The 49,278-nt window shown below is 41.8% G+C and carries 41 protein-coding genes; 28 read left to right on the top strand and 13 right to left on the bottom strand.

Annotated features, from left to right (window positions below):
• A partial coding sequence (locus tag A3775_RS25005; protein WP_231866974.1) for a DUF748 domain-containing protein occupies positions 1-2,296 on the bottom strand: 2,296 nt, incomplete at its 3' end.
• Positions 2,297-2,677: 381 nt separating this feature from the next.
• Between A3775_RS25005 and A3775_RS08960 the strand changes: the two genes are divergently transcribed.
• The 3 genes from A3775_RS08960 (at position 2,678) to A3775_RS08950 (ending at position 5,897) form a co-directional block, all read left to right on the top strand.
• A complete protein-coding gene (locus tag A3775_RS08960; protein ID WP_066382293.1) occupies positions 2,678-3,106 on the top strand; it encodes a DUF3110 domain-containing protein in 429 nt (142 codons plus the stop codon).
• Between the two features lie 66 nt (positions 3,107-3,172).
• Positions 3,173-4,087 (top strand): N-acetylmuramic acid 6-phosphate etherase, encoded by a 915-nt coding sequence (gene murQ, locus A3775_RS08955; RefSeq protein ID WP_066382294.1) that lies wholly within the window; start codon positions 3,173-3,175, stop codon positions 4,085-4,087.
• A 331-nt stretch (positions 4,088-4,418) separates the two neighbouring features.
• Positions 4,419-5,897 carry a site-2 protease family protein gene (locus tag A3775_RS08950; RefSeq protein ID WP_066424641.1) on the top strand — a complete coding sequence of 493 codons (1,479 nt, stop codon included), beginning with the start codon at positions 4,419-4,421 and terminating at the stop codon, positions 5,895-5,897.
• A 92-nt stretch (positions 5,898-5,989) separates the two neighbouring features.
• Here A3775_RS08950 and A3775_RS08945 read toward each other — a convergent pair whose 3' ends face one another.
• Positions 5,990-7,240 carry a glycoside hydrolase family 10 protein gene (locus tag A3775_RS08945; RefSeq protein ID WP_066424602.1) on the bottom strand — a complete coding sequence of 417 codons (1,251 nt, stop codon included), beginning with the start codon at positions 7,238-7,240 and terminating at the stop codon, positions 5,990-5,992.
• Positions 7,241-7,677: 437 nt separating this feature from the next.
• Here A3775_RS08945 and A3775_RS08940 point away from each other — a divergent pair, with 437 nt between their 5' ends.
• The 7 genes from A3775_RS08940 to A3775_RS08910 all read left to right on the top strand — a co-directional run bounded on the left by A3775_RS08940 (position 7,678) and on the right by A3775_RS08910 (position 15,424).
• Positions 7,678-8,811, top strand: a complete 1,134-nt coding sequence (locus A3775_RS08940; protein ID WP_066424600.1) for a hypothetical protein — start codon at positions 7,678-7,680, stop codon at positions 8,809-8,811.
• Between the two features lie 191 nt (positions 8,812-9,002).
• Complete coding sequence (locus A3775_RS08935; protein ID WP_066424598.1) at positions 9,003-9,602, top strand: gamma-glutamylcyclotransferase; 600 nt, start codon at positions 9,003-9,005, stop codon at positions 9,600-9,602.
• 59 nt (positions 9,603-9,661) lie between these two features.
• A complete protein-coding gene (locus tag A3775_RS08930) occupies positions 9,662-10,225 on the top strand; it encodes a leucine zipper domain-containing protein (RefSeq protein WP_066424596.1) in 564 nt (187 codons plus the stop codon).
• A gap of 4 nt (positions 10,226-10,229) precedes the next feature.
• On the top strand, positions 10,230-10,619 hold the full coding sequence (locus A3775_RS08925) for a DUF2358 domain-containing protein (RefSeq protein WP_066424595.1): 390 nt from the start codon (positions 10,230-10,232) through the stop codon (positions 10,617-10,619).
• 102 nt (positions 10,620-10,721) lie between these two features.
• A complete protein-coding gene (locus A3775_RS08920) occupies positions 10,722-10,991 on the top strand; it encodes a hypothetical protein (RefSeq protein WP_066382306.1) in 270 nt (89 codons plus the stop codon).
• Positions 10,992-11,155: 164 nt separating this feature from the next.
• Complete coding sequence (locus A3775_RS08915; RefSeq protein WP_066382308.1) at positions 11,156-12,343, top strand: TRC40/GET3/ArsA family transport-energizing ATPase; 1,188 nt, start codon at positions 11,156-11,158, stop codon at positions 12,341-12,343.
• 306 nt (positions 12,344-12,649) lie between these two features.
• Positions 12,650-15,424: a GAF domain-containing protein gene (locus A3775_RS08910; RefSeq protein ID WP_066424594.1), complete on the top strand. Its 2,775-nt coding sequence runs from the start codon at positions 12,650-12,652 to the stop codon at positions 15,422-15,424.
• A gap of 245 nt (positions 15,425-15,669) precedes the next feature.
• On the opposite strand, the gene dnaN is transcribed toward A3775_RS08910, so the two are convergent.
• Entirely contained in the window at positions 15,670-16,830 is a 1,161-nt protein-coding gene (dnaN, locus tag A3775_RS08905) for a DNA polymerase III subunit beta (RefSeq protein WP_066382311.1), read from the bottom strand.
• 341 nt (positions 16,831-17,171) lie between these two features.
• Positions 17,172-18,554 carry a chromosomal replication initiator protein DnaA gene (dnaA, locus tag A3775_RS08900; RefSeq protein ID WP_066424593.1) on the bottom strand — a complete coding sequence of 461 codons (1,383 nt, stop codon included), beginning with the start codon at positions 18,552-18,554 and terminating at the stop codon, positions 17,172-17,174.
• Positions 18,555-18,720: 166 nt separating this feature from the next.
• Here dnaA and A3775_RS08895 point away from each other — a divergent pair, with 166 nt between their 5' ends.
• The 7 genes from A3775_RS08895 (at position 18,721) to A3775_RS08865 (ending at position 26,341) form a co-directional block, all read left to right on the top strand.
• The gene (locus tag A3775_RS08895; RefSeq protein WP_066382313.1) at positions 18,721-19,995 is read left to right on the top strand and encodes an HhoA/HhoB/HtrA family serine endopeptidase; all 1,275 of its coding nucleotides are present in this window, start codon (positions 18,721-18,723) and stop codon (positions 19,993-19,995) included.
• A gap of 102 nt (positions 19,996-20,097) precedes the next feature.
• Entirely contained in the window at positions 20,098-20,631 is a 534-nt protein-coding gene (gene def, locus A3775_RS08890) for a peptide deformylase (RefSeq protein ID WP_066382314.1), read from the top strand.
• 94 nt (positions 20,632-20,725) lie between these two features.
• Complete coding sequence (locus tag A3775_RS08885) at positions 20,726-21,868, top strand: HMA2 domain-containing protein (RefSeq protein WP_066424591.1); 1,143 nt, start codon at positions 20,726-20,728, stop codon at positions 21,866-21,868.
• A gap of 35 nt (positions 21,869-21,903) precedes the next feature.
• Positions 21,904-22,578: a hypothetical protein gene (locus A3775_RS08880; protein ID WP_066424589.1), complete on the top strand. Its 675-nt coding sequence runs from the start codon at positions 21,904-21,906 to the stop codon at positions 22,576-22,578.
• 163 nt (positions 22,579-22,741) lie between these two features.
• Positions 22,742-25,045, top strand: a complete 2,304-nt coding sequence (locus A3775_RS08875) for a heavy metal translocating P-type ATPase (protein ID WP_156481582.1) — start codon at positions 22,742-22,744, stop codon at positions 25,043-25,045.
• Between the two features lie 80 nt (positions 25,046-25,125).
• Positions 25,126-25,431: a DUF5132 domain-containing protein gene (locus tag A3775_RS08870; RefSeq protein ID WP_066382320.1), complete on the top strand. Its 306-nt coding sequence runs from the start codon at positions 25,126-25,128 to the stop codon at positions 25,429-25,431.
• A gap of 313 nt (positions 25,432-25,744) precedes the next feature.
• Positions 25,745-26,341 carry an HMA2 domain-containing protein gene (locus tag A3775_RS08865; protein WP_066382322.1) on the top strand — a complete coding sequence of 199 codons (597 nt, stop codon included), beginning with the start codon at positions 25,745-25,747 and terminating at the stop codon, positions 26,339-26,341.
• Between the two features lie 115 nt (positions 26,342-26,456).
• On the opposite strand, the gene A3775_RS08860 is transcribed toward A3775_RS08865, so the two are convergent.
• Positions 26,457-27,269 carry a carbon-nitrogen hydrolase family protein gene (locus tag A3775_RS08860; protein ID WP_066382323.1) on the bottom strand — a complete coding sequence of 271 codons (813 nt, stop codon included), beginning with the start codon at positions 27,267-27,269 and terminating at the stop codon, positions 26,457-26,459.
• A gap of 224 nt (positions 27,270-27,493) precedes the next feature.
• On the opposite strand from A3775_RS08860, the gene A3775_RS08855 reads away from it, so the two are divergent.
• From A3775_RS08855 to A3775_RS08835, 5 genes are all read left to right on the top strand, one after another.
• A complete protein-coding gene (locus tag A3775_RS08855; RefSeq protein ID WP_066382403.1) occupies positions 27,494-28,087 on the top strand; it encodes a MarC family protein in 594 nt (197 codons plus the stop codon).
• 96 nt (positions 28,088-28,183) lie between these two features.
• A complete protein-coding gene (gene ntrB, locus A3775_RS08850; RefSeq protein WP_066382324.1) occupies positions 28,184-29,008 on the top strand; it encodes a nitrate ABC transporter permease in 825 nt (274 codons plus the stop codon).
• A gap of 73 nt (positions 29,009-29,081) precedes the next feature.
• Positions 29,082-29,909, top strand: a complete 828-nt coding sequence (locus A3775_RS08845) for an ABC transporter ATP-binding protein (protein WP_066424587.1) — start codon at positions 29,082-29,084, stop codon at positions 29,907-29,909.
• A 58-nt stretch (positions 29,910-29,967) separates the two neighbouring features.
• Positions 29,968-31,269 carry a CmpA/NrtA family ABC transporter substrate-binding protein gene (locus A3775_RS08840; RefSeq protein ID WP_066424585.1) on the top strand — a complete coding sequence of 434 codons (1,302 nt, stop codon included), beginning with the start codon at positions 29,968-29,970 and terminating at the stop codon, positions 31,267-31,269.
• 189 nt (positions 31,270-31,458) lie between these two features.
• Positions 31,459-31,611, top strand: coding sequence for a nicotinate phosphoribosyltransferase (locus A3775_RS08835; RefSeq protein ID WP_066382329.1), 153 nt, complete (start codon positions 31,459-31,461; stop codon positions 31,609-31,611).
• Positions 31,612-31,707: 96 nt separating this feature from the next.
• Here A3775_RS08835 and A3775_RS08830 read toward each other — a convergent pair whose 3' ends face one another.
• A complete protein-coding gene (locus A3775_RS08830) occupies positions 31,708-32,400 on the bottom strand; it encodes a haloacid dehalogenase type II (RefSeq protein ID WP_066424582.1) in 693 nt (230 codons plus the stop codon).
• 304 nt (positions 32,401-32,704) lie between these two features.
• Here A3775_RS08830 and A3775_RS08825 point away from each other — a divergent pair, with 304 nt between their 5' ends.
• Positions 32,705-33,205, top strand: coding sequence for a fatty acid hydroxylase (locus tag A3775_RS08825; RefSeq protein WP_066382332.1), 501 nt, complete (start codon positions 32,705-32,707; stop codon positions 33,203-33,205).
• Between the two features lie 88 nt (positions 33,206-33,293).
• On the opposite strand, the gene A3775_RS08820 is transcribed toward A3775_RS08825, so the two are convergent.
• Positions 33,294-33,755 (bottom strand): CYTH domain-containing protein, encoded by a 462-nt coding sequence (locus tag A3775_RS08820; RefSeq protein ID WP_066382333.1) that lies wholly within the window; start codon positions 33,753-33,755, stop codon positions 33,294-33,296.
• 392 nt (positions 33,756-34,147) lie between these two features.
• The gene (locus A3775_RS08815; protein WP_197480115.1) at positions 34,148-39,874 is read right to left on the bottom strand and encodes an alpha-2-macroglobulin; all 5,727 of its coding nucleotides are present in this window, start codon (positions 39,872-39,874) and stop codon (positions 34,148-34,150) included.
• Positions 39,875-40,133: 259 nt separating this feature from the next.
• Here A3775_RS08815 and pbpC point away from each other — a divergent pair, with 259 nt between their 5' ends.
• The 3 genes from pbpC (at position 40,134) to A3775_RS08800 (ending at position 44,441) form a co-directional block, all read left to right on the top strand.
• Positions 40,134-42,425 carry a penicillin-binding protein 1C gene (pbpC, locus tag A3775_RS08810; RefSeq protein ID WP_066424580.1) on the top strand — a complete coding sequence of 764 codons (2,292 nt, stop codon included), beginning with the start codon at positions 40,134-40,136 and terminating at the stop codon, positions 42,423-42,425.
• A 254-nt stretch (positions 42,426-42,679) separates the two neighbouring features.
• Complete coding sequence (locus A3775_RS08805) at positions 42,680-43,318, top strand: hypothetical protein (protein ID WP_066382335.1); 639 nt, start codon at positions 42,680-42,682, stop codon at positions 43,316-43,318.
• Positions 43,319-43,442: 124 nt separating this feature from the next.
• Positions 43,443-44,441, top strand: a complete 999-nt coding sequence (locus A3775_RS08800; protein WP_066382337.1) for a glutathione S-transferase family protein — start codon at positions 43,443-43,445, stop codon at positions 44,439-44,441.
• On the opposite strand, the gene A3775_RS08795 is transcribed toward A3775_RS08800, so the two are convergent.
• Positions 44,427-44,639: a hypothetical protein gene (locus A3775_RS08795; RefSeq protein ID WP_066382339.1), complete on the bottom strand. Its 213-nt coding sequence runs from the start codon at positions 44,637-44,639 to the stop codon at positions 44,427-44,429. The two genes, A3775_RS08800 and A3775_RS08795, sit on opposite strands and share 15 nt — an antisense overlap.
• Positions 44,640-44,915: 276 nt before the next feature.
• Here A3775_RS08795 and A3775_RS08790 point away from each other — a divergent pair, with 276 nt between their 5' ends.
• Both A3775_RS08790 and A3775_RS08785 read left to right on the top strand, forming a co-directional pair.
• Positions 44,916-45,137: a hypothetical protein gene (locus A3775_RS08790; RefSeq protein WP_066382341.1), complete on the top strand. Its 222-nt coding sequence runs from the start codon at positions 44,916-44,918 to the stop codon at positions 45,135-45,137.
• A 354-nt stretch (positions 45,138-45,491) separates the two neighbouring features.
• A complete protein-coding gene (locus A3775_RS08785) occupies positions 45,492-46,679 on the top strand; it encodes a glycosyltransferase family 2 protein (protein ID WP_197480114.1) in 1,188 nt (395 codons plus the stop codon).
• Here A3775_RS08785 and modD read toward each other — a convergent pair.
• From modD to A3775_RS08765, 4 genes are all read right to left on the bottom strand, one after another.
• Complete coding sequence (gene modD, locus A3775_RS08780) at positions 46,676-47,527, bottom strand: ModD protein (RefSeq protein WP_066382406.1); 852 nt, start codon at positions 47,525-47,527, stop codon at positions 46,676-46,678. The genes A3775_RS08785 and modD overlap by 4 nt on opposite strands.
• A gap of 71 nt (positions 47,528-47,598) precedes the next feature.
• Positions 47,599-47,784 (bottom strand): hypothetical protein, encoded by a 186-nt coding sequence (locus A3775_RS08775; protein ID WP_066382345.1) that lies wholly within the window; start codon positions 47,782-47,784, stop codon positions 47,599-47,601.
• Between the two features lie 64 nt (positions 47,785-47,848).
• Positions 47,849-48,304, bottom strand: a complete 456-nt coding sequence (locus tag A3775_RS08770; RefSeq protein ID WP_066382347.1) for a DUF2214 family protein — start codon at positions 48,302-48,304, stop codon at positions 47,849-47,851.
• A 149-nt stretch (positions 48,305-48,453) separates the two neighbouring features.
• The gene (locus A3775_RS08765; protein ID WP_339373761.1) at positions 48,454-49,200 is read right to left on the bottom strand and encodes a SulP family inorganic anion transporter; all 747 of its coding nucleotides are present in this window, start codon (positions 49,198-49,200) and stop codon (positions 48,454-48,456) included.
• Positions 49,201-49,278 lie beyond the last annotated feature (78 nt).

Genomic DNA, 49,278 nt, shown 5'->3' with positions numbered 1-49,278 from the left:
TAGCTTGGACTTGGGCTTGATAGCGACCGTTAGCGATTTGGATATTAGCGGCGGTGATAGTACCATTACCAACATTGAGTCTAGCTTGACCAGTAGCTTGGATAGTTTGAGGAGTAAACGCATCCACCGCACCGACTACATCTAATTGTCCGGTTAAGTTACCTTGATATGGCACATTTGCTAAACGTTGTACAGGCACATTGTTAGCTTGGACTTGGGCTTGATAACGACCGTTAGCGATTTGGATATTAGCGGCGGTGACAGTACCTCTTGCCACCTTGAGAGTTGCTTGGCCGATAGCTTGTAGAGTTTGTAAACTGAAATTTTCTCTGTTGCCTGCGACTTGGAAAGTACCATCTACAGGATTAGCCAAAGCTGGGGGGGCATTTTTGACGATGTTTGCTAAACGGACATTGTTAGCAACTAGACGGGCGGCGAAATTTTGGTCTTGTAGTTCGATGTCGGCGATCGCAATTCTACCACCGCCAATCTGTACCCCTGCCCCCTCGGAGCGAATCTTGGCAATGGCAAACGGTTCAGCCGTCCCCGTCACAGTGAAACGACCGTTTAATTTTGCCCCTGTCAAAGAAATATTTTGCAGTTGATTCGGGTTAACAAACACCGCTAAATTTACGTCTGAAGCTTGCGCCACCGCTTGCCAACGTTGATTGACAAAGCTACCATAACCCCGCACTGTGCCACCAGCTACCCGCGCTACTACATTGCGGAAATTGACGTTACGATTAGCACTAACTATAACTTCACCCGTAGTAGAATAGGTAGCCCCAGGAGCTTGAAACTTAACTAAAGTCTGGACATTTGTGGGTGCGCCAGTTACTTGGGCGGTAGCGGAGACAGTGCCAATTTTCACAGGAATATTGGGATTATAGAGTTGAGCGATCGCATCCCCAGCAACATTATTAGCAGAGAAATTCAAATTCAATTGGGCATTATCTCCCAACTGGATCGTACCACCCCCCGCAATCTTGCTGCCGAAGGTCGTTGTCCCCTGAACGTCTGTTAAAGTAACTAACGCCTCAGTAGGTGAAAACTCAAACTTACTACTAACACTTTTAAAATTAACTTTATCAATTTGGGCAGGTTGGACAGTGGTAACAGTACCGGAGAGGATAGGCTCAGTTGTTGCCCCTACCATTTGCAATTGGGCTTGTAACTGTCCAGATACAGGTACCGGCAATTGTAATTTCAGAGTTTCTTGGGCATCAGCGACACTTACCGTATTCACCCGTCCAGCTAGCTTATAGCCAGTTTTACTGTCAATCACCCCCGCCGCTACTACAGGAATTTTGCCATAGTTAGTATTGACATTTTCCAGGTTAATCGCGGTTCCCCGGAAGTAAATATTACCTTGGGTATTGGTGAATAGTTGGGGTGTGCGGGGAATTTGCAGACTCACCTGATCTAAGTTAGCACTACCGTATATCAAAGGTTGCTGTTCTGGTGCTAGCTGTATTTGCAAATTGCCACTAACTCGACCAGCTTGTAAATCCAATGGCAACTTCACCAGACGGGTAATATTACTAGCCAAAATTGCTTGTGCTTGCACTTGCAGATTAGCCGCCAAAGTCTGAGGACGGACATCACCCCCAAGGGAAATTCTGCCACCACTATCTGCTTCACCCTGGAGTGAGAATTTAATCAGTTGGTTGTTTTCGAGTAATTGAGCAGAACCCGCGAGTTGGGAGAAGGATATGGGGATTGGGGATTGGGGATTGGGGATTGGGGAAATATTGTCTACTGTGTTTACCCTGTTCTGGGGTAAGAGTACCAGATTACCGTTACGAACACGCAAGGTATTTAAATCGGTCTTAATTACTCCGGTTTTTCCCGGTGGTGCTAAAGTTGTAGTAATCCAACGTCCTTGCTCATCCTGTTCAATGTAAGCATCGGGGTTGACTAAGGTAACGTCTAGCTTTAGCTGGCGATTAAAAATTAACTGTAATGGATTAAAACCTACTTCTACCGCCTCAACTTCTACCCTATCGGGATCTGTGGGTGTGGCGGGGATAGCCGAAGCCGCAAACGTTACTCCTGTGAGGGAGAATTTTGTGACTTTTCCCAGTTTGACAGGACGGTTGAGTGTATTGGTGAGACTTGTTTCGGCTAAGGGTGTTAATTCTTTTTGGACAAAAATCCGCAACCGCCAAGCACCAGCGATTAAACCCAGAAGCAAAATTCCTCCTAGGGTGATACCACCACGTTTGAGCATCAGCAACCAGAAACGCTTGCGGTCATTGTTAGGGGACTGATTATCTTGATCAGAAGACTTAATCATGAGGTCTCACTTGTTTTTGCTGAATGTGGTGGTCACATAGCATTATGGGCAATATTACTATGCCAATACCAGGATACAAACCAATCTCAGCTTTTGGCATTCGAGTTAATGTGATCAGGGAGCAGGGGAGGCACGGGAGCAGGGGAGCAGAGGAGCAGGGGAGGCAGGGGAAGGAATTCTGTAATGCAAGAATTTTGTAGCTTGCTTCTCTGACGATGGCGTGAGCCTACCCGTAGGGTATGCGTGAATTTTGAATTGATTTGTCCCCATGCCCAATTCCCAAGAATGTGAATTAAAGTGAGAATTATTGCTGTAACTTTCCCAGGTACACGGTCTAGAACTTTAATAATTAATAGATAGACCTCAGAACAAAAAGGACAGATGATTACGCCAATGCGGGTTTTTGTTTTAATTTTTAACGCTAATACAGAAAATGAGGGTATTCATACGATACGCGTCGGCGATCGCAATAAAATACTCATGTTTGAATCTGAGGATGATGCCCTGCGTTTTGCTTTAATGCTGGAAGCTCAAGATTTCCCCACGCCTACCGTCGAAGCTATCGACGCTGAGGAAATTAAGGAGTTTTGCGAAAGTGCTGGTTATGATTGGGAAATTGTCCCAGAAAACAGTGATTTGGTGGTTCCTCCAGAATTGAATGTGGATGAAACTGACTGGCAAGTTGATGGCGAATATGATGATACTGGCGATGGTAGTTACGATGGTTATGATGTGCCACCGGCAGAAGAACCAGAATTTTCTGCGGCTGAACTCGAAAATATTCGGCGCAAATTAGAAGGATTGTTGTAACTTAGTCCTTTAGTCAATAGTCCATAGTTAAGGACAAATAAACCACAGACGCACAGGCTAGTATCAATGACAAATTTGCAGGAACGCGGGCATTTGTTGACTGAACAGGTGAATCCTTTAAGTCTCAACTTAGACCAACTCAGTTGTTTGCAGTTGGTAGAACTGTTTAATAGTGAAGACCATCAGGCAGTGGCGGCGGTGGCTGGGGCTAAGGTGGAAATAGCAGCAGCAATTGAACGCACAGCAGAACGTTTACGCCAAGGCGGACGCTTGTTTTATGTTGGTGCTGGCACTAGCGGTAGGTTGGGGGTATTAGATGCGGCTGAGTGTCCCCCGACTTTCTGCACACCCCCTGAGTTGGTACAGGGAATTATCGCCGGGGGTGCGGGGGCTTTGGTACGCAGTTCTGAGGATTTAGAAGACCGGGCGACTGATGGCGAAAGTGCGATCGCTCATCATCAGATCACCCAGTTAGATGTAGTCGTGGGCATTACTGCCGGTGGCACAACTCCTTTTGTTCACGGTGCGCTCAATGCTGCTCGTCAACGAGGGGCATTGACAATTTTCATTGCTTGTGTTCCTGCTGAACAAGTCAGTTTTTCTGCTGATATTGATATTAGGCTGTTAACTGGGCCGGAGGTGTTAGCAGGTTCTACCCGTCTGAAAGCCGGAACAGCTACCAAGTTGACTTTAAATATCCTGTCTACTGGGGTAATGGTGCAACTGGGTAAAGTTTACGGTAATCGCATGGTGGATGTGGCGGTAACAAATCAAAAGTTACGCGATCGCGCTTTACGCATTTTACAAGACCTCACCGGTTTAAGTCGAGAAGCATCTAATTATTTATTAGAACGTAGTGGTAAATGGGTCAAACTCGCTTTATTAATGCACTGGACTGGTTTAGATAAAGATGCAGGTAATCAGCTATTAGCAGAACACCAAGGTAATCTCAAAGCGGCGATCGCTAGCTATAAAAAATAATCGAGCAGCATGACAAATTTTGTAGGGTGGGCATTGTTGGAGATTTATTCAAACAATGATTTTTAGATTGTTGACAATGCCCACCTATTCTGATTGAGAATGCAGCACTGAAAGCATCTGTTAATGCTTAAAGTTGAAATCTCCATCTTAGAGTGTAGGGGATGAAGGAGCGGAGGAGCAGAGGGAGCGGAGGAGTGGAGGAAGAAAAACTTGTACCCAGTCCCCAGTCCCCAATCTCCTTGGGCAGACTACAGCCCACGTTATAGATTAGTAATGTATCTATAACACCGGACTAATTCGGGCTTAGTCTTTCACAGTGAAGGGTTTGGAAATGTTTACTTCCTCAGAGACTCCCATACTTGGGATAATTTTACTCGTAGCTTGCGCCATTTTGGGTTGGGGCTTTTATCGCGCCAGACCTTTTGGTAAACTGGGAATCTTGGCCTGGTTGCAGTCGGTGGTTTTAATGGCTCCTTGGCTATTATTCTTCGGGTTGTTTGCCGCCGGAATTTACATCAATATAGTTGGTATCTTGTTCTTAGTGGTCGGTTCGGCTGGATTGTATATCTATTTAGGCAGACAGTTGCGAGGGGCTGGGCAAGATGCCATCCTCAAGCAACGAGCAACCCAAAGGCTGGCTGAAGAATCGGCTCAACCATCAGAAAATGCCCCACAACCAGCAGTTGTTGTGGAAATCATGCCAATTCCTGAAGAAGATTTGAGCTTGATTAAAAGCATCTTTGGGATTGACACATTTTTCGCCACAGAAACCATTGCCTACCAAGAAGGTGCGATTTTTAAAGGTAATCTACGCGGCGAACCCCAAGAAGTCCACAGTCGTCTGACTGCTAGTTTAAAAGAGAAACTAAGTGATAAATATCGCTTGTTTTTAGTAGAAAATACAGACGGTAAGCCCGTTGTCATTGTTTTACCTAGCAGCAGCGAACCACGCCCAACGACGCTAGCACAAAAAGCTTTTGCAGGTATCTTGGGCATAGCAACTATTGCCACGAGCCTAGAAACGGCGGGATTATTACTCAATTTTGATTTAATTGGCACTCCATCACGGTTACAAGAGGCTTTACCCATCGGTTTGGGTATCTTTGCAATTTTGATAGCCCACGAAATCGGACATTGGTTACTAGCGCGACGCTATCAAGTGCGTCTTAGCTGGCCTTTCTTTTTACCGGCTGTACAGATAGGCTCTTTTGGTGCAATCACCCGTTTTGAGTCGCTGTTACCTAATCGTACCGCATTATTTGACATTGCTGTAGCGGGGCCTGTGGCTGGCGGTGCGGTGTCTTTGCTAATGCTGATTGCTGGTTTACTACTTTCCCACCAAGGTAGTTTATTTCAGCTACCCAATCAATTTTTCCAAGGTTCAATTTTAGTCGGTAGCTTGGCGCGGGTTGTTCTCGGTTCAGCGTTACAATCACCTTTAGTGAATGTGCATCCTCTGGTGGTGATTGGTTGGTTAGGTTTGGTAATTACTGCGTTAAACTTAATGCCAGCCGGACAATTAGACGGTGGCAGAATTGTACAAGCAATTTATGGCAGAAAAACCGCCAGTAGAGCCACTATCGCCACTTTAATTCTTCTAGTTTTGGTAGCCCTTGGCAATGCTCTGGCGATGTATTGGGCAATTGTGATTGTATTTTTACAAAGGGATTCAGAACGCCCTAGTTTAAACGAAATCACCGAACCCGATGATGCAAGAGCCGCTTTAGGTTTATTGGTGTTGTTCTTGATGATTACTACCCTGTTACCATTAACCCCCGGTTTGGCGGGAAGATTAGGAATAGGCGGGTAATATCAATTCAAAATACCCTGCGGGAAGGCTGCGCCTACAAAATTCAAAATTCAAAATTTTGTAGAGACGTTGCATGCAACGTCTCTACAATTTTATGGTTTCCAGCCTGTCAATAAATTGGGATAATTGGCTGGTGTAGAAAAAATGTTTTGAAAACCTGTCTGACGTTCTTGGGGTTGTTCTTTAGTTAAGTTCCACAGGGTTTCATAGAAGAAGAAAGAAACTCCCGCAAAATTGCGATCGCGTACTTTTTCGACTTGGGTTTGAATCTGTTGCATGGGTACGGCTCGATTTTTCAAACCAGCCAAAATCCCAACACTCACAGGAATATGTGACTTCGCTGCTTTGACTTCTGGATACTCTAATTCATTCACAAACACATTGAGATCATCCCGATACACTTGCAAAACTAAATCCTCAATCAATCCCATACGTTCCCAGCGTTGCCAATCTGCTAAAAAGTATTCATAAGAAAAACGCTGCGGATTCGGTGCAACGGAAACTATACAATCTTTGTTTGCAGCTTTAATCGCTGTAAATACCCGCTTCATGAACTCAGTGATTTTGTTAGCTCTCCACCGCACCCATTCGGGATCTTTAGGATTTTTAGCAGGTGCTTGTCCTCGATGCTCTTTTTTGTATAATGCTACAGTGTAGGCATCATAGCCTAATTCTGAGGGTAAGCCAAAATGGTCATCAAATTGGATACCGTCAACGTCGTAGTTTTTAACGATTTCTACAATTAAATCTTGGATGAATCGTTGCACATCAGGGCGAAAGGGACTTAACCACACCCTGTCATGGGTTCCTTCCTTAACGATGCGAGTACCATCATAGCGATTTGTCAACCATTGGGGACGACGTTTCGCCAGTAAAGAATCAGCCGGTGCCATAAAGCCAAATTCAAACCAAGGAATTACAGTTAAGCCTTGTTTATGTCCCTCGGTGACAATTTCTTTGAGCATATCACGCCCCTGTAACCCTGGAGTGGGGTCAAGGGATTTACCAATGACTCTAGCTGCGACTTTGCTGGGGTATAGTGTATATCCCCAATTCCACACGGCAGGATATACTGTATTGAAGTTGAGAGCATCGAGTTTTTGTAAAGCTTTTTTCAGGCGATCGCGCTCAAACAACACATCGCTATCAATATTAGTTAACCACACTCCCCTTAATTCCGATGCCAAAGATGGGTTTGCAGTAATTTGAGCGTTAACAGGAAATGATAACATCACCGTAGCTACCACACTCAAAACCAGCATCACAGCCAACCATGTCTGCTTAGTTTTTCGGTAACTATTTTGTAAACAACACTCCACACACCACTTGAGAAATCTATTCATAAATTGCTCTAGCCAGCAAATACATCAACCATGAAACATGACGCTACAAGCAGCTATAAGTTGCTTGATAGCTCATTTATCGGCAGAGTAACAATTATTGATTATTAATGTTAAAAATTTAAAGAAACTTTATTTATGCTTGATTATAAGTCAGGGTTTAGCATGGCTAAATCCCTACTGCTGTACGGGCGGTTTTATTAATCAGTTAATCTACCTACAGATTTACTCCTTAAACCTGCTCCTACCAACCTACACAATTTATATACCAATACTTTCGGAACAAACAAACGGTAAATCAACGTCTATTTTCACATCTGCTTCAAAAGACAGATAAAAAATCAACACACCTAGCTTACATTGGGGACAAAACCATATTTTGTTACCATTAAATAGCTATAGATTTTATCAATTTACATCAGATTGTTATCTGAAAAATTATGCTGTCAATTTATCGCCACCCTCAACAAGCTAGAATTATTACTGCTGCAATTTTGACTGGTATTTTGTCTGTTAGTAGTGGTTTTATCTTCAGCGAAAATGCTACTGCCTTATCTCCTGACTATTCGGCACAGACACCAAATCAACTTGTCAAAGGTAATAAAAAATCAAATCGCTTACCTCAGAGTGTAGCTAACGCGGTACTGCAAGATGTCTCTCGTCGCGCCGGAATTCCTCGCAGAAACCTGGAAATTTCTGACTATAGTCAACAGACTTGGCGCAATGGTTGTTTAAACCTGCAAAAACCTGAAGAACTCTGTACTCAAGCATTAGTTCCCGGTTGGCGAGTTACAGTTAACTATCGTCAGCAAAGATGGGTTTATCACACCAATGACACAGGTTCAGTAATTAGGTTGAATGAAAAAGCTAGCACGATTAATAATAGCCAATTGCCTCGAAGGGTAAGAAATGCCGTTTTAAAAGAAGCTAGAAAAGTATCGAGATTACCAATGAGAAGTCTGAGAATTGTAGACTTTAAACGCACAGATTGGGCTGATGGTTGCGATAATATTACCTTTCCTAACGCTTGCGATCAAATTGTAGTTTCTGGTTGGCAAGTCAATGTAGCTGCTGGTAATCAAACTTGGGTATTTTTGACAGATGAAAACGGTTCTCGAATTAAGCTGAGTCAAGATGGTGGTACTATTGGGGATAGGGATATTAAACCAGTACGTATTCCTGCCAATGAATTACCACCACCTTTAGATCAAAGTGTAGTATTTCGGGATATTTCTAGTGGTGGCTTTGCGGGTAGAACTTACGAAACAATATTACGTAATGATGGGCTGTTAATTCGGGTGCGTGTTGGTGATGCTAATGATTCTGAGCGTAGTGTGCGCCGAATTTCTCGCCCAAATGTCGCACGCTTTCAGCAATTATTACAACGCTATAGATTTGCTAATTTCAATAATCTCCGTTACCCAGCATCTAGGGGTGCTGCTGATTATATTAGTCATACTCTAACTAGCCGTCAGGGTACAGTGGAGTACAACGATATTTCACAAAACAGTTTACCGCAGAATTTACAGACAATAGTTGAAGCTTGGAATCAACTCATTAGCACTGCTCGATAAAGACGTTCAGTTCGTAGTAAGGACTTTAGTCCTTATTTTCTCAGGACTAAAGTCCTTACTACAAACCAATCTCATTTTAAATGCAGAAATTTTTTTCCAACTATAAACTACAGTTTACCTATCGGGATATAGTTGTATTTAGGAAAATTGTATAGTAAAATTTCGCTAGTAGTGCATACGTCTAGGGATAGATGAGTCATCAAAGCGGACATCAACACCACATCTGGGTGCAATCCCATAATCCTGCAAAGTCAGAGTTAGAATTGCAACAAAAGCTACAAAAAGAGCCGACATTCTACTATTTTGCCTTTGGCTCTTGTATGTGTCCTGTAGATTTGAAGCGATCGCTCGGAGAAAACACGCACCCTTACGTAATTAGCCCTGGAGTTTTAAAAGGTTATCGGCTAGGATTTTATCTAATTTCTCCCGCGCGTAAATGCGGCGTTTTAGATGTAGTACCAGATCCGCAAACTAGCGTTAACGGTGTACTATATGAGCTACCCTGGCGACTGAGCGAATATTTAGATCAACGTGAAGGTGTCGCCCAAGGATTATACCGCCACGAATTAGTAGATATTCACTGCCAAGAGCAAGTATATAAAAATGTGCGTACTTATGTAGCCGTCAATAAATTAAAAGAAGAAGCAGCACCGAATGACTGGTATTTTAACGTGGTTCTCAGAGGTGCTATTACCTGCGGACTACCAGAAGAATATTGCTGGCATCTATTTAATAAAATGTATAATTTACAACAAAGTCATCAAAAACAACAAATTAAGTTATCTGCCTAGATCACTCAGCAACGCCACACTAAAAACGCTAGGCTAGAGTGTAAAGTGCAATTAAGACTATGACACCGGAAGAAATTGCGGGGACTTTAACAGACTTATTTGGTGCAGACAATTTACAAGCCATTGCACCCGGCTCGTGGCAAATAGACACAGCGACATTTAGACTATTGGTACTGCTGTCAGAAGATCAAACTTGGCTGCGAGTATTACTGCCAATTATGCCAGCGACAGAAGCCCAACCATTTTTAACACAGTTTTTAGAAGCCAACTTTGATGACACCCAAGAAGTACGTTACGCTTTGTACGACGGCGTGATTTGGGGAGTGTATCAACATAATAGCAGTAGTTTAGTGAGTGCCGACTTAAGTAGTGCGATCGCCCGTCTGATATCTTTACAAGAAGCGGGTTTAAACGAAGTCTTCAATCGCCTAGTAGAAAACCGCATCAGACAAATTGTCCAAGCAGCCAAACAACAAGGACAATCTCTACAAACCACAATGCAAAGCCTAGAAAGATTCTACGCCGAAGGATTGTTAGGAGAAATTAACCAAACAGCAGAAGCCAGAGAAGAAGTTTTAGCCGCATGGCAAAAACAACTAGAACGCCTATGGAACGAAGTATAACTAAATGGATATCATCGCCATACTAAAAGCAGATTATCAAAGATTTCCAGATAATCAAACCTATAGCATTTACGCTGATGACGTTTACTTTCAAGATCCGCTTAATAATTTTCGCGGAGTTGAACGCTATAAACAAATGATCAAATTCATCCAAACATGGTTTATCAACTGCCGGATGGACTTACATAACATTCAAAACATCGGAAACACAATCAAAACAGAATGGACACTCAGTTGGAACACACCCCTACCGTGGAAACCGCGCATAGCCATTTCAGGCTGGAGTGAACTAAAACTGAACCCAGATAACCTAATTATTTCACACATTGATTACTGGCATTGTTCAAAACTAGATGTCTTAAAACAACATATAATGCCCATAAAACCACAGTAAACCCTCCGCGTACCTCCGCGTTTACCTCCGCGTACCTCTGCGTTTAAAAACCTCCCCTACCTCACCCACAAATAACATACTCAAACCAAAAGAGCGATCGCAATGGCAGATAAAGAACTCAAACAACTAATAGAAGCTAACGCCAAAACAGTCCAAGCCATGCTAGACGAAATAGCCGACGCAAGAGAGGAACGCCAAGAACTGCGAGAAGGAATGCTCCAACTGCAAAAAGCCATCGAAAAACTCACAAAAGTACAAGAAGGGATATATAACCTGTTGCTATCTGGAGATGGCGATCGCCCAACAATTCTTAACAAACTCTCAGAAATCGAAACCAAACTAGATCAACTATTACAAGGAACCAGGGAGTAGAGAATGGAGAGGAAGCGGAGGAAACAGGGGAAGAAAAAGTTATTCAATTTTGAATGAGAGAATTTTGAATTGATTGATGCCCCATTCCCCATTCCCCATAAACCATCGATAATAGAGATAGCGTAAATAAATGTAAACAAATCTCAGGCAGGGCATAATCATCCATGCGAGTAATTTTAATGACAGGAAAAGGCGGCGTGGGTAAAACCTCAGTTGCTGCTGCAACTGGACTCCGTTGTGCGGAATTAGGATATCGTACACTGGTTTTGAGTACAGACCCTGCCCACTCATTAGCAGACAGTTTTGATTTAGAATTAGGACACGCACCGCGACAAGTTCGCCCTAATTTATGGGGTGCAGAACTCGATGCACTGCAAGAACTAGAAGGAAACTGGGGTGCTGTGAAGCGTTACATCACCCAAGTTTTACAAGCTAGGGGTTTAGAGGGAGTACAAGCAGAAGAATTAGCCATCTTACCAGGGATGGATGAAATTTTTGGCTTAGTAAGAATGAAACGCCATTATGATGAAGGCGAATATGATGTTTTGATTATTGACTCTGCACCCACTGGTACAGCATTAAGGCTTTTAAGTTTACCAGAAGTTGGTGGCTGGTATATGCGGCGTTTTTACAAACCATTTCAAAACATCTCCGTCGCACTTCGCCCTCTGGTTGAACCGATTTTTAAACCCATTGCTGGGTTTTCCTTGCCAGATAAAGAAGTGATGGATGCGCCTTATGAATTTTATGAACAAATTGAAGCTTTGGAAAAAGTGTTAACAGATAACACTCAGACTTCAGTTCGTTTAGTCACCAATCCAGAGAAAATGGTGATTAAAGAATCCTTACGCGCTCATGCTTATTTAAGTTTATATAATGTTGCCACAGATTTAGTAGTGGCAAATCGAATTATTCCGCGAGAAGTGGAAGATCCATTTTTCCAACGTTGGAAACAAAATCAAGAAGAATATCGTCAAGAAATCCACGAAAACTTTCATCCTCTACCTGTGAAGGAAGTACCACTATTTTCTGAAGAAATGTGTGGTTTAGCAGCGTTAGAGCGTTTAAAAGAAACACTCTACAAAGATGAAGACCCGACTCAAGTATATTACAAAGAAACTACTGTCAGAGTAGTGCAAGAAGACAATCAATACAGTTTAGAATTGTACTTGCCGGGTATTCCTAAAAATCAAATTCAACTCAGCAAAAGTGCGGACGAATTAAATATTACTATCGGCAACCATCGCCGGAATCTCGTATTACCGCAAGCCCTGGCTGCACTCCAACCCGCAGGTGCAAAGATGGAAGAAGACTATCTAAAAATCCGCTTTGCTGATAATGTGAGAGTTTAATTTGGTTTGAAGTGGATAAGCGGGTAAATTAAATCTCAAGGCTACGCTCAAAACTTTTTTGATATGATGTTAGACGCAATCAATAATATTGCGTCTTTTTTTGATGATTAAATTTTGACGAAAATTGACCAATCGTCATCACAAAAACTCTACATTTATTTTAATAAAGAAATGTAAAGAAATATAAAAGCCGGGGAAAATAATCGCCGTAGTTTTACTGAGGACAATGTGATTTAATAAAAATAAGAATATGTTTAAATATCAGAAATTTTAGTAATAGTTCTGAAATTCATTTAACTCAAAGCAATGTCCCCCATCGCTCAACCCAATTTGCAGGTTAGTCTTGATCAAGAAAGCGTACTACGCCGGATCACAACTCGTATACGTCAATCTTTAGAGTTGGAAGATATCATCACAGCGACAACGGCGGAGGTACGTGCTTTATTGGGAACTGAGCGAGTGATGATTTATAAATTCCATGCTGATGGAAGCGGTAAGGTAATTGCAGAATCGATTTATGAAAATCGTCTTCCTTCACTGCTGGGTTTAAATTTTCCGGCTGATGACATTCCCCCCCACGCCAGAGAACTATTTATTAAATCCAAAATACGTTCTGTAGTCAATGTGGAATCGGGACAAATTGGCCAGAGTCCCCTACACAACTTAGAAACAGGAGAACAGATATCAGAAGAACTTTGTTATCGTCCTGTAGATGGGTGTCACCTGGAATATTTGAAAGCAATGGGGGTGAAATCTTCAGTAGTTGCGCCGATTATTTATCAAGATACACTCTGGGGGTTGTTGGTATCCCATCACTCTCAAGCCCGTGATATTTCAGAACAAGAGTTAGAAGCCATGCAGATGATTGTAGATCAATTATCGGTGGCGATCGCCCAAAGTAACCTGCTCACCCAAGCCCGTGCAACAGCCCAAAGGGAAGCTGTGATTAACCGTATCGCTACCCTACTGCACTCATTACCCACAATCGTCTTACAACCAGCTTTAGAAGCAGCAGTTAAGGCTTTTGATGGTGTTGGTGGTCGGTTGTGTCTGAGAAACCAAAAACTTGATCTACACAACAGTCATCACAAGAGTTTAGCAGAATGTTTAATACCGGGTAGCGATGATATCCGACTTTATACCTATGGACAGCAACCAGTCATTCCAGAACCAACTATCTATCCCCTCATCGAGCAGTATAGTGTCTGGCAGGTACACTACCAATCCCATGAGTATGATGTTTGGGCAATTTCCGACCTTTATCAAATTCCCGCTTTACGAACCTTACAACCTGTTTTCCAACCAACGAAAATTCGTAGTATTTTGATGATTCCGTTGGCATATCGTCAACAGTTGCTGGGGTATTTAAGTATTTTCCGCAATGAAATAGACACAGAAACTCTCTGGGCAGGTCAGCATGATCCAGACCAAAGACAATTATACCCCCGGCTATCATTTGAATTGTGGCGTGAGTCTAAGAAAGCGCAAGCCCAAGAATGGACAATTGCAGAAATTGAACTAGCTACAGAACTGGGTAAACATTTTGCCTCAGCTATTCAGCAGTATGAACTGTACCAACAAGTACAAGCCTTCAATGAAAATTTAGAAAAACAAGTGCAAAAACGCACTCTAGAATTAAAACATACAACAGAACAACAACAGGCAGTTTTTGGTGTTATTACCAAAATTCGTGAGTCTCTGGATACTGAAACTATATTTAAAACAACGACTAAAGAAGTTTGCCAACTGATTAAAGCAGATCGAGTTTCTGTATATCGCTTCAATGCAGAATGGGGTGGCGAATTTGTGGGTGATTTTGAAGCTGCTAGTCCCCATTGGTCTAATGAATCCAAATTAGGTGTTAATCTAGTTTGGAATGACACTTACTTACAAGAGACAGAAGGTGGACGCTACCGTTACAATGAAACATTTGCAGTAGATGACATCTATAAAATGGGCTTTACTCAGTGTCATCTCGATAATTTAGAAGAATATCAAATTCATGCGTTTATTTTAGCTCCCATCTTGTTTGGACAGAAACTTTGGGGTTTATTAGCAGTTTATCAACATTCTGGCCCGCGACATTGGAAACCCTCAGAAGTTAACTTCTTAACTCAAATAGCAGCCCAACTAGGAGTAGCACTACAACAAGCGGAACTCCTCAGCCAAACACAGCAGCAAGCCGAAAAATTAACTCAAGCACTGCAACATTTACAACAAACCCAAACCCAACTGATTCAAACAGAAAAAATGTCTTCCTTGGGGCAATTAGTAGCAGGTGTAGCCCACGAAATTAATAACCCAGTCAACTTTATTTATGGCAATCTCTGTCATGTGAACGAGTATGCTACAGATTTGCTGAGTTTGGTGGAGCTTTATCAACAGCAATTCCCTGACGGAACGGCGGAAATTCTCGATTTAGCAGACAGGATTGATTTAGAGTTTTTATCTGAAGATTTCCCCAAGACTTTATCTTCTATGCAAATTGGGGTAGAGCGCATCCGTCAAATTGTCATGTCTTTACGGAACTTTTCACGCCTAGATGAAGCCGAAATGAAAGCTGTGAATATTCACGAAGGTATAGACAGTACCTTGTTGATTTTGCAGCATCGCGTCAAAGCAAAACCAGAAAGTCCTGCTATTCAAGTCATCAAAGAATATGGTGACATTCCCTTGGTAGAGTGCTATGCCGGGCAGATGAATCAGGTGTTTATGAATGTGTTAAGTAATGCCATTGACGCTTTAGAAGATTATAGAAAATCCCCATCACAACCTCATAACAGTCAGATTACTATTCGTAGTAGTATTGGTGAGTTAGAGGGCAAAATTAAAAGCGTAGTCATTCGCATTGCGGATAATGGCCCAGGCATACCAGAAAATGTGAGAACGAGAATATGCGATCCATTTTTTACTACTAAGCCAGTAGGTAAGGGTACAGGCTTAGGCTTATCAATTAGTTATGGGATTGTAGTAGATAAACATGGCGGTGTGTTTAAATGTGAGTCTGAGTTAGGAGTAGGTACAGAATTTTGCATTGAAATTCCGATCCAACACCTGAACTATCACAAAGATGCTCAATAGTCTTGTGATATGATGTCGGTTTAAAGTAATACTCAGATACCCGACTTCTTTGAGAAGTCGGGTATCTATGCCATCATGGCTCTACATCATTGATTTCGTGCAACTTCATAGAGAATTGGTTTACGTAGCTGGCATATTAGTAGGGTGCGTCAGATATGAAAAATACGTTTATTGACAGTATTTAAACACTCTGACGCACCCTACAAGACATCTGTAATCTGACACTTGCGTAACTCGTAGTTTTTTTAACTTCTCAATTGCACTGGCATAGCTAAATAAGTCATTTTTAAACCACCCAGGGGTGTAAAAATCACGGGAGTTAGTTCTTGATTTAGGTGCATTTGAATTTCTGTGGATGGCAAAGCTTTCAAGCCTTCCATTAAATACTTGACGTTAAAGGCTATGTTGATATTTGTCCCAGAAATTTGAGCAGACATCGACTCTCTACCGCTACCCATTTCTTGCGCTTCACAAGATAAGGTAAGTTGTTGCGCGTCACTATCAATAGAGAGTTTCACAATATTATTTTTCTGATCAGCTAAGACGGCTATTCGCTCTAATGTACTTAAAAATTGTCGCCGTTCTATTGTTACTTGTCGTTCAAATTGCCGGGGAATCAGTTGTCTATAAGCTGGGTATTGACCTTCTAAGGTGCGGCTAGTCAGACGTTGATTACCCCATGCAAACACTACTTGACCTTGATCTAAATATAGGGCTATAGGTTCATCGGCGGCAGCGTTATGAGCTAACATCCGTTCTAGTTCGCGTAATGCTCTAGCTGGTACTGTCACCTCTAGTTGTTGTTCATCTTCTTCTAAAGGACGTTCATTAGTAGTTTCTACGACTGCTAGGCGGTGTCCATCAGTAGCAGCAAATTCTAATGTGTCTTGTTTAACGGTAAGATGAACTCCGGTGAGGACTTGCTTTGTTTCATCCCCACTGGTAGCAAATAAAGAACCCCGCAAGCCTTCAATTAATGCTGTGGTGGTGATATGAATGGCTTTGGTGTTTTCAATTAAAGGTAATTCGGGAAAGTCTTCCGCACCCATAGCACGTAACTGATATTGTCCAGTTTTGGGGGTGAGGGTAACGACTAAACCCTCACCTGTGGCGGTGTTATCCGTTACTTCGTCATCGAGGGTGATTTCTCCTTCTGGGAGACGGGAGGTAATATCTACAAGTAATTTAGCAGGAAGTGCGATCGCTCCCCCTTGTCCAACTTCCGCATTAAAGCTGGTGCGAATACCCAAGCTGAGATCAAAGGCTGTTAAGCTTACTTGGTTAGTTTGAGCATCTGCTTGTAGTAGCACATTGGCAAGTACGGGGTGAGTTGGCCGTGAAGGTACTGCACGACTAACAAGGGAAAGATTGGTACTGAGGTCGCTTTGGGCGCAAACTAATTTCATTGTCCGATTCAGCTGGTGAATTAATTATACTAGCATCTGACGTGGGGACTGGGGATTGGGGAGATGAAGGAGCAAGGGGAGCAGGGGAGCAGGGGGAGAAAAACTAATGACTAATGACTAATGACTATCTGTGGAAAACTTGTGGAAAATACTAGGGAGTTTTCCACAGGGTAATTATACTTAATCTAGTTTTCCACGGAAACATCAAGTTTTCCACAAAGAAAGCCCTATTTTTCCACAGAGTAGAGGAAAATTTAAACTGTTTTTATACATTACTTAATATTTTAATTGATGCTGGGAAAGTGAGACAAAGACTAATTGTGGAAAACCGGAATTTGTTATCAAGATGATTGATGAGAACGGCTGGTCATGTTGATGCGATCGCTCAGTTGTCGTAAAGTTGTAGCTAGGGTGTGGTCTTTCTTTTGTAGTTGAGTAATTTTTTCACAACTATATAATACAGTTGTATGGTCTTTCCCACCAAATTCTTCACCAATTCGCGGTAAACTCAAATCTGTGTGTTGCCGCATCAAATACATCCCAATTTGACGCGTCCAGCTAATTTCCCTGCGTCGGGAGTTACCTTTGAGGTCTTCTATGGCAACATGAAAATGTTCAGCTATCACCTTGAAAATCGCCTCCGGTGTGGCGGCTATTTTCTCCGTTGGGGTTTCTAAGACTGGGGTAATATTTTCTACAGTCATTTGTAAACCCCAAATCGCAATGTAAGCTAAGGCTCTGGTTAAAGCTCCTTCTAATTCCCGAATATTAGAAGTGTATTTAGCGGCAATATACTCAATCACATCACGGGGCAACCTGATATTTTCATACTCAGATTTTTTTTGTAAAATAGCCATTCTTGTCTCTAAATCGGGCGACTGAATATCAGCAATTAACCCCATAGAAAACCGCGAACAAAGACGTTCTTGTAATCGCGGTATCTGGTTTGGGGGACGGTCAGAAGCAATCACCACTTGCTTACCAGCTTCATGTAACGTATTAAAAGTATGGAAAAATTCTTCTTGAGTATATTCCTTGCCTTCAATAAACTGAATGTCATCTACTAATAAAACATCAGCAGCCCGATAATGTTCTCGGAAACTCTGCATACTATCATTACGAATAGCTGTAATTAAATCGTTGGTAAACTGTTCTGTAGAAACATAAAATATCTTAGAATCAGGACAAATTTCTAAGCGATAATGTCCAATAGCTTGCATCAGGTGAGTTTTACCTAAACCGACACCACCACATAAAAATAAAGGATTAAACTCTCGCCCTGGATACTCCGCCACAGCTAAGGATGCGGCGTGAGCCATACGATTATTTGCACCGACCACAAATCGAGAAAATGTATACTTAGAGTTTAATTCTGTAGTTATTTGCTTCTTTTTATTAATAGTTTCCAAGGGAATATTTGGATGTGGTTTTTCCCAAGCAATGGCTGATTCTTCAAACTCACCAACTGTATCACCCTGAGCAACTTTAATAGCAATTTCTACAGGATATCCTAAAATATCTTGCACAACATTAGCAATAGTTTTAATGTAATACTTTTGTAACCAATTGCGAGCAAAAGGGTTAGGTGTGATAATCACCAAACAGTTATTATCTAACTGTTCCGCGCTAGCTGTTTTAATCCACGTTTCAAAGGTGGGACGGGATAATTCTATCTGTAAACGCTCTAATACCTGACTCCATAAACTGTCAATGGGCATTTCCATCATTTACCACCTGCGCTGCTAATCGTCACAATAAAGATATGGGCAAGCATCAAATTTGCTTGAGATGCTCTAGACCAGGAACCAGTTTTAAGTTGTAATCAGTTTGGGACATACCCGGTAGGCAAGATCCTAGCATTACCTGAGTAACACGGAGAAGTAAAGACACATGAAGAACACACAGGATAACAGTAAATTAAAAAATCTTCCTCTTGAGAGTTGGTTTCACCAAGGGGGAGTTAAGAGGATGAGGTTGATGTTACTGAGTGGGGTAGCTGTGGTTTCCTTGGGCGGTTGCGGTGTTTTACCCACTAAGTCTTTACAAACGCCAACAAATCCAGTCGAGTCTCAGACGACAGCCCAAAACACAAATGATACCAGTACGGTAGTTGCACCGCCAGCAATTATTTCCGCCTCTGGAGATCCCAATTTTGTGGTGCGAGTAGTGCAGAGGGTGGGCGGGGCTGTGGTGCGAATTGATTCGGCGAGAACTGTGACTGCTCGTGTACCGAATGAATTTAGTGATCCCTTTTTCCGGCGGTTTTTTGGTGAGGCTGTTCCCAGCCAGCCTAGACAACGGGTAGAAAGAGGTAGCGGTTCAGGCTTTATTATTAGTTCCTCTGGTCAGATTTTAACGAATGCTCACGTAGTAGACGGTGCGGATAAGGTGACAGTCACCCTCAAAGATGGCAGAACTTTTGATGGTAAAGTCTTGGGTGAAGATCCGGTGACAGATGTAGCTGTGATTGAAATTGATGCTAATAATTTACCGACTATATCTTTAGGCAACTCTGAGACTTTACAACCAGGGGAAGCGGTAATTGCTATTGGTAATCCACTCGGTTTAAATAATACGGTCACTTCTGGAATTCTCAGCGCGACAGGTCGCTCTAGTAGTGATATTGGTGCTAGTGATAAGCGTGTTGATTATATCCAAACAGATGCGGCGATTAACCCTGGTAATTCTGGCGGCCCTTTATTAAATGCTAATGCTCAGGTGATTGGGATGAATACAGCGATTATCCAAGGGGCGCAAGGTTTAGGATTTGCCATCCCGATTAATACTGTACAGAAAATTGCTCAGGAATTAATTACTCAGGGTAGGGTTGATCATCCTTATTTGGGAATTCAGATGGTGACACTGACACCAGAAGTTAAAGACAGAATTAATGATAGATTTGGCGATCGCATCAATATTACAGCCGAGCAAGGTGTCTTATTAGTCAGGATTGTACCGCGCTCTCCCGCCGCTATTGCCGGACTCAGACCTGGGGACGTAATTAAAAGTATTAATAATCAACCTGTTACCACAGTTGAACAAGTCCAAAAGCTAGTAGAAGATAGCCAAATCGGTAGACTTCTACCCGTTGAAGTTGAACGCAATGGACAGACAAGGCAAGTTGCTGTCCGTCCAGCACCTTTACCAGTAGATCGAGAAGGTTAATCATTAGTTATTAGTTATTAGTCATTAGTCATTAGTCATTGGTAAAAGTTCTTCTTCTCCGCTTCCGCCGCTTCCCCTACAACCCATTCAGGAGAGTTACAAATGACCAACTTACCGTCTATTATTCAAGTCGGGAATCCTACATTACGCCGCCAAGCTGCGCCGGTGGAGAATGTTCATGATCCCGCTATGCAAAAACTGATTGATGATTTAATTGCTACGGCTATTCAGGCTCATGGTGTGGGAATTGCTGCGCCGCAAGTGGCACAGTCTGATTGTTTATTTATTGTGGCTTCCCGTCCTAATCTCAGATATCCCCACGCCCCAACAATGGAACCAACGGCAATGATCAATCCTAGGATAGTGGCTCATTCGTCTGAGGTTGTGAAAGACTGGGAAGGTTGTCTGAGTGTTCCTGGTATCAGAGGATTAGTTCCCAGATATCAAGCGATCGCAGTTGAATATACCGACCGTTATGGCCAATTACAACAGCAAGAACTAACTGATTTTGTGGCTCGTATATTTCAACACGAATTTGATCATTTAAATGGTGTACTCTTTATTGACCGTGTAGAAAAACCTGCTGACATGATCACTGAGCCAGAATATCAAAAAATTGTATTCCACACTACATAATCAAAAATTCTTCTTAAGAATGATACCCAACAAGATTTTTCGATGTATACTTAACCTATTGTTAACCTCCATTCGGGTGTAGCTATCGAAATAAATGGCACAAACTATGATTAGTCGCGCAAGGTTAAGTCCTGACCTACCAAGGTTTTCTGACTTAACCTTGACCCAGCGTCACTACGATGCAATAAAAGTGAATACAAATAGCAGTAGAGTGGTAATACAGCCACAATTAGAACTCTCTGCTACGAGTATGCAAGTTGTACACGCAACCAATGGGCGCATACGTATTAAAGCGACTGATGGTAGTTTTAGCTCCAACGTCCAGAGTATCACCCAATACTTAGGCCAATATCCAGGCGTGAAAGAAGTGACTACAAATGAGCAAACAGGCACTATAGTAGTTAGCTTTGATCAGCAGCAAATCTCACTGTCACAGATGTTGGGAGTGTTGCAAAGATTAAATATTCCAACATCCCAAAATAGGCCGTTGTCTGATCCGTTTGCTGCTTGGAAATCGGTAGATTTTTGGAAAGAGCAGACAATATCTTTTATTCCCTTGATGACAGGGTTAGCTGTTACCAGTAGATTGGGAATTAGTGGATTAGCCTCGATTCCTGTCTATATGATGACCGCCGATGCTACTCGCAGGGTGATAGATTATCTCAAACCGCGCCTTGATGGATTAGCAAGCGGTAAGAGTGCAGATGCCGAGCATCAATCTGCAAATCCAGAAAATCAAACTTCTATTGTTAAAAAACATAGCGAGACAATCAAGTGGTCAGCCAAAGTGACCTATAGTGTGATACATCAGATACCGGGAAGGATTCGGTTTCACGTTCCAATGATAGCGAGCGATCGCGCCTATGCAATGCGGCTAGAAAGGGTATTGCAAACCGATAGTTTAGTCAAAAGCGTGCGAATTAATGTTGATGCTGCATCTGTGGCGATTACCTACAAGCCAAGCACAGAAATAGCTGTATCCCATTGGGTAAGTCTGATGGAATCGGCTTGGGAAACAACTAAACCTACAGTTGCCGTCAGTACCACAGCAAAACCAACACCGTCAACAACAGTATCTATATCTGAACCGGAAATAGAGAATCAACTAACTCAGTCAACAGATGCAACAATATCTGCATCGGATGGCAAAACTATATATATCTCTAGTTGGTGGGCTGATATGAAGGCTCCAGCACTGTCTTATTCTCTAGCCATTATGGCGAACTTACCGTTGTAATTATTTCCCGACTCAGGAATACTGGAGGAATCAAGATGGAAGATTCTGCATCATCATCAGACTCTGTTCCCCGACCTAAACCCGAAAATTTTACACATCCCACCCCAGTAACTTATAGTATTACTGTTGCCCTACCGGGACAGGTGACTTTCTGCGTACCCAGGATTAGTGAAGATTCAAACTACCTGCAACGACTCCTCAAGTTGCTAAAACAGGAAACTGGGATCATCACTCAAGAAGTTAATGCAGAGACGGGATCAGTTGTGATTAGCTACAAGCTAGGGTTAAAGTCTGATTTGGCAATGCGATCGCATCTGGCTAATTTACTGCAAGCAGCTGATTATGCAGAAGTCAAACCAGAGATTGCAGATTTTCCGCCTCAGCCTAGTCTTCACCCCTTAACAATTGAACCACCTACGACAGTAGCCTGTAACATCGTTCATGCTATTCCCGGACGAGTGCGGTTTCATGTACCGCAAATCGCATCAGATCCAGCTTATGTTGAACGTTTAGAGGCTGTATTACAAGCAGATCCAGTAGTTAAAAGTGAACGAGTTAATCGAGATGCCGCATCAGTTATCATTACCTATCAACCTCAAATGTTCCGCAATTCTCACCAACAAATGCCAAGGGTGTATACAGCAGCAGTCCCGTATCTTACGCATCTGATTCAACTGGCGGGGATCACTGCTGAGGCTGACATCAATTAATAAAAAAAACAAATCTGCATTCAGTTATCTGATCTCTTCAGATAGGGGAGAGTGCTGATAGTGAAAGGGCAAAATTTTTTGGGCCTAGGGGTACTTATTTTGTTTTTTTACGGAAAAAACTACGGCTTTACACAAGTTTATTCATCGTTTCAGGGATTAATCAATGGCAAAAACCACCGTTCAACTAGCGTCACCCGTTGCTCCTCAATCTTTAGAAGTGGTAGAAGTACAAAATGAGGAAGCGTCTGTAACTTCCATAGCTGCTTATCAGACAGACGAAAAACAACTTGGCAAAGTGACTGCAACTACTACCAAGCAGATTCCTCCTGTTACCTATAGTATTGTCCATGCAGTTCCGGGGAGGTTGCGGTGGCGTGTGCCTCGGTTGCGCTACGACGCTGACTATGCACAGCGTCTTTTAGCTTTACTAGAAGCTGATACCCTGATGACAAATGTCAGAATTAAACCGGCGGCGGCTTCTTTAGTTGTTACTTATAAAGTAAGTACAATTACGGATGCAAAAATGCGATCGCGCCTGGCTTGTCTGATTGTGGCTGCTAGTGATCTCGACATCTTACCACTCAACACTAAGCATTCATTAGCCACAGCCGATGAGGCAGAAAAATCCAGGCCCGGATTGCAACTTTCCATGTTAGCCACTGGTTTAGCAGTGCTGGGTGGGTTGGGAGTATCGATTCCCCCGATGTTGACGACGGGTACTATTGCCTTAGCCACATTACCTGTAGTGCAGAGAGCATTGGCAGGAATTGTGACTCAACGTAAACTGACTATCGACTTTTTAGATTTTATTGCGATCGCCATTACCACAGTTCAAGGGCAGTTTCTCACCCCCGCCTTGATGTTAAGTTTAATTGAGATTGGGGAAAATATCCGCGATCGCACGGCGCGCGCTTCCAAAATGCAAACCCTAGATTTATTAAATTCCCTAGGACAATTTGTGTGGGTAGAACGGGATGGGGAAAAAGTGCAAATCCCCATCCAACAAGTCAAACCAGGGGACACAGTGATAGTTTATCCAGGGGAACAAGTACCCATAGATGGCAGCATCATCAAAGGTAAGGCACTCCTAGATGAACAAAAACTGACAGGTGAATCTGTGCCGATTTTGAAAACCAAAGGACAAGCGGTGTTTGCTTCTACCTTAGTACGGGAAGGACGAATTTACATCCTGGCGGAACGGGTAGGCAACGACACCCGCGCCGGACAGAGTATAAAATTAATGGCAGATGCGCCTGTCCATGATACCCGCATGGAAAACTACGCCATCAAATTTGCAGAAAAAGCTGTTTTACCAACTTTGTTACTAGGGACAGCCGTATTTGCACTGACACGGAACCCAGCACGAGCAGCCAGCGTGTTGAGTCTGGATTTTGCCACCGGGATTAGAGTCTCAATCCCTACAACTGTGTTAGCCGCACTCAGCTATGCAGCCCGTCAAGGAATTCTCATCCGTAGCGGTCGCGCCTTAGAACAACTAGCAGAAGTTGATACAGTAGTATTTGATAAAACCGGCACACTCACCCAAGGGGAAGTATCGGTAATTGCGGTAGAGAGTTATCACCCAGAGATAGGGAGCGATCGCATTTTAGCCATAGCCGCCGCCGCCGAACAGCGTTTAACACATCCAGTAGCCGAGGCGGTGATTCGTTACGCAGAAGCGCAAAAAGTCGCCATTCCCAGCCGTAGCAAGTGGGATTATCAACTCGGTTTAGGTGTCAAAGCCGAAATTGATGGCGAAACGGTTTATGTAGGGAGCGAAAGATTTTTACGTCAGCAAGAGATTAACATGGAGCCGCTTAACGGCAACGGTAGTAAAGCCACCTCGGTAATTTATGTTGCCATTAACGGACAACTTCAAGGTAGAATAAAGTATAGTGATATTCTCCGCCCAGAGAGCCGGGAAGTCATCTCCCAACTCATGACAGTAGACGGCGTGGAGGTGCATATGCTGACTGGGGATAACAAGCGAACCGCGCAAGCTGTAGCGACTGAATTGGGAATTGCGCCCAGCCATACCCACGCAGAAGCTTTTCCAGAACAGAAAGCAACCGTAGTCCGTCAACTGCACGAACAAGGTAAGACAGTTGCATTTGTCGGGGATGGAATCAACGATTCCCCAGCTTTAGCCTACGCCGATGTTTCCATATCCTTCGCCCACGGTTCAGAAATCGCCCGCGAAACAGCAGATGTGGTGTTAATGGAGAATGACTTGCATGGGATATTAGAGGCGATCGCGATCGCGCGTCAAGCCAAGCATTTAATTCGACAAAACACCAGTATTGTGGCTCTTCCTAACTTAGCGGCATTAATGGTAGCAACGTTGTTTGGTTTGAACCCCTTAGCAGCAACCGTAGTCAACAACGGCTCTACCATCGTGGCTGGAGTCAACGGCTTACGTCCAATTCTCAAACATTCAGCGAAAAAAGCTCTACCATCAGGGAGATGAGATAGCGAATCTAGCAAGATTAGGCTAGAAAGCTTTAATAAGTACAATTTTTCAGATTCAAATTACCGGAGGAATTAATTATGGCACCTAGAATTACTGACTTTGTAGAAGAAGCTGGCGCGCCTGGTGTAATCGCTGGGATTGGTGCTGTGCTGCTAGCTCCCGTTCTTCTACCTGTAGTAGCGGGAATTGGGAAACCCATAGCCAAGTCAATCATCAAAGGTGGAATTGTTGCCTACGAAAAAAGCAAAGGTGCTTTTGCCGAACTCGGAGAAACTTGGGAAGATATCGTTGCAGAAGCCAAGGCGGAAATAGCAGAAGCTAAAGAAACACCAGCCTTTGAAGCTAGCAGCACCACCATCGATACTGCTGATAATGCTGTGTAAATTAGTCATGGGTAATTGGTAATTGGTTTTTCCTATTATCAATTACTTATACTGTTGAAATTATCTGACAAATCTAGAGACGTTGCAGGCAACGTCTCTACACATTCGTCCATTTGCTTTTAAAATCTGCAAATTTAGAGCAAATTGCCACCAGATATCATACAGATTCATCCGCGTACCCTACGGGTTCGCGTAGCGTCTCTGTTCGCAGAGCGTCCCGTAGGGAAAGAGAAGCAAGCTATATCCGCGTGCATCTGCGTTCATAAATTAATTAAATAAACAATCAAAAAGCTTAAATTCGGAGGATGGTTTGATGTTAACAAATAACCACGGCAATCTGACCACAATGCCTAAATTAACCCAAAAAATTAACTTTAAAACACCATCCCAACCAATATCTATATCTACAAAAATTATCAGTGATACCCCAGGTAGACTAAGGTTGAGAATTGCCCATGCTCACCGTCAGCCTGAAATCATGCAACACATTGCTAATGCACTAGCAGCCCAACCTACTATTCAAGCAGTCAGGACTAATATTCATCATGGCAGTATTGTGATTAAACATGATGGGACAGATGAAAGCTTAAAAGATGTGCTGGCAACACTAGAAGATTTAGGGATAATTTTTGCAGAAACTACAGCAGGTAATACTGAAGCTGCAACGACTGTAGCCAGTGCAGTTGTAGATTGGAATAAACAAGTCAAACAAGCAACTGATGGCGTGGTTGATATTCGCTTTCTCTTTCCCTTGGGACTGAGTATTTTAGCGGTGAGACAGTTAATAATTAAAGGTTTGCAGTTGGAAATTATTCCCTGGTATGTGTTGGCTTGGTATTCCTTTGATAGTTTTATTAAACTGCATGGAATTACACCACAAAAGCCTAGTGCTGAGTCGGGAGAGTCGTAATTGGGGACTGGAAGGTATTGGGGACTGGGTAAAAGTTTTTCTTCCTCCGCTTCCTCCGCTCCCCCTGCCTCCCCTGCTTCCTCATCTCCCCTACTCCCCTACTCCCCTACCTTAACTAAAAGACGCGATGCTGTAGAGAAGGCATCTGACGACGGACTTGTTCTAGACGTGAGGGATTAATTTCTGCGATCGCCACTCCTGGTTTATCACCTGCATCAGCTAAAATTGTCCCCCAAGGGTCAATGATGACTGCGTGTCCGTGGGTGAGACGACGACCATAATTATTACCTGTTTGTGCGGGGGCAATTACATAGGCAGTATTTTCAATGGCTCTAGCTTGTAATAATACTTGCCAATGGTCTTTACCTGTAAACGCAGTAAAGGCAGCAGGTACAAAAATGATATCTACACCCTTAGTTGATAGATGGCGATAGAGTTCAGGGAAGCGGACATCATAGCAAATAGACACCCCGATATTGCCAAAATTTTCCGAGAAATGCACGGGGGGTAATTGCTCACCGGCGACAACGGTACTAGATTCACGGTAAGTGTTACCGTCAGGAACGTTGACATCAAACAAGTGTACTTTGTTGTAGCGGGCTAGTTCTTCGCCATTGGGATCAACTAGAATTGTCCTATTATAGACCTTGCCTGTATCGCCTACGGGTACAGGAAAGCTACCGCCTAGAAGGGTAATTTGGTAGCGTTGCGCCATTTTCTTAATAAAGATTTCACTTTCATGGGCGATCGCTTCTGCTTGTGCCAGTTTATCCTTTTCTTCCCCCATAAACGAGAAATTTTCTGGCAAACCCACCAATTCCGCACCCTGGCGCACAGCTAAATCAATTAATTCTTCGGCTTGTACCAAATTCTTTTGTAAATTTGGCAAACTTGTCATTTGAATAGCGGCGGCTAAATAAGACTTCATAGACTTAAAAAACAGTGTAGTTGTGTGAGATAGATACTCAAATATACCGTTACTTCAATATCCGACAAAGGGGGCAAGGGGGCAAGGGGGGCAGGGGGATGAGGGGGATGAGGGGGATGAGGGAGACAAGGGAGAACTTTTATATTCCCAATCCCCAATCCCCAATCCCCAATCTCCTATACTCAAGTTAGCTTGTGATCAAACCTTGATTAACTGGCGCGATGATAGATACTCGTATTTTTATCCAAACTTTTATTGCAGTGTTTGTCTTAGCAGATGCCATAGGCAATGTACCAGTGGTTTTAGCTTTAACTAAGGGTATGGAAGCAGAAGACAGAAATAAGGTAATTGATAAGGCGGTGATTGTAGCGATCGCAGTTCTGCTAACATTTGCCTTTGCTGGACAATATATTTTGACTTATTTAGAAATTAGCATGGGTTCGTTGCGCGTAGCTGGCGGGCTGTTATTGCTGTTAATCGCCTTGCAAATGCTGCGGGGAGAACTGAATACACCAATTACCGCACAAGGGCGGGATGTCTCGATTACACCTTTGGCTTTGCCATTGCTGGCAGGGCCGGGTACAATCACGACAGTGATGTTGTTAATGTCCAAATCCCACAGTCCCCATCTGGCTGTAGTGTTGGGGGTTGTGGGGGCGATGTTTGTGACTTGGTTGATTTTGCGCTTGGCAAATAAAATTGATAGTTTGATTGGCGTGGAAGGTGGGGTGATTGTCACTCAGCTTTTAGGTTTTCTGTTGGCAGCTTTGGCTGTAGAGATTGGTAGTACAGGGATTCGAGAATTATTTTTACAGTAGACACTGCATATTTACATAGTGTTGCTGTTGTCCGTAAAACTTGCCAAGATAGTTGTTAATTTTAATTGATAGTGCAATTCGAGGTTATTCAACTATATGGTAGTTAACTCTAACAGACTACTGGTGCAACATCGAAAAATCAAGCAATTATTTTGGGGAATTTTCCAGCGAACTTTTGCACCTTTATGTGGTATTGCTAGCATTTTAATATTTTGGTATCTAATCAGCCTTACTCCTAATACATCTTTACCTTCTCCGTTGGCAGTAGTGAGCAACACTTGGGAATTAATTATTAATCCATTTTTTAATTATGGTGGCTTGAATAAAGGTTTTTTTTGGTTGATTCTTGCTAGCCTCAAACGAGTGATATTTGGTTATTTGATAGCTGTGGTGATTGGCATTCCCATAGGTTTTTTGATTAGCCTAAATAAATTTTTAAAAGACGCTATAGACCCCATCATCCAGTTTTTACGTCCTGTTGCACCTTTGGCGTGGCTACCTTTAGCACAGGCTATATTTCTCAAACCTAATCCCTCAGCTATCTTCGTGATTACTATTACTGCGATTTGGCCGATTATTATTAATACGGCTTTGGGTGTGAAAATGATACCCAAAGATTATATCAATGTTGCCAAAATCTTAGAACTATCATTTTTAGAAAACTTTTACAAAATCCTCATACCTGCAACATTGCCATATATTTTTACAGGTTTAAGAATTGCGCTTGGTCTTTCTTGGTTAGCGGTTGTAGCGGCAGAGATGTTACTATCTGATGATGGACTAGGCTTTTTCATTGTGGATGCTTACAATAATTCTAATATTAGTGAGATTATATTGGCGATTATATATCTAGGCTTTGTGGGTCTGAGTCTAGACAAAATTATGTCTTATCTAGCTTTTAAATTTACACCACAAGAATAGTTGTGGTACAGCAATAATTTACAGTTAAAATAACACCAACATCAGTTGGCTAAAATATAGGAGAATTTTTCCAATGGATAACTTTGTCCAAATTCATGGCATCAATAAAGAATATCCTGCGCCAAATGGTGAGAAAAACATCATTCTTCAAGATATCAATTTAGAAATTCGGCAAGGGGATTTTATTTCTTTAATTGGTCATTCCGGTTGTGGTAAATCTACTTTACTGAATATTATCGCCGGGATGGAAAAGCCTTCTGGGGGTTATGTAGAAGTAGATGCTACAAGAGTCAAACGTCCAGGGGTAGAACGGATGATGGTATTTCAAAACTATTCGCTTTTACCTTGGTTAAGTGCTTGGGATAATGTGGCTTTAGCTGTGGATAAGGTATTATCTCATAAGCCTAAAGCTGAACGCGATCGCATCATCGCTACTCACTTAGAAATGGTTGGTTTAAAAGATGCAGCCCACAAAAAACCAGGACAACTTTCTGGAGGCATGAAGCAAAGAGTAGCCCTCGCCCGTGCTTTAGCAATTAAACCGAAACTGTTGCTGTTAGATGAACCTTTTGGGGCTTTAGATGCCCTCACCCGCAAATCTTTACAAACGGAATTAATGGATATTTGTAATCTGGCTCATATTACAACTATTATGGTGACTCATGATGTAGATGAAGCCTTGTTACTTTCTGATCGCGTGGTAATGTTGAACAATGGCCCGGCTGCTACCATTGGTCAAATTTTAGATGTACCCTTTGGTCGTTCTCGAATTTTATCAGATATTGTAGACCATCCCCTTTATCATGACCTACGTCATGAATTACTAAATTTTTTACATCATCAACAACAAGCTCAATATAAAGCAGTAGCAAGGATACCTGTTGGGAAAACATCTACATAAAAAATCAAAAGTTTTGGCTATAAAAAACAGGGCTTGTCTCTTAATATTCAGTTAAAATATGGCACAATTTACGAGAAGAAATTTTTTAACGGTTGGTGGTGCGGCGTTATTATCAACAACTCTTAGTCATCGTTCTCCAGCTATCCCATCTCCAACAAGTTTGTATGCTGGTTATAGTGATGCGCCAGAAATTACAGGGGCAAAACTCGGTTTTATTCCTGTTACCAGTTCTTGTCCGTTGATTGTAGCGAAATCCAAAGGATTTTTTGCTAAACATGGAATGCCAAATGTAGAAGTGTTAAAACAACCTTCTTGGGCAGTGATGCGTGACAAACTGATGTTAGGTTCAGATAATGAAGGTTTGGATGGCGCACATTTACTATTTCCTATGGTGTATTTAATGGCCACTGGTGAAATTAGCTATGGGCGTAAAATTCCGATGTATATTTTGGCTCGGTTGAATGTAAACGGGCAGGGTATTTCTGTTAGCAATGTTTATCAAGATTTAAAACTTGGGCTAGATAGTTCTTCACTCAAGTCAGTGTTTGCCAAAAAAAGTTTAGCTGGCGAAAATATACGCTGTGCTATACCGTATCGTCGGGTAACTGGTGACTTTTTTATGCGTTGGTGGTTAGCTTATGGTGGGATTGATCCTGATAGGGATGTATCATTGATTGTAGTGCCACCACCGCAAATGGTAGCTAATATGCGTGGTGGTTCGATGGAGGCTTTTTGTGTGGTAGATCCTTGGCATCATCGCTTGCTCAAACAAGGAATTGGTTACTCTACCGTTACCAGTGGAGAGTTATGGCATAATCATCCAGAAAAGGCTTTAGGAATGCGTGCTGAATGGGTTGATAAACATCCGAAAGCGGCGAAGGCTTTATTAGCGGCAGTTTTAGAAGCTCAAATCTGGTGCGATCGCCCGGAGAATAAAGCCGAATTATTTCAGATTTTATCACAACGGCAGTGGATTGGAGTCCCCAGTGAATTTGTGCGCGATCGCCTCTTGGGTAAGTTCGATTATGGTAATGGGCGCGTAGTCGAAAATAGCCCCCATGCGATTAAATTCTGGCGGGAAAATGCTTCTTATCCCTATAAAAGTCATGATTTATGGTTCTTTATTGAAGATATGCGCTGGGGTAATCGTTCAAAAGAATTTAATCCCCAACCCATCATTGATGCAGTTAATCGGGAAGACTTATGGCGAGAAGCTGCTCAAATCATCGGGCAAGAAACAGCTATTCCCGCTAGCACATCTCGCGGGATAGAAAAATTCTTTAACGGCTTAGAGTTTGACCCGGAAAATCCCCAAGCTTATCTCAATGCTGCCAAAGTTCGGAATGTTCATAAATTCTAACTAATTAGCTATACTTGATATGAGAATAGATACATAAAGTAATAAATTGCAAATAAGATTAAGTATTGCAAAGCTGTCTGAAAAACTATTGCTTATGTTGTCAATATATTGAGAAAATGAGGCAAAGAAGCTGATAAGCATTAGAGTAGAACAACAAAGAGAAATTGACTCAAAAAGGAGTCGAATATTATGGCTATTACCAAAATGCTGGCTAGCATCACTCAGTATATTTCTGAAGCCGTAATGCGGATCTTTGGCCCTTCTGATGACGCTTATCCTACAATTGGTGTACAACCTTTTACGGGTGAGCCTTACAAGAAAGGTATAGCCGAGATTTGGTGAATAATCTTGCAACGAGTCAACTGTCATCAACTCATCAACTGAACAGATGCACATGAATAAATTATCTGTGTGCATCTGTGTTTTTTTTCAGAGTCTTCAGGCTGTTAAACTAGCTAAAGTTTGTAAATCTGGAACTTGTAAATCAGGTTCACCTTCAGATGGAATGGTAGCACCATAACCTATTTTACCTACTCGACGATTTACCCAAACTGTTGATATTCCTAATGACTTGGCGGGAATAATATCATGATACACACTAGCAGCAACGTGCAGTATTTGTTCTTTTGGTAAGCCTATTCTCTCCAGTGCTTGTCTGAAGTTGTTTAATGAGGGTTTATAACTTTTTACCTGCTGTGCTGTAATGACTTGAGCAAATTTAACCTGTAATTTCTCAGCCGAGAAAGCGAACAAATCATCATCTACATTTGAGATAATTACTAACTGAAACTTTTGCTGGAGTAATTGCAATGCGGCGACAGTATCCGCAAAAGGTTGCCAATGTTGCAACGAGTCAGCGAGGGAATTTAGTTCATCGGTTGTTGGTTGAAAGCCAAATCTTTCGCCAAAGTTTTGGACGACTCCTTGTAAAACTTCTCGATATGTAATATATTCCCCCTTTTCCTGTTCTGATTCTAATTCCGCGAAAGTTTCTAAAATAGCATTTTCAGTTAAATTAATCTTGTGATTATTTAAAAGCGGCTTAATCGCAGTTAATATTCCTGTTTCCCAGTCAATAAGAGTGCCGTAGCAGTCAAAAGTTAAAGCTTGATAATTATTAAAGTCAATCATAAGTTTAATTTCTTTAATTAGTTATTAACAGAAATAGATTACCTGTATAGCAATAATATCACAAAAAAGCTTAACCTAAATTTGTCCTAGTTTTAACTGCTTCTTTGCCTGTGGTGTGTTCCTTCGTCAGAAGATTGTGGGGTAACAATTTCAAAACACTTTAAATCATTCAACATAGCTAAATTAGTGAAGCTAGAGATTTACATCTACCACCTTGATTTTAAGTTATTCCGCAGAGACTGACTTTGTTTGTCTAGTCGTTCTGGTTGGTTGTTTGTGGTGTTTTCTTACTTGAGGAGTCTAAATGCTTGAGGCTGTCGCTATTGCCTGGTTACTATTGTTTTTTGGTGATTTTTTATCGACATTTGTTTATCATGTTCCTGAACACGTTTTTGGTAGTCTCCACCTGAAAACACACCATTCATGGAAGAAAGATTTTCGTCATTATGCAATTTTAACATGGAATTTTCAGGTGCTTTTAGATGGTGTTTTAGGTGCTGTACCTTATCTAATAGTAGCTGTATTTCTGTGGTCTTTCTCTCCCATAGGTGTTATCTTGGGTTTATTATTGGGACAGTTTCATGTGTGGTGGAGACATATCACTGTGTTAGGTTGGGAAACTCCCAAAGTCGTCAATTTCCTCTGCCAAATTCTATTTATCACTACTCCTGAAAGACACTGGTTACATCACCAAAAAACTAATCTAGGTTTTGGCGATATTTTCACATTTTTTGAACAACCTGCACAGATTTGGTTACGCTGGTTACGGCTGTTAAGATTACATCTGCGTTACTCGCGTATTTAACTGAATACCCCAAATAAATGATGTAGAGACGTTGCATGCAACGTCTCTACATCCACGAATAAAGCGCATCTTAATCTAACGAATGGTTTTACCATTTAGAATAAGGCTGTTGCACTAAATAACTATTATAATACCGGCGATCGCCTGAAACTTCCTCTCCAATCCAATCAGGTATTTCAATTTCTTGTGCTGCATCAGTTAGTTCAACTTCTGCTAATATTAATCCTTGATTTTCTCCGGCAAATTCGTCTACTTCCCACACTAAACCGTTATAATTTATCTTATATCTGGTTTTTTCAATTAAAGGACGCACACATAATGTATCTAACATTTCTTGAGCATCTGCTAAAGGAATGGGATACTCAAATTCAGCACGGGAATAGTTGACAGTTTTGCCTTTAATTGTTAAATAACCTTGATTTCCGGCAACCCGCACACGTACAGTTACCCCCTGTGTAGGGATGTATCCTTGACGATATAAAACACCTTCACCTAGTTGTCGCCAACTATCATTTTTAAGTAAAAATTTGCGTTCAATTTCTTTTCCCATGTCTGCATTGCCAGTTCAACAAGTATATTATTTCATCTTCCACGAACTGGTGCTAACTCTATTCACACTTACCGCAGTTAAGTGTATTCGTAAACAGTGGCAAGGATAAAAGGCGGATTCACTATCATAGCATCCGCCTACTGTAACAAACAACAACACTATGAACTCAATCATCATTGCAGGTGTTGCATATTTTTGAAATAGCTTAAATGCAAATTTAACATAATTTTAATGAAACGTTTGCATCAAAGGGCGGTTTACTGTGTTGTTTTAATGACAAATTAATTAACGTCTACGTGATTTAACCAGTTTTTTTTTAAACCTCACCCCTAACCCCTCTCCGACGCGGAGAGGGGAGGTTTAATTGTATGGAGTCGGTTAGCTGACTGATATCATTCAATTTGCAGGGTAGAACTGGCTGAACGTCCAAATTCCTCTGGTGTATACTGCAAATGTACCTCAGCACCAGGCCAGAGGAATGTACCGGGAGTCACAGAACGGACTAAGTAATGTAAACTATAAACTCCTGGTTCTAGGTGGTCAGCATAGGCGATAATGCGATCGCGGTAGATATTGCGATAACCAAGCTGCCAACTATCGGCTTGTGCTTGTAATGCGGCTGTTGCAGTTTGAAAACTTTGGTCTACAGCTTCCAATCCTGCTGGTAATGGGTCTTTAATGACTATATGATTAACAGGATGGTCTGCAATTATTTCTAACCCAATATCAAACACCTGTCCACTGTTGACATTTAAAGGTTTATCAAAAGCATAAATTCCAGTTTTTTGCAAAGGCTGAGTTTCACCAACTTTGCTAATAGCTTTTGTGATGCGTAAACCGTTAAATCTCCCTGGTTGGTTTCCTGGTAAACGGTAATTATAAGCTACTAAATAATGTAACTTACCATTACCAGATTTTTGCAGCGTTAAATCATAACGACCACGGGGTAATTTAGTCATCGGCACATTTAACTGTAAGCTAGGATTATCATAACCATTAAAGCGATTTTCTCCGATTTTCTTACCAGCTAATTGTACTGTGGCGAAAAAGTTGGGTGGTGTCGGTTGCAGTTGACTATATTCTGTCAAAGCTGTTAATGCTTGGGCATTATTATAGTTAGTTTGCCAAGTACCATCCCGTCGTTGTGCTAATAAACTCTGTACTAATTTATCGATGACTTCCGGTTTACTTTGTGCGGCGATAAATAACCTTAAAGCCTGTGCTTGTGCGGTGGTATCTGAACTCATCCATCCCCAACTAGATGGTAAACTAATTACGGCTGTTCTCCCAGTTTCGTAGATATTTTCTTGCAACTGGTTTAACATTTGTTGTGCTTCATCTTGCCATTCGGGAAATTGTGATAAATACCGCGCTAGTTTGATTTGGGTGACGATATCAAAGTTATTACGCTGTTGATAAATATCACCTAAGAAACTATTGCGTTTATCTCCGAGTTCGGCTAAAGCAATTAAAGCATTGAGTTGTAATTGAGTTCTACATAATTTCTGTTTACAAAAGTCATATTGTCCAGGGTTCGCCAAGACTTGCTGCAAATATTTCTTTAACCGAGATAGCATGACAGCATCTACCGCCTTGGGGAAGATTTCCTGGGTTTTTGTTAAAGATTCAGCAGCGTAAGCAGCAACCCAAGGGTCTGATTTTTCTTGTCCTGGGAAGGCTGCAAAACCACCGTCGGCGAGTTGCAATTTTTGTAATTGAGTTATTGCTTGATTTGCCTGTTGTTTAGGGTTAAATTCTGCAAAACTTTGGCTATATTTTTGGGCTAAAATTTGCAGGTTAGCGGCAATCATTAACTGACTCGCCGCAGGTTCAGCGAAGGGTAAATCATCATCACCTAATACTTGTTTAGCTGGTGCTTTAATTTCTGGTATTAAGGTACTCGCTATTTGAATATCTAAACCGCCAGCTTCCGGGTAAACATTTTTATCAACATTCAGAGGAATTTTGACTTGTTTATCAGTCACCCCTGTTTCTACAACTTGTTCTGTCACCTCCAAAGGTTTGACTTCTAAGGGTACGGCAAAAGCATCGGCGGCGGTATTATTTAACTGGGTGGTAAAGCGGACTTGTGTTATACCAACAGTCTCAGCCACCATTGGAAAGCGATAAGCTTGAGTAGTTGCTTGTGTTTTGGTTTGTAATTTGGTAGTTGTCGGGTTTTTCTCAGCAAACTTGAGAGTACCGTTGAGTTCGCCGTTAATTGTTAAGTTTCCTGAAGTGCCAGTGTTATTGGTGACAGATAAACCAGCGAGGATGCGATCGCCTGGACGGGCAAACTGTGGCAAAATAGCATTAGTCAGCAGTGGTTTAGTAGTGATAAACGTCGCCTCACCATTCCCAAACCGCAAATTACCATCAGTAGCGACAACCATCACCCGCCATGTAGTTAAGTCATCCGGTAATTTAAAACTTATCTGTGCCTTACCAGCAGCATCGGTGACAACAGCACCATTATAATAAGCCAAAGCTTGAAAATCTGTACGGACGCGGGTATTAGCTGCACCTGCGGAAAAACCGCCACCATAACCCCAGCCTTTAGGTTTAGCGACATCTTGGGGTTGTATGATGACATCAGGACGATTATCACTAAAGCGGGTAGATATTGGCTGTTCTGCATAAACAGTATCTACCAAATTTGGCGGACGATAACCAGACAGTTGCAATACTGCTTCATTCACCACCATCACAGTTAATTGTCCTTGGGTGGGGTTATTTTGCTTATCTTTCAATTCTAATTGTACCGTTGCTTCTGTTCCTGGTGCGAGTGATGTTTGCAATGGCGTAACTTGCACATTTAAATATTTAGCTTGCAAGTTAACTTTAAACGGCGTAAACCCAATTTTAACTAATTTATCTAAACTTCCTGGTTCTACTTGATTAAGAGGTGCGCCTTGTCTAACTAACACAGCTTCAACTGCTGCATTCGGTAACATTTCTGGAGTGACTTGAAACTGAATTTGTGGCGCACCACCGGAAACTTTAGTTAATTGTTGATAGATGGGTTTATCTTTGATGACAGCAAAGAATAACTCTGCATCTGGGTAAGGAGATTGAATTAAAGCCGTAGCAATTTCACCGGGTTGATACTCTTTCTTATCTAGTTTAACTTCTAAACGGTTCTGTTCTTCCGAACCCCAATAAACTGGATTATTTCCTGTCACCCAAATTTGGGCATCTGTCGCTGTTAATTCCTCATTACTATTACTAAAATTAGCGCGAATGCGATACGAACCTGACTCTGGTGGTGTTAAATTAACAATTTGGGGACTATCAGCAGATGTAACTTCGGCTTTAGCTACTGTTGTATATTCAACTTGATTTTTAGCAGTGCGACTACCTTCGACTAACTGCGTCACATTACTATATTTCATCTGTTGTAATTCTAGCCGCACCCGTTGATTATTGATTGGTTTTCCTGTAGGTTCAGTCACAATGAATTCTACAGGAAATGCTTTCCCCGCTTCGGCGATGAAATTAGTTTTTAAACCAATCAACCGATTACTTGGTAAAGCTGTAAAAGTTTGAGAATTAGCCACAGATAAATTAGAAACATCTGCGACTTGTACATCCACAGTGTAAGTCATAGGATAAGGTAAATCTTTCGCCACCGTTACCGTTTGACTGGTTTTACCATTAGCATCTAACTGAGTGTTAGTCTGTAAAACATCACTAGGAACAGCAGGACTTTCTTCCGGCCATAACCATTGTCTACCAAAACTAAATTCTTGCCAACCTTTCGGGATAAAATTCTCTTGGCGACGAGTCACAAAATACTTAGCTTCTCCTCCCTCGACAGGCGCACCAAATAAATAATTACTCGTTGCTTGCGCTGCGACTTTTTCACCGACTAAGGCGAATTGTTTATCTAAATCGAGTTCAACTTTAAAATTCGGTGGTTTAAATTCAGCGACTCGCAACTCTCCCGAAATTTCTCTACCATCTTTACCCTTGGCTTGGATTGTATAATAACCCAAGGGTTGATTTTTGTTGATGGGTAACTCTAGGGAAAATGTCCCAAATTCGTTGGTGGTTTTAGTACCTAAACCTGTCTTTTGTCCATCAGGATTGATTAAACTGACTTGGTAGACTGCATTTTTATCTTGTTGAAGACTGCCATTTTCTAAATAGTCAGCAAACCCAGTTAACCAAGCTTTTTCTCCTGGTTGATATAACTGCCTATCTGAGAATATCACACCACGAGATACAGGTTTATCATCTGCCCAACCCGCATCAATACCATAACCATAAACACCACTATATTCTTCAGTTCTTGCAAATGCCCAATCTTGATTTTCACGGGCGATAACTAATAACTCTGGTGATTTGACAAATTTATTATTGTTCTGATAACATTGCTGTAAATCTTGACGCTGAAGCCTTAAGTTTCCATCATTATCTGTTTTACCAGTAGCGCAAGGTTGAACAGGGTCACGATATTTAGAATTTAAACTTAATTGATAAATTTCTATAGGCGAATTCGGCACAGGTGAACCATCACTGAGATGATTCACACGAATTAAACCAGAGTCAGGAAACCATTGACTAAATACACCTAAATTTGTTAACTGTACTAACCCGTAAGTTGTCAGTTCGCGCCACAATTCTTTACCATTTTCTTGATATTTATTCGTGCGGGCTTGCACTCCATAAGCTAACATCCCTGTAACACCACCAAGTTTGTCTCGTAGTGGTACATTGACATCAAATTGCTGATTTTTCTTAGCTGCAACTTTAAAGCTTTGCCATGTATTTGGTTTGGGTAATAAATCATTTTCATTACCTTGGGGATAAGCACCTCTGGCGTAAACTAAATCTGTAGGTTGCACCACACGATAGGCAGCTTTATATTGTGACTCTGGTAAATTAACGGTACTAATATTTAATTGTAAATTCTGTCCAGATGGGAAAATATGTAAATCTGAGGGAACCCAAATATCACCAGCTAAATCACCTGTATTATATTTGAGATTGACGGGTTTACCCAAGGTTTGTCCAAATTTATCTTTGAGATTTGCGCCTATAGTAATTGTATAGTTAGTGGCTGGGTTTAAAGCATAGGGGTTAATGGTGACATATCTATCTTCCTCCCCAATTTGCAGCAGTCTGGAAATATCTCTTGGTGCAGGTTCGATTTTAATATTTTCTCTAGCTGAGTCGGCTACTAATATATTGTTAAATTCTAATTGCGGTGTACCTTTAACAAATCTGCCATAAGTTCCACCTGCGTCTGGTTGTCCGTAATAATTAATTTGTTTAAATGCTAAAGGTGAATAAGTTGCCAATTTACTAACATATTCTTTTTCTGTGGGTAAGTTACCATCTGCGGGTAAGATACCGGGTGAAAATTCAAGGCGGTAATTGGTGGCTTTTTCTAAGGTTTGTTGAGGATATAAATTATAAACCCAGTTACGTGTAGAAGGGTCAAATTTTTCTAAAGGGTCTTGTGTTTCTTTTCGTTGTTCTGCTTTGGCTAATGCTATTTTAAAATTAAGGCTTTTATTGTTACTTTCAGGGATTAATTTTAGATGTTCTTGTACAGAATTTAAGTTAAGTTCTGTGTTGGAGGTAAATTGTAGTTTTGGTTGTAAATCTACTGGTTGTGTTTCTGCTGGTTCTACTGGGTTTACTCCGGGTAAGTTAGTGATTTCAATGGGTTCGGTGTTAAAAGTCCACGCTAAATCTTTGTCTAGTTGATGATTTTTTAAGTCTTTTAAACCTGCTTTCAGGGTAACTTGTAATCTTGTGGCTTGGGGTAAGGCTTTTTCTGGTTGGAAGCCTACCATACGTGGTGTTAAAAAACGAAATTGTCCGGGTAAGGGCGGCCAAAGTGCAAATTTTTGTAACAGGTTTTGTTGTTCTGGGGTGTCTAGTTGTTCGACGGGAATTAATGCTTCTTTAAAGCGAATGCGAATTTGGTTTAGGGGTTTGGCGTTACCAATGGGGCTGATTTGTTCTATCCATTCTGGTAATCTGGGGGGTGTTAGTGGTGCTACTTTTGGTAGTTGTTGTTTTGTTGATATTCCGATAATGTTGCAACTGGTTATTCCTATTATGAGGGTGGTGGTTAGGAGGAATTGGATGAGGGTTTTTAGGATCATGGTGGGGTTTTGGGGGTTGATAATATCTCACGCAGAGACGCAGAGACGCAGAGAGTTAGAGGTGGAGTTTTGGAGGTTAAGGGAGGATGGTTACATTTATATGGATAACTAATTTGGTTTGTTTGTTTCGTGAAAACATTACAATTTTTAACTATTGGGTTTTGATGAATTTTTGTAAATTGATAGGGTGAAAAAACGTAAACATCACAATGTGATGTGTATTTGATTATTTAGTGATGAATCTGATGTTAGTTGTGTGATGAACAGGGTGAAGCGTTGGCGGCTGGAAGTTCAATATATATTAAGAGTCAGCAAGAGTATTAAGTTGATTTTGGCTGTGGTGTTGATATGTTTGGGGGTGAGGTTATTACCTTATTTTGCGTCTATTCGTGCGGTAGATATTGTGCAGAATCAGTTGGCGTTAGAGTTTAGCGATCGCAATGGTTTAAAATTAGGTACTATCCTCACTCGTGATCAAGAACATACGGCTGTTGTACCTCTGAAGCAAGTTTCACCTCTGTTTATTAACGCAATTTTAGCGGCGGAAGATGGTAGTTTCTATCGTCATGGTGCGTTAGATATGAAAGCTATTCTCCGCGCTGTCACGCAAGCTATTCACAGTCAAAAAATTGTTTCTGGTGCTTCTACAATTACTATGCAGTTGGCGCGAATGTTAGCACCATCCCCCCGCAATTTCTCTGGTAAACTTCATGAGGTGTGGTTGGCTTGGCGGTTAGCAGCAGGAATGAATAAGGATGAAATTCTCTCTGCATATATTAATCGTCTCCCAATGGGCGGTAATATATATGGTGTGGAAGCAGCCGCTAGAACTTATTTTTCTATCCCCGCTAGTGATTTGAATATCGCTCAAGCTAGTCTGCTTGCTGCTATTCCTAATAATCCCACTTATTTTGACCCTTTGCAGCATGGGGATAGACTCAAGCAGCGACAAAAATATGTCCTTAACCGCATGGTAAAGGAGGGGTATATCACTCAGGATATGGCTGAGAAAACCCTCACCGAAAAAGTTGTCTTTCAGTCGCGTCACAGAGGAATTATCGCCGCACCACATTTTTTATTTTGGTTAGCTAGTCAGTTATCTCACACAGAAATTACTTCTCCTATTCGCACCACCATAGATAAACCTTTACAGCAATTTGTCGCCGCACAAGTACAGCAAGTTATTTCTACCCTCGCTGCTAACAATGTCCATGATGCAGCTGCTTTGGTAATTGACAACCACACTGGAGAGGTTTTAGCTTATGTCGGTTCACCTGATTATTTTGATGACAGCAAACTCGGACGCAATGACGGTGTACAAGCACTACGTCAACCGGGTTCTACTCTCAAGCCGTTTGTCTATGAATTAGCTTTAGAAAAAGGTGCTATTCGTCCAAACACGATTTTAGCAGATGTCCCGACTCACTACGCTATCCCCGGCGCGCAACTTTATAGTCCTACAGATTATACTGAGAAGTTTCTCGGCCCTGTGCGGGTGCGGATAGCTTTAGCTAATTCTCTGAATATCCCAGCCGTGCGGGTGTTGGAAAAAATCGGCGTACCCGCTTTTTTACAACGTCTGCATCAACTCGGTTTTACTCACCTCCAGCAAACCCCGGAATATTACGGTTTAGGTTTAAGTCTCGGTAGTGGTGAAGTCTCTCTCTGGGAACTCGCTCAAGCCTATGTCACCCTCGCCCAGCAAGGCAAATTCACCCCGTTAGTTTCTGTATTTTCCCAGTCAAGAGTCCCCAGTCCCCAGTCAAGAGTCCCCACAACATGGCAACTGATTACTGATATGCTCAGTGACAATCATGCGCGAGCGATCGCTTTTGGTGTAGAATCAGTTTTAAACTTGCCCTTCCCCGTGGCTGTTAAGACTGGGACTTCCTCCAATTTCCGCGATACTTGGACAGTCGGCTTTTCTACTAACTACACTGTGGCGACTTGGGTAGGCAATTTCAACGGTGAACCCATGCGTCAAGTTTCCGGTGTCACAGGTGCAGCACCTCTGTGGCATCGCATTATGTTACACCTGCACGCACACCAACCACCAGCCGCTTTTCCTTCTCCGGTGGGATTGACTAAACTGCCTATCTGTGCTGTCTCTGGTTTGAAGCCTACCCCAGATTGTAACTCTGTGGTGCAAGAGTATTTTTATCCTGAAGATACAATTGCTTACGAAACTCAGCAAGATTTTACTTTACCTTCAGAGTATGATGAGTGGTTGGCAAAACACCCTTCTTCTAGTTTAGTCGCTCGTCAGGTGAGAATTGTCTCTCCCCGCAATGGTGATTTATTTTTACTATATCCTGGCACGGCAGGACAGCAAAAATTACAGTTTAAGTTGGCGGGAAGTTTATCTACATCTATAGAATGGTGGTTGAATGGGGACAGGTTAGAGGGTGACTCTAGTTCTCTGTTTTGGGATGTTCTTCCTGGTATTTGGAGTTTGGAGGTTAGAAGTGGGGAACTGCGGGATAATGTGAGTTTTCAGGTGGAGTTGGCTGAGGTTCGTTCTGGTCGTCGGGGGTTTTCTGTGGTGAAATAGTAGGGTGGGTTTTTTTAAACGCAAAGGTGAGGCAGCGCGTTGCGGGGGTTTCCCCCGTTGTAGCGACTGCCGTCGCGCGGAGGCAACGCGGAGGTGCGCGGAGGGGGGATTTTGAGGAGGGGTGTATAATTTTATATGGGGTTTGTTGGAGATTCGGGTATGTTTGGGGGTTTGTTTTGAGAAAATATTTAGTACAATTGTACTAAATAAGATGTTGTGTTTTCTCAAAAATACCTGAGTACGAGACGATTATTATGATGTCATCAATGCAAGGTGTAGCTCCTCATCCAGTTTCACACAAGTTTGAACAGTCTGATGCGACGGAAAATTTTTCGTTTCAAACCCTTGCTGATGTGACTAAGGCTATTTTACATCATGCTTTTTGGTTGGCTGAACAAAAACAATGTTTGTCGAGTAAGGAGTATAAGAAGTTACTTGTAAGTCAGGGTTGGCAGGGTGAGGAAAAGAGGTATCTCAAAATTGCTGCAACTTTTGGTAAGTTTAGTCCTCAAGATTTTGCCCAAGTTGAGCCACGCACTATTTATCAACTGGCGGAAAGAAGTAATAAGTATCAAAAGGTGATTGATAGGTTGCTTGATGTCAGTATTATCAATCAGGAAACTGTACGTTCTCTGATTAAGAAACAGCGTACTCCTAGACGGGAAACGGCTGAGAAGCCTAGTATTTGGCGACGGTTAAAGAATGGTGGTAGATATTGTCAAGTTCCGCCTATTCATGAAGATGGGGAGAAAACTGGTACTACTCTCCAAAAGATGATGGATGAGGAAGGTTTGACTGCACAACAAATCGTAGCAGAGGCGATCGCTCTCCGGCAAGCATACAAGGAGGGTAAGTTGGTATTGGTTACAGATGTTAATTCTGGTGCTGAGTAAAATTATAGATTTTTCTCACGCAGAGGCGCAGAGGCGCAGAGAGGAAGAGTTGGAGAGAGGGAAGTTGTTTTTTATCTGGCTAGTCTATCCTGGAAGAGTGCAGTGACATCAATTGCTGTCAATCATGAATGGTATTAGAACAACTCCGAAAAAGGGTAAGTCTCTTCCTCCTAAGCTGATTATTGGGATGGGTAAGTTTGTTTGGACAAGTCTTTGGCAAGTTATGATGTCAAAGTTAGCCCCCCGTAGTCAGTCTGGTGAATATATTCGCCCTAACAGTCAGTTTAGAAGTTTTGTTAAAGTCGGGGAAGATAGTCTTTACTCACCAGCCACCGGACGTTATAAACTCTATGTTGGTATGGGTTGTCCTTGGGCGCACCGTACACTAATTGTGAGAACTCTTAAGGGGTTGGAAGAAGTTATATCTGTATCTGTGGTTTCTCCTGCTGCGGAGTCGGGTGGTTGGGTGTTTGACTCGCCAGAGGAAGGTTGTTATACTCTGGCGCAGTTGTATGAACTGTCTCAACCCGGTTATACTGGACGGGCAACAGTGCCAGTTTTGTGGGATAAACAAACCAAGACGATTGTTAATAATGAAAGTGCAGAGATTATCGTCATGTTGAACTCTGAGTTTAATGAGTTCGCCTCTAATCCTACACTCAATCTTTACCCAGAGGAATTACAGCCAAAGATAGATGAATGGAACGAAAAGATTTACACCAATGTGAATAATGGTGTCTATCGCTGCGGTTTCGCTCAGACACAACAGGCTTATAATCAAGCTGTTGAGGAACTGTTTACCACTTTAGATGAAATTGATGCTTTACTCGCTCACAGTCGTTACCTGTGTGGTGATAGTCTCACTTTAGCAGATGTGCGTCTGTTCACCACACTATTCCGCTTTGATATTGTCTACTATGGTTTATTTAAGTGTAACCGTCGCCGCATCCAAGATTACGATAATTTAGGCGCATATTTGCGAAAATTGTATCAAATTCCAGGCGTTGCGGAGACTTGTGATTTAGACAGCATCAAGCGAGACTATTATGGTAATCTGTTTCCGCTTAACCCTGGTGGCATTATACCATCTGGGCCTGATATGTCCTATTTATCCCGCACTTAAGTTAGCAATAGTCATTTGCTCATCCACAACATTCGGCTCATCTTGATTAATATCAGGATTCTTTTCATCCGGTAGTGAATCATCAGATTGCGGAATATCTCTAGATATATCTTCCTGATGACGCGAGATAATCTCATCTGGATCTGAAGATTCATGCACTGCTAAATCAATTAGTTTATCTTGCTTCTTAGTCATCATTACCTCGCAATTGCCAAGACATCAATTAACTATTTACATAAATTAAAATATGATAGGTAACTTTTACCTCTGGCAATTGGTGTATTTATTGAATAATCATGATTGCATCGCCAACTTTCCCTGATTGATTCTGACTATTGAATTAATCAACAAATCTGCAAATTTATTACTTAAGACTTCACCCCAGATTTTATTTTAACACCTTTGATAGTGTGCCTATAAAAAACAACTATTTAAATTAGAAACATTTGATAAATAAAACCAGAGGAAAAATTTATGCCAGGTGGTCATGCAAGCCATAAAGGAACTTCTGATAAACCCAACGTCAATGCAGAAGGAGTGCTAGACGACGCTGTTGATAAATCAGTCACACCTGAAGAACTCCTACCGGAAGATTTAACCAACACAGAAACCCTCAGAAGCAGTGAATATGTCAATTATCCCCCTGCTATCCAACGCCCAGAACAGGAAAACAATCCCAAAAATCAAAACAAATAAAAAATCTTCCTGAAAACCTGTTCATTTTCCCCCCACCACCAACAAAACCACCCAAAAATATAGGCTTGTAGCCCCAACTACAAGCCATTCAACTACTACACTACAAATATCAAGTTAATCTTTTGTAAAATTATGAATAAGGTGTGTAGATGCTATGTCATTAGTGTGAAGTAAGTCAAAATTCCACTGACTAAATCAAGAAAACTTGTTAATATCACCGTTGATAATTGTCGAGAGGAAATCAAGATAGATTGAATGACTATTAAACTTTGATTTAAATATAAACTTATATAATTACAAAAGCCACTCATATAAGAAAATATAAACCTTGAAAAAGTAAAATTTATTGGCAATATGAAAATTAGTCTGTGTATGATTGTGAAAAACGAAGCAGCAGCATTACCTAAATGTTTGAGCAGTGTGCAGAATGTTGTAGATGAAATGGTTGTGCTGGATACTGGTTCTATTGATCGCACGCCGGAAATTGCTCAAGAATTTGGGGCGAAGGTGCATTATTTTGCTTGGTGTAATGATTTTAGTGCGGCTCGCAATGCGGCTTTACAATATGTGACTGGGGATTGGGTTTTAGTTTTGGATGCGGATGAGACTCTGACATCGGCAATTGTACCACAGTTAAAAGAGGCGATCGCTAGCGATGAATATCTCCTAATTAACCTGTTGCGTCACGAAATTGATGCAGAACAGTCTCCTTATTCTCTGGTATCTCGCCTATTTCGCCATCATCCCGATATCCGGTTTGACCGTCCCTATCATGCTTTAATTGATGATAGTGTCACCGCTATCCTCGAAAAAGAACCCCATTGGGAAATCGGATATTTACCACAGGTAGCAATTCTACACTCAGGTTATCAAAAAAGCGCGATCGCTCAAAATGATAAACACGCCAAAGCCCAAGCGACAATGGAAAGCTTTCTGGCAACTCACCCCCATGATCCTTATGTTTGCAGTAAGTTGGGGGCTTTGTATGTGGAAACTGGGAAATTTAACCAAGGGATAGAGTTATTACAACGGGGTGTCAAAGCTTGTCAGGAAAACTACGAAGTTTTATATGAATTACACTATCATTTAGGTATTGCCCACAATCGTTTAAATAATCCCCAACAGGCGATTTCTCATTACCAAAATGCGATTAAGTTACCTATTTACCCGATGCTGAAATTAGGCGCGTATAACAATTTAGGTAATTTACTCAAAGCAACGGGAGATATCAATGGGGCGAAAAAAGCTTATGAAACAGCTTTGAAAATTGACCCTAACTTTGCTATTGGATATTACAATTTGGGAATGATATACAAGGCTTTGGGGATGTTTACAGATGCGATCGCAGCTTACCAAAAAGCAATTCGTTTTCAACCTAAATATGCAGAAGCTTATCAAAATTTAGGAGTAGTACAGTTAAAAGTCGGTAATGTTCCAGCCAGTGTCACCGCTTTTAAAAATGCCATTCTCCTCCATGAACAAAACAACCCCCAAGAAGCAAATCGACTCCGCCAGGGGTTACGAGAAATGGGGTTGATTTAAGAAACATTCCGCATTTTCACGCCAATATCGGCAGGTTTGCCAAAATAGGGAAAGCTTGTCACCAGTAAATCAACGCCGGTGCTAGCATAATCCTGAACGTTGTCTAAGGTAACTCCCCCAGCCACAGCAAGTTTAATCTGGGGATAGTGATTTTTTAATGACGGTACTACAGCCTTAAGGTCACTACAGGCAACCTTATCAAATTGAATCATATCGATTCCAGCTTGAGCGATCGCCTCTGCATCTGCTACGGTTTCTACTTCCATCGCTATCTTATGTTCTTGAAACCGTTGTTTAAGTGCTGGTAAGGCTGCCAATAAACCTGACATTCCCCCCAGATAAGTCAGATGTTCCTTAAAAATCAAAATGCTTTCCGACAACCCCAAACGATGGGGAATTGCACCACCGGCTAAAAGTGCCTTGACAGATAACGGACGTGTACCCGGAAACACTTTGCGCGTCCCAACTATTCCTACAGATGGATTGACTTGTTGGGCAGCTTTGACCAAACTATCAGTACGAGTAGCAATCCCGGAAGCATATTCCAATAAATTAAGTGCTATTCTCCAGCCAATATGCAAAGCTGCGGCTGAACCTGTGGCTTTGAGGATGAGTTGTTGCGCCTCCAAGGTAGTGCTACTTTCAACCTGAAACGAAACTGTAGCCCCACATTTTTCCAAGACTCTGGCGGCTTCCTCCGTGGCACAAACTACCATCGGATGACGGGCAGAAAATTCAATTTCCCCCGGTTGCTTGCCAATGCCGAGTCCCAATGTGGTCAAATCAAAATAGGGAACGTCTTCTGCAATCAGTTGAGCGATCGCCTCGTCTGAAAGTATATTCCTCATCACCGTGAGTCTATTCCTCATCTTAGTTTTGATCACTTGTTCGGTCATCGGCAAGCAATTCCGGGCGAACATCAAGAAGCTTGATTAGAAGCGTTTTCTTCGTTCATTTGTCTTTCCATAGTGGCGATCGCCGCATTGACAGCAGCCAACCGCGTTTCTAGACTATCCCGCATCCATTTCAAAAATTCTAATTGATGCCGACGATGGGATTTTTGAGATTCAGAATGACAGCAGGGATTCATCCAAAAAGGAAACATGATTGATTCTCCTTGAACCTAAACCGCACACTATCTAAACTAACGCACTCCTCAATCCTCATGTTTAAAAAAGTCGAATTCCCCGCGCTAAAAGTGCAGCAAACAAGGGGATGAAGCAAAACCCCACTAACTCCCCCCTAATCAGCCAGCATAATCGCTGTAATTGCGAAAATTCCAGATGAGGAGGTTTGTTTTCTCGCAAGTTCTTAATCCAAGTCAAAAACGAAAAGGTGGGATACAGAGACAACAAACTCACCAGGATGAACATCCCCACCTTGGTATAAAATACCGGACTGCTGAGGTAGTAATCAGTACCTTTACCAAAGTACATCACTCTCAAGATACCTGTGATTAGAATTGTGGTGGCAGATAAACCATAAATGGCATCTGCTATCACCACTTTCCACGCTTCTGCTAGACTGATATCTTTTTTGAGATTTTGGCTTTCAACTACCAACGCCCCAAACGCCAGCATGAAGCCAAGATAATGTAAATATGCCGTAATAGCACTTCCCCACATTGGTTTTTCTGTAATAATCTGTGTGTGCGCCTATGCTTGGACTGCAACAACCTGGATGTTGTCAGTCACTTTGGTATTATAACTAAATAGTTATATAAGAGTAAAGACATTTATTCTCAGTCCAGCAGGGCTGCGCTAACCCAGATAATTCAGCTATCTACGGCTACAGACTTGTTGTGGACTGCCAGTTTATCTAATAACGTGGCACTAGCTGCGTTCACTCCGACTAAATCTACCTCTGTGCCATGACGGCGAAACTTCAGCACGACTTTATCAATGGCTGTTACCGCCGCTTGATCCCAAATGTGGGCATGGGTTAAATCAATTTTGACACGCTGTAAGTTTTCTGAAAAGTCAAAAGCGGCGAGAAATTGGTCTACCGACAAAAAGAATAATTGTCCGGCAATGCTGTAAGTCCGGTAATTTTGATCAGCACTCAGCAATGAATCTACAAATACAACTTTGGCAATTTGACGCGAAAAGAAAACTGTACTCAGAACAATCCCAACCAGCACTCCTAAACCTAGGTTACGACTGAGTACGGTGACGAAAACTGTTGTCACCATCACAGCCGTTTCACTTCTTGGCACTAAATGTAATGTCTGCAACGAAGTCCAGTTAAAAGTGCCAATGGACACCATAAACATTACACCTACCAATGATGCCATCGGGATTTGCTTCACCCAATTGCCTAACACTAAAATGAAGACTATCAACAAAACCCCGGCACACAAGGTAGAAAGGCGAGTACGTCCACCGGATTTGATGTTAATCACCGATTGACCAATCATGCCACAGCCAGCCATTCCACCGAGGAAGCCTGTAATAATATTGGCAATACCTTGACCAACAGCTTCTCTATTTTTATTACTGGGAGTATCAGTGAGTTCGTCAATCAGTGTAACTAGTGAACTACCTACATCGCCCTAGCGGGTCGATGTAGGCTTCTGGCACATTTTTAATGTTTCCAGAAC

This window comes from Anabaena sp. 4-3, from assembly GCF_001597745.1.
Classification (GTDB): Bacteria; Cyanobacteriota; Cyanobacteriia; order Cyanobacteriales; family Nostocaceae; genus Trichormus.
The sequence above is the reverse complement of the archived record's forward strand: the minus strand, read 5'-3'. Positions and strand labels throughout refer to the sequence as shown.

Excerpts from the sequence above, each read along its gene's own strand:
- A3775_RS08800 (WP_066382337.1), top strand. The coding sequence starts at position 43,443 with ATGAATGGTATTAGAACAACTCCGAAAAAGGGTAAGTCTCTTCCTCCT.
- def (WP_066382314.1), top strand. The coding sequence starts at position 20,098 with ATGACCAACTTACCGTCTATTATTCAAGTCGGGAATCCTACATTACGC.
- A3775_RS08835 (WP_066382329.1), top strand. The coding sequence starts at position 31,459 with ATGGCTATTACCAAAATGCTGGCTAGCATCACTCAGTATATTTCTGAA.
- A3775_RS08885 (WP_066424591.1), top strand. The coding sequence starts at position 20,726 with ATGGCACAAACTATGATTAGTCGCGCAAGGTTAAGTCCTGACCTACCA.
- A3775_RS08935 (WP_066424598.1), top strand. The coding sequence starts at position 9,003 with ATGAGTCATCAAAGCGGACATCAACACCACATCTGGGTGCAATCCCAT.
- A3775_RS08880 (WP_066424589.1), top strand. The coding sequence starts at position 21,904 with ATGGAAGATTCTGCATCATCATCAGACTCTGTTCCCCGACCTAAACCC.
- A3775_RS08825 (WP_066382332.1), top strand. The coding sequence starts at position 32,705 with ATGCTTGAGGCTGTCGCTATTGCCTGGTTACTATTGTTTTTTGGTGAT.
- A3775_RS08870 (WP_066382320.1), top strand. The coding sequence starts at position 25,126 with ATGGCACCTAGAATTACTGACTTTGTAGAAGAAGCTGGCGCGCCTGGT.
- A3775_RS08940 (WP_066424600.1), top strand. The coding sequence starts at position 7,678 with ATGCTGTCAATTTATCGCCACCCTCAACAAGCTAGAATTATTACTGCT.
- A3775_RS08860 (WP_066382323.1), bottom strand. The coding sequence starts at position 27,269 with ATGAAGTCTTATTTAGCCGCCGCTATTCAAATGACAAGTTTGCCAAAT.
- A3775_RS08845 (WP_066424587.1), top strand. The coding sequence starts at position 29,082 with ATGGATAACTTTGTCCAAATTCATGGCATCAATAAAGAATATCCTGCG.
- A3775_RS08815 (WP_197480115.1), bottom strand. The coding sequence starts at position 39,874 with ATGATCCTAAAAACCCTCATCCAATTCCTCCTAACCACCACCCTCATA.
- modD (WP_066382406.1), bottom strand. The coding sequence starts at position 47,527 with ATGAGGAATATACTTTCAGACGAGGCGATCGCTCAACTGATTGCAGAA.
- A3775_RS08790 (WP_066382341.1), top strand. The coding sequence starts at position 44,916 with ATGCCAGGTGGTCATGCAAGCCATAAAGGAACTTCTGATAAACCCAAC.
- A3775_RS08920 (WP_066382306.1), top strand. The coding sequence starts at position 10,722 with ATGGCAGATAAAGAACTCAAACAACTAATAGAAGCTAACGCCAAAACA.
- A3775_RS08910 (WP_066424594.1), top strand. The coding sequence starts at position 12,650 with ATGTCCCCCATCGCTCAACCCAATTTGCAGGTTAGTCTTGATCAAGAA.
- murQ (WP_066382294.1), top strand. The coding sequence starts at position 3,173 with ATGACAAATTTGCAGGAACGCGGGCATTTGTTGACTGAACAGGTGAAT.
- A3775_RS08770 (WP_066382347.1), bottom strand. The coding sequence starts at position 48,304 with ATGTGGGGAAGTGCTATTACGGCATATTTACATTATCTTGGCTTCATG.
- A3775_RS08945 (WP_066424602.1), bottom strand. The coding sequence starts at position 7,240 with ATGAATAGATTTCTCAAGTGGTGTGTGGAGTGTTGTTTACAAAATAGT.
- A3775_RS08840 (WP_066424585.1), top strand. The coding sequence starts at position 29,968 with ATGGCACAATTTACGAGAAGAAATTTTTTAACGGTTGGTGGTGCGGCG.
- A3775_RS08950 (WP_066424641.1), top strand. The coding sequence starts at position 4,419 with ATGTTTACTTCCTCAGAGACTCCCATACTTGGGATAATTTTACTCGTA.
- A3775_RS08925 (WP_066424595.1), top strand. The coding sequence starts at position 10,230 with ATGGATATCATCGCCATACTAAAAGCAGATTATCAAAGATTTCCAGAT.
- A3775_RS08875 (WP_156481582.1), top strand. The coding sequence starts at position 22,742 with ATGGCAAAAACCACCGTTCAACTAGCGTCACCCGTTGCTCCTCAATCT.
- A3775_RS08775 (WP_066382345.1), bottom strand. The coding sequence starts at position 47,784 with ATGTTTCCTTTTTGGATGAATCCCTGCTGTCATTCTGAATCTCAAAAA.
- A3775_RS08865 (WP_066382322.1), top strand. The coding sequence starts at position 25,745 with ATGTTAACAAATAACCACGGCAATCTGACCACAATGCCTAAATTAACC.
- A3775_RS08785 (WP_197480114.1), top strand. The coding sequence starts at position 45,492 with ATGAAAATTAGTCTGTGTATGATTGTGAAAAACGAAGCAGCAGCATTA.
- pbpC (WP_066424580.1), top strand. The coding sequence starts at position 40,134 with ATGAACAGGGTGAAGCGTTGGCGGCTGGAAGTTCAATATATATTAAGA.
- A3775_RS08915 (WP_066382308.1), top strand. The coding sequence starts at position 11,156 with ATGCGAGTAATTTTAATGACAGGAAAAGGCGGCGTGGGTAAAACCTCA.
- dnaN (WP_066382311.1), bottom strand. The coding sequence starts at position 16,830 with ATGAAATTAGTTTGCGCCCAAAGCGACCTCAGTACCAATCTTTCCCTT.
- A3775_RS08960 (WP_066382293.1), top strand. The coding sequence starts at position 2,678 with ATGATTACGCCAATGCGGGTTTTTGTTTTAATTTTTAACGCTAATACA.
- A3775_RS08830 (WP_066424582.1), bottom strand. The coding sequence starts at position 32,400 with ATGATTGACTTTAATAATTATCAAGCTTTAACTTTTGACTGCTACGGC.
- A3775_RS08930 (WP_066424596.1), top strand. The coding sequence starts at position 9,662 with ATGACACCGGAAGAAATTGCGGGGACTTTAACAGACTTATTTGGTGCA.
- ntrB (WP_066382324.1), top strand. The coding sequence starts at position 28,184 with ATGGTAGTTAACTCTAACAGACTACTGGTGCAACATCGAAAAATCAAG.
- A3775_RS08805 (WP_066382335.1), top strand. The coding sequence starts at position 42,680 with ATGATGTCATCAATGCAAGGTGTAGCTCCTCATCCAGTTTCACACAAG.
- A3775_RS08795 (WP_066382339.1), bottom strand. The coding sequence starts at position 44,639 with ATGATGACTAAGAAGCAAGATAAACTAATTGATTTAGCAGTGCATGAA.
- dnaA (WP_066424593.1), bottom strand. The coding sequence starts at position 18,554 with ATGGAAATGCCCATTGACAGTTTATGGAGTCAGGTATTAGAGCGTTTA.
- A3775_RS08895 (WP_066382313.1), top strand. The coding sequence starts at position 18,721 with ATGAAGAACACACAGGATAACAGTAAATTAAAAAATCTTCCTCTTGAG.
- A3775_RS08820 (WP_066382333.1), bottom strand. The coding sequence starts at position 33,755 with ATGGGAAAAGAAATTGAACGCAAATTTTTACTTAAAAATGATAGTTGG.